The sequence below is a fragment of the Catenovulum agarivorans DS-2 genome (genome assembly GCF_000568405.1).
GTDB lineage: Bacteria > Pseudomonadota > Gammaproteobacteria > Enterobacterales > Alteromonadaceae > Catenovulum > Catenovulum agarivorans_A.
Genome location: NZ_ARZY01000012.1, coordinates 57,672 through 111,125, shown reverse-complemented (window position 1 = coordinate 111,125; position 53,454 = coordinate 57,672). Strand labels below are relative to the sequence as shown.

Annotated in this window: 39 protein-coding genes and 1 pseudogene; 19 read left to right on the top strand and 21 right to left on the bottom strand. The window is 41.3% G+C overall.

Annotation, left to right across the window (positions count from 1 at the left end; genetic code table 11):
• The 9 genes and pseudogenes from DS2_RS20820 to acpS all read left to right on the top strand — a co-directional run.
• Positions 1 to 192, top strand: a pseudogene (locus tag DS2_RS20820) (hypothetical protein); the annotation flags it as partial.
• A 133-nt stretch (positions 193 to 325) separates the two neighbouring features.
• A complete protein-coding gene (locus tag DS2_RS08335) occupies positions 326 to 766 on the top strand; it encodes a GNAT family N-acetyltransferase (protein WP_035014266.1) in 441 nt (146 codons plus the stop codon).
• Between the two features lie 261 nt (positions 767 to 1,027).
• Positions 1,028 to 2,827 (top strand): translation elongation factor 4, encoded by a 1,800-nt coding sequence (lepA, locus tag DS2_RS08330; protein ID WP_035014265.1) that lies wholly within the window; start codon positions 1,028 to 1,030, stop codon positions 2,825 to 2,827.
• A gap of 19 nt (positions 2,828 to 2,846) precedes the next feature.
• Positions 2,847 to 3,800 (top strand): signal peptidase I, encoded by a 954-nt coding sequence (lepB, locus tag DS2_RS08325; RefSeq protein WP_035014264.1) that lies wholly within the window; start codon positions 2,847 to 2,849, stop codon positions 3,798 to 3,800.
• Positions 3,793 to 4,458 (top strand): ribonuclease III, encoded by a 666-nt coding sequence (gene rnc / locus DS2_RS08320; protein ID WP_035014263.1) that lies wholly within the window; start codon positions 3,793 to 3,795, stop codon positions 4,456 to 4,458. Before lepB ends, rnc begins: the two co-directional genes overlap by 8 nt.
• A gap of 13 nt (positions 4,459 to 4,471) precedes the next feature.
• The gene (gene era / locus DS2_RS08315) at positions 4,472 to 5,386 is read left to right on the top strand and encodes a GTPase Era (protein WP_035014262.1); all 915 of its coding nucleotides are present in this window, start codon (positions 4,472 to 4,474) and stop codon (positions 5,384 to 5,386) included.
• Positions 5,373 to 6,095: a DNA repair protein RecO gene (gene recO, locus DS2_RS08310; RefSeq protein WP_035014261.1), complete on the top strand. Its 723-nt coding sequence runs from the start codon at positions 5,373 to 5,375 to the stop codon at positions 6,093 to 6,095. Before era ends, recO begins: the two co-directional genes overlap by 14 nt.
• A 42-nt stretch (positions 6,096 to 6,137) precedes the next feature.
• Entirely contained in the window at positions 6,138 to 6,869 is a 732-nt protein-coding gene (gene pdxJ / locus DS2_RS08305) for a pyridoxine 5'-phosphate synthase (RefSeq protein WP_035014260.1), read from the top strand.
• Positions 6,870 to 6,875: 6 nt separating this feature from the next.
• Positions 6,876 to 7,241 (top strand): holo-ACP synthase, encoded by a 366-nt coding sequence (gene acpS / locus DS2_RS08300; protein WP_035014259.1) that lies wholly within the window; start codon positions 6,876 to 6,878, stop codon positions 7,239 to 7,241.
• Between the two features lie 9 nt (positions 7,242 to 7,250).
• Here acpS and DS2_RS08295 read toward each other — a convergent pair whose 3' ends face one another.
• Positions 7,251 to 9,476, bottom strand: a complete 2,226-nt coding sequence (locus tag DS2_RS08295) for an amino acid permease (protein ID WP_035014258.1) — start codon at positions 9,474 to 9,476, stop codon at positions 7,251 to 7,253.
• A gap of 280 nt (positions 9,477 to 9,756) precedes the next feature.
• Positions 9,757 to 9,972 carry a 50S ribosomal protein L31 gene (gene rpmE, locus DS2_RS08290; protein ID WP_035014257.1) on the bottom strand — a complete coding sequence of 72 codons (216 nt, stop codon included), beginning with the start codon at positions 9,970 to 9,972 and terminating at the stop codon, positions 9,757 to 9,759.
• Between the two features lie 249 nt (positions 9,973 to 10,221).
• Between rpmE and priA the strand changes: the two genes are divergently transcribed.
• From priA to hslU, 4 genes are all read left to right on the top strand, one after another.
• Positions 10,222 to 12,399, top strand: coding sequence for a primosomal protein N' (priA, locus tag DS2_RS08285; protein WP_035014256.1), 2,178 nt, complete (start codon positions 10,222 to 10,224; stop codon positions 12,397 to 12,399).
• Between the two features lie 230 nt (positions 12,400 to 12,629).
• Positions 12,630 to 13,196: an SPOR domain-containing protein gene (locus DS2_RS08280; protein ID WP_035014255.1), complete on the top strand. Its 567-nt coding sequence runs from the start codon at positions 12,630 to 12,632 to the stop codon at positions 13,194 to 13,196.
• Positions 13,197 to 13,334: 138 nt separating this feature from the next.
• On the top strand, positions 13,335 to 13,865 hold the full coding sequence (gene hslV, locus DS2_RS08275) for an ATP-dependent protease subunit HslV (RefSeq protein ID WP_035014254.1): 531 nt from the start codon (positions 13,335 to 13,337) through the stop codon (positions 13,863 to 13,865).
• Positions 13,866 to 13,874: 9 nt separating this feature from the next.
• Positions 13,875 to 15,206: an ATP-dependent protease ATPase subunit HslU gene (gene hslU / locus DS2_RS08270; protein ID WP_035014253.1), complete on the top strand. Its 1,332-nt coding sequence runs from the start codon at positions 13,875 to 13,877 to the stop codon at positions 15,204 to 15,206.
• 74 nt (positions 15,207 to 15,280) lie between these two features.
• Here hslU and DS2_RS08265 read toward each other — a convergent pair whose 3' ends face one another.
• Genes DS2_RS08265 through DS2_RS08255 form a run of 3 tightly spaced genes read right to left on the bottom strand, consistent with a single transcriptional unit; the run spans position 15,281 to position 18,626 of the window.
• On the bottom strand, positions 15,281 to 15,706 hold the full coding sequence (locus tag DS2_RS08265) for a phosphate ABC transporter substrate-binding protein (protein ID WP_035014252.1): 426 nt from the start codon (positions 15,704 to 15,706) through the stop codon (positions 15,281 to 15,283).
• A 10-nt stretch (positions 15,707 to 15,716) separates the two neighbouring features.
• The gene (locus tag DS2_RS08260; RefSeq protein WP_035014251.1) at positions 15,717 to 16,973 is read right to left on the bottom strand and encodes a hypothetical protein; all 1,257 of its coding nucleotides are present in this window, start codon (positions 16,971 to 16,973) and stop codon (positions 15,717 to 15,719) included.
• A 42-nt stretch (positions 16,974 to 17,015) separates the two neighbouring features.
• Positions 17,016 to 18,626 carry a methyl-accepting chemotaxis protein gene (locus tag DS2_RS08255; protein WP_035014250.1) on the bottom strand — a complete coding sequence of 537 codons (1,611 nt, stop codon included), beginning with the start codon at positions 18,624 to 18,626 and terminating at the stop codon, positions 17,016 to 17,018.
• A gap of 125 nt (positions 18,627 to 18,751) precedes the next feature.
• Here DS2_RS08255 and DS2_RS08250 point away from each other — a divergent pair, with 125 nt between their 5' ends.
• The gene (locus DS2_RS08250) at positions 18,752 to 20,539 is read left to right on the top strand and encodes an ABCB family ABC transporter ATP-binding protein/permease (RefSeq protein WP_035014249.1); all 1,788 of its coding nucleotides are present in this window, start codon (positions 18,752 to 18,754) and stop codon (positions 20,537 to 20,539) included.
• Here the strand turns inward: DS2_RS08250 and DS2_RS08245 are convergent.
• The 11 genes from DS2_RS08245 to DS2_RS08195 form a co-directional block, all read right to left on the bottom strand.
• On the bottom strand, positions 20,536 to 21,330 hold the full coding sequence (locus DS2_RS08245; RefSeq protein WP_035014248.1) for a S1/P1 nuclease: 795 nt from the start codon (positions 21,328 to 21,330) through the stop codon (positions 20,536 to 20,538). The genes DS2_RS08250 and DS2_RS08245 overlap by 4 nt on opposite strands.
• A 6-nt stretch (positions 21,331 to 21,336) precedes the next feature.
• On the bottom strand, positions 21,337 to 22,539 hold the full coding sequence (locus tag DS2_RS08240; RefSeq protein WP_035014247.1) for an HD-GYP domain-containing protein: 1,203 nt from the start codon (positions 22,537 to 22,539) through the stop codon (positions 21,337 to 21,339).
• Positions 22,540 to 22,647: 108 nt separating this feature from the next.
• Positions 22,648 to 25,716 (bottom strand): glycoside hydrolase family 15 protein, encoded by a 3,069-nt coding sequence (locus tag DS2_RS08235; protein ID WP_035014246.1) that lies wholly within the window; start codon positions 25,714 to 25,716, stop codon positions 22,648 to 22,650.
• Between the two features lie 277 nt (positions 25,717 to 25,993).
• Entirely contained in the window at positions 25,994 to 26,596 is a 603-nt protein-coding gene (gene leuD, locus DS2_RS08230) for a 3-isopropylmalate dehydratase small subunit (protein WP_035014245.1), read from the bottom strand.
• Positions 26,596 to 28,005, bottom strand: coding sequence for a 3-isopropylmalate dehydratase large subunit (gene leuC, locus DS2_RS08225; RefSeq protein ID WP_035014244.1), 1,410 nt, complete (start codon positions 28,003 to 28,005; stop codon positions 26,596 to 26,598). The genes leuD and leuC overlap by 1 nt, the downstream gene beginning before the upstream one ends.
• A 1-nt stretch (position 28,006) precedes the next feature.
• A complete protein-coding gene (leuB, locus tag DS2_RS08220; protein WP_035014243.1) occupies positions 28,007 to 29,107 on the bottom strand; it encodes a 3-isopropylmalate dehydrogenase in 1,101 nt (366 codons plus the stop codon).
• Positions 29,108 to 29,127: 20 nt separating this feature from the next.
• Positions 29,128 to 30,690, bottom strand: coding sequence for a 2-isopropylmalate synthase (leuA, locus tag DS2_RS08215; protein ID WP_035014242.1), 1,563 nt, complete (start codon positions 30,688 to 30,690; stop codon positions 29,128 to 29,130).
• Positions 30,691 to 31,033: 343 nt separating this feature from the next.
• A complete protein-coding gene (locus tag DS2_RS08210; protein WP_035014241.1) occupies positions 31,034 to 32,065 on the bottom strand; it encodes an ABC transporter ATP-binding protein in 1,032 nt (343 codons plus the stop codon).
• A gap of 17 nt (positions 32,066 to 32,082) precedes the next feature.
• Entirely contained in the window at positions 32,083 to 33,753 is a 1,671-nt protein-coding gene (locus DS2_RS08205) for an ABC transporter permease (protein ID WP_081754229.1), read from the bottom strand.
• Positions 33,754 to 33,784: 31 nt separating this feature from the next.
• A complete protein-coding gene (locus DS2_RS08200; RefSeq protein WP_035014240.1) occupies positions 33,785 to 34,789 on the bottom strand; it encodes a Fe(3+) ABC transporter substrate-binding protein in 1,005 nt (334 codons plus the stop codon).
• Between the two features lie 181 nt (positions 34,790 to 34,970).
• Entirely contained in the window at positions 34,971 to 37,205 is a 2,235-nt protein-coding gene (locus tag DS2_RS08195; RefSeq protein WP_035014239.1) for a GGDEF domain-containing phosphodiesterase, read from the bottom strand.
• Between the two features lie 116 nt (positions 37,206 to 37,321).
• Here DS2_RS08195 and DS2_RS08190 point away from each other — a divergent pair, with 116 nt between their 5' ends.
• Positions 37,322 to 38,269, top strand: a complete 948-nt coding sequence (locus DS2_RS08190) for a TIGR03899 family protein (protein WP_051479731.1) — start codon at positions 37,322 to 37,324, stop codon at positions 38,267 to 38,269.
• 488 nt (positions 38,270 to 38,757) lie between these two features.
• Here the strand turns inward: DS2_RS08190 and cysG are convergent, their stop codons facing one another.
• The 5 genes from cysG to DS2_RS08165 form a co-directional block, all read right to left on the bottom strand.
• Positions 38,758 to 40,179: a siroheme synthase CysG gene (gene cysG, locus DS2_RS08185; RefSeq protein ID WP_035014238.1), complete on the bottom strand. Its 1,422-nt coding sequence runs from the start codon at positions 40,177 to 40,179 to the stop codon at positions 38,758 to 38,760.
• A 117-nt stretch (positions 40,180 to 40,296) separates the two neighbouring features.
• Entirely contained in the window at positions 40,297 to 41,043 is a 747-nt protein-coding gene (locus tag DS2_RS08180) for a phosphoadenylyl-sulfate reductase (RefSeq protein ID WP_035014237.1), read from the bottom strand.
• Positions 41,030 to 42,733 carry an assimilatory sulfite reductase (NADPH) hemoprotein subunit gene (gene cysI / locus DS2_RS08175; protein WP_035014236.1) on the bottom strand — a complete coding sequence of 568 codons (1,704 nt, stop codon included), beginning with the start codon at positions 42,731 to 42,733 and terminating at the stop codon, positions 41,030 to 41,032. The genes DS2_RS08180 and cysI overlap by 14 nt, the downstream gene beginning before the upstream one ends.
• Positions 42,733 to 44,529: an assimilatory sulfite reductase (NADPH) flavoprotein subunit gene (locus DS2_RS08170; RefSeq protein WP_035014235.1), complete on the bottom strand. Its 1,797-nt coding sequence runs from the start codon at positions 44,527 to 44,529 to the stop codon at positions 42,733 to 42,735. The genes cysI and DS2_RS08170 overlap by 1 nt, the downstream gene beginning before the upstream one ends.
• Positions 44,530 to 44,650: 121 nt before the next feature.
• Positions 44,651 to 47,425, bottom strand: coding sequence for a response regulator (locus DS2_RS08165; RefSeq protein ID WP_235188566.1), 2,775 nt, complete (start codon positions 47,423 to 47,425; stop codon positions 44,651 to 44,653).
• A 104-nt stretch (positions 47,426 to 47,529) separates the two neighbouring features.
• Between DS2_RS08165 and DS2_RS08160 the strand changes: the two genes are divergently transcribed.
• From DS2_RS08160 to gcvP, 4 genes are all read left to right on the top strand, one after another.
• Positions 47,530 to 48,471, top strand: coding sequence for a hypothetical protein (locus tag DS2_RS08160; protein ID WP_035014234.1), 942 nt, complete (start codon positions 47,530 to 47,532; stop codon positions 48,469 to 48,471).
• A 72-nt stretch (positions 48,472 to 48,543) separates the two neighbouring features.
• Positions 48,544 to 49,626 carry a glycine cleavage system aminomethyltransferase GcvT gene (gene gcvT, locus DS2_RS08155; RefSeq protein WP_035014233.1) on the top strand — a complete coding sequence of 361 codons (1,083 nt, stop codon included), beginning with the start codon at positions 48,544 to 48,546 and terminating at the stop codon, positions 49,624 to 49,626.
• Positions 49,627 to 49,655: 29 nt separating this feature from the next.
• A complete protein-coding gene (gene gcvH / locus DS2_RS08150; RefSeq protein ID WP_035014232.1) occupies positions 49,656 to 50,045 on the top strand; it encodes a glycine cleavage system protein GcvH in 390 nt (129 codons plus the stop codon).
• 327 nt (positions 50,046 to 50,372) lie between these two features.
• Positions 50,373 to 53,264, top strand: a complete 2,892-nt coding sequence (gene gcvP, locus DS2_RS08145; RefSeq protein ID WP_035014231.1) for an aminomethyl-transferring glycine dehydrogenase — start codon at positions 50,373 to 50,375, stop codon at positions 53,262 to 53,264.
• Positions 53,265 to 53,454 lie beyond the last annotated feature (190 nt).

Genomic DNA, 53,454 nt, shown 5'->3' with positions numbered 1-53,454 from the left:
GCTGAGATTGGAGTTTTTCTACAGTCTCGTTCTGATGGAATTGGAAGGCACAACATAGTTATTTTAGTCTATGCAGGGAATTTTATGAAAGCTTCTGAATTTGATAAAAAGTTTGATGATGGTGAAGATATTTTATCTAATGGAACACTTAGAAAGTCATCAGGCAAAGCATGGCTAACAAGCGGCTATTAAATTGTTGAAAAGTTGCAAAAAATAAGCGAAAGTCGCTGGCGATATTAAAAGTAAAAAGTAAGTAGACTGTGATGAACTGTTGCTTTGTATTTAGGTTTTTCTACAGTCACGTTAAGTGTCACAAGGAGTTCAAGTGATTGAGCAAGTCTCAAAAGAAAATTTGCCAGAAGTTTTGCCGCTTGTGCGTGCATATCAAGAGTTCTACAAAGTTCAGAGTGTCTGCGACAAAAGAAATTTTGAGTTCTTTTCAAAATTTTGTGGATCTTCAGAGCACGGTAGCCAGTTTCTATTCCGGAAGGAACAAGAGGTAGCTGGTTTTGCAACTGTGTATTTTACGTTCACATCAACAATTACATCAAAGATCGCTATATTGAATGATCTATACACTCTGCCAAAGTTTCGGGGCAATGGTGTCGGTCGTCAGCTGATAGACCATTGTCGAGAGTTCGCAAGAGTTAATGGTGCAGCAAGGCTCCAGTGGGTCACGGCCCCAGATAATGTAGCGGCCCAAAAGCTCTATGATTCAATGGGTACCAGCAAGAGCACTTGGCACTTTTACACGTACAGTACTTAACAAACAGCGGCCATTAATTGGGTTAATTTATACGTTTCAGCTTGGCTGGTGTCTGCTTGTTTATCATCTTGTTGCCAGCCAATTATCTGCAAAAGTGAAGTTAATCATCCCTACCTCGCATTTTCCACCCGCTTAGGTGTATAATACCAACAATTTTTCTGTATCTAAGAAAATACGAGCAAATACACCCGTTAGCTAATCTTAATAGTTAAGGGGATTAAAAATACCTTGTTCGTAGTTTTAGTTTTTTGAGAGTTTAAATTGAGCAAATTCAGTAACATAAGAAATTTCTCCATTATCGCCCACATCGACCATGGCAAATCAACTTTATCAGACCGATTAATTCAAACATGTGGTGGTTTAACTGACCGTGAAATGGCTGCACAAGTTCTAGATTCAATGGAGCTTGAACGTGAACGTGGTATTACCATTAAAGCGCAAAGTGTAACGTTAAATTACACCGCCAAAGACGGCGAAACATACCAATTGAACTTTATCGACACGCCTGGCCATGTTGACTTTTCTTACGAGGTTTCTCGTTCATTAGCTGCCTGTGAAGGTGCTTTATTGGTAGTGGATGCGGGTCAGGGGGTAGAAGCTCAAACGCTAGCCAACTGTTACACCGCTATCGAAATGGATTTAGAAGTTGTACCCATTTTAAACAAAATAGATTTGCCAGCAGCAGAGCCAGAACGCGTCGCTGAAGAAATCGAAGATATAGTTGGCATTGATGCAATAGAAGCTGTGCGTTGTTCTGCGAAAACGGGCATTGGCATAGATGAAGTGCTTGAGGTTATTGTAAAGCAAATTCCGCCACCAGAAGGTGAGCTAGAAGCGCCATTACAAGCTTTGATTATTGACTCATGGTTTGATAATTACCAAGGTGTTGTATCACTTGTACGTGTTAAACACGGTGAGTTGCGTGCCGGCGAAAAAATGAAAGTTATGTCGACCCAACAAGATTATGTGGTTGACGATGTCGGTATTTTTACCCCGCATCAAACTAAAACGGGTGTACTTAAAGCCGGCGAAGTAGGGTATGTAATTGCTGGTATTAAAGACATTCTTGGTGCACCAGTAGGTGATACCATTACAATGGCTCGCAATCCAGCTTCTGCACCTCTGCCTGGTTTTAAAAAGGTTAAACCTCAGGTTTATGCTGGTATTTTCCCTGTTTCAAGTGATGATTTTGAAGACTTACGTGATGCGTTAGGTAAATTAAGCCTAAACGATGCATCTTTGTTCTATGAGCCTGAAAGTTCAACTGCGTTAGGGTTCGGTTTCCGTTGTGGCTTTTTAGGTATGCTGCATATGGAAATTATCCAAGAGCGCCTTGAACGTGAATACGATTTAGATTTAATTACATCTGCGCCAACCGTTGTTTATAAAGTAGAGCAGAAAAGTGGTGAAGTGGTGATGGTTGATAACCCATCATCATTGCCGCCAATCAATAATATTGAGAAAATTTTCGAACCTATCGCTGAATGTAACATCTTAGTACCACAGGAACATTTAGGTAGCGTTATTACCCTGTGTGTCGAAAAACGTGGTGTGCAACGCAATATGTCTTATCACGGCAACCAAGTTAGCGTGGTGTACGACATTCCAATGTCTGAAGTTGTGTTAGATTTCTTCGACCGTTTGAAATCAACCAGCCGCGGTTATGCGTCGCTTGACTACAATTTTAAAGAGTTCCAAGAATCAGACATGGTGCGTGTTGATATTTTAATTAATGGCGACAGGGTTGATGCATTAGCTCTGATTACTCACCGAGATAACGCGCAATACCGTGGTCGTGAAATGGCCGAAAAGCTAAAAGAGCTTATTCCAAGACAGATGTTTGATATAGCGATTCAAGCAACAATTGGTGCTCATGTTATTGCTCGTACAACCGTTAAACAGTTGCGTAAAAACGTTATCGCAAAATGTTATGGTGGTGACGTTTCTCGTAAGAAAAAGCTATTACAAAAGCAAAAGGAAGGTAAAAAACGCATGAAGCAACTGGGCAATGTTGAAGTGCCACAAGATGCGTTTTTAGCTGTACTAAAATTAGGCAAGTAATCAGGATATAGGAATTAGAATGGCCAGTTATTTTTCAATTTTGTTGTTTATACTCACTGTTACAACTGGATTTATATGGTTATTAGATGCAGTGTTGTGGGCGCCAAAACGTAAACAGAAGCTGGCTGCAGCAAGTGGTGCAACACAGTTAGATTTAGAAGAAGATGTTAAACATCGTATCGCGCCGCAACACCCAGTTGCAGAGTTTTCTGAATCAGTATTCCCTGTTATTGCTTTTGTATTTGTATTGCGTTCGTTCTTGTATGAACCGTTTCAAATTCCTTCAGGTTCTATGATGCCAACTTTACTGGTTGGTGATTTTATTTTGGTGGAAAAATACAGTTATGGCCTGCGCAATCCGTTAGCCAACGAAATGCTGGTAGAGTTTGAGCAGCCAGAGCGTGGTGATATTGCCGTGTTTAAATTTCCAAAGAACCCAAATTTAGACTACATAAAACGTGTTGTCGGTTTACCGGGTGACCGCATTATTTATCGCAATAAATATTTGTATATTCAAAAAGCCTGTCCACAAGGTGAGAAGTGCGAGCAAAAGTTTGCCGAAATGGAAAAAGTATTGGTTGAGCGTGGTGAATTTCAACAAGGTCCATATAAGTTAGACAGATATGTCGAAGACTTAGACGGCGTAGCACACGACGTTTTGTTGAGTTATCGCTTACCTGATATGACGGCGCAGTATTACAAACAAAGTGCGACAGCGCGTCGCGATGAGTGGATTGTGCCTGAAGATAGCTATTTTGTGTTAGGCGACAACCGCGACAATTCAGAAGATAGCCGTTATTGGGGTTTTGTTCCGAAAGAAAACTTAGTGGGTAAAGCGGTATTTATTTGGATGAGTTTCGAATTTGAACGCGATGAAGACAGTGCGTTGCCATCGTGGATCCCTACTGGCATTCGTTTTAGTCGTTTGGGTAAAATTCCAGGTGCAAGTGTGGTAGAGAGTGTGAATGAATAACCTGCATACATTATCTAAAACCTTAGGATATCAATTTAATAATATAGACCTATTGGCTCAGGCCTTAACACACAGAAGTGCTAAAGGTGATCATAATGAGCGCCTTGAGTTTTTGGGCGATTCTGTACTCAGTTTTGTTATTGCCGAACGTTTGTACCAGCAATTTCCAAAATGCAAAGAAGGTGACCTTAGTCGCATGCGTTCAACTCTGGTTAGAGGTGAGACGCTTGTTGAGTTAGCTAAAGATTTTGCAATTAGTGACTACTTGGTTTTAGGCCCAGGTGAACTAAAAAGTGGTGGGCATAGACGAACATCTATTTTAGAAGACGCAATTGAAGCAATTATTGGGGCGATTTATCTAGACTCTGATATGCCAACGATTAAGTCACTGATTTTAGCTTGGTATGAGTCACGTTTGGCCGCACTCAAACCTGGGCAAGCACAAAAAGACGCGAAAACTCAATTACAGGAATGGTTGCAAGGTCGTAAGTTAGACTTACCTGAATACCAGATTGAATCGATTTCAGGAAAAGATCACAAGCAAACCTTTACCGTTAATTGTGTAGTGGGCGATAGCCACCAAACACAAGGCAAAGGTTCAAGCCGCCGCAAAGCAGAGCAAGAAGCCGCTCGCGCAATGCTAATTCAACTTACCTAATTGTTGATACATTATGACACTTGATAATTTAGATACTTACTGTGGTTTTGTTGCCATAGTTGGTCGTCCAAACGTTGGTAAATCAACCTTGATTAACCGTATTGTTGGGCAAAAAGTTAGTATAACTTCAAAAAAACCACAAACGACGCGACATCGCGTATTGGGTATTCATACTGAAGGTAAACATCAAACGGTTTATATTGATACACCAGGTTTGCACTCAGATGAAAAACGTGCGATTAACCGATTAATGAACCGTGCTGCCCACAGTTCTTTGGCTGATGTTGCGTTAATTTTGTTTATGGTGGAAGGCACGCATTGGCAAGAAGATGATGAGCTTGTGTTAAAGCGCATTAAACAATCGGGTGCGCCTTGTGTGTTGCTGATTAATAAAGTCGACAATGTTAAAGACAAAGCAAGCTTGTTGCCTCATTTGCAATTTTTAGCCGAGCAACACGACTTTAAAGATATCATTCCAGTGTCGGCGACTAAAGGTGAGCATATAGATACAGTGGAAAAATTGGTTAAATCTAGCCTACAGCCGTGCGAGCATTATTTCCCTGAAGATTATTTCACCGACCGCTCATCACGCTTTATGCTGAGCGAGTTAATTCGTGAAAAAGTTATGCGCAACACAGGCGATGAACTGCCTTACGATACAGCTGTAGAAATTGAACGTTGGCAAACGCAAACAAACGGTGTACTAAAAGTTCACGCGGCAATTTTAGTTAGTCGTGAAGCTCAAAAGCGTATTGTTATTGGTAAAGGTGGCGAAAAAATTAAAACCATTGGCCGTGATGCGCGCTTAGATGCTGAAAGAATGTTAGGTTGCAAAGTCTATTTAGAGTTATTCGTAAAAGTTAAATCAGGTTGGGCTGATGACGATAGAGCTTTGCGTAGCTTAGGTTATGGAGATGACTTCAACTAACCTGCAGCAGGCGATGCTGCTGCATTGCAAGCCATACCGCGAAAATTCTTACATAGGCGACTTTATCAGTGCTGAACATGGAAGAGTGAGTGTATTTTTTCGCAAACCAAAGTCAGGCCCTGCTATGGGCCTGTTTAATTTGTACTTGTTGACATTAACTCCCGGACAAAACGACCTGTTTTTTGTAAAAGGTTATGAGCTTGAGCAAAGTTTTGATGGGTTACAAGGGCACTATTTATTTAGCGCTATGTATGTGAATGAACTGCTTAGTTATCTACTGCCCAAAGCTGAAGTGGACTCGTCTTTTTTTTATTTATACCGCAATACTATCGCCGCCATATATAAGTGCCAGCAAGACAACTCTGGTGAAAATACCAATGAACTAGAAATTTTATTGCGATGTTTAGAGCTTGATTTAATTGCAGAGTTGGGTGTAATGCCAGATTTTTTGCATACCGCGGATGATCATTCTAGAATTGAACCATCAAAAACATATTGTTTTGCACCTGAATCAGGTTGGTTAAAACAAACTAACAGCCCATCAAATATGTGTTTATCAGGCAATTTAATCGAAAAAATTGCAGCCAAACAATTTGCAGAAAAAGGTGAACTTCGAGCGATAAAACAGTTTATGCGTTGTTGGCTTGATCATCTTTTAGGGCATAAAAAGTTAAAAAGTAGAGCATTATTCAGTCAGCCTAAACTTTAGCTGCGCTTGATTGCTCAATTAATTACAGACAAAGAGAACACAATGAAAGAAGTTTTATTAGGCGTTAATATTGACCATATCGCAACCATTCGCCAAGCACGTGGCACTGATTTTCCTGATCCTGTGCATGCCGCCGCAGTTGCCGAGCATGCTGGTGCCCATGGTATTACCGTACATTTACGGGAAGACCGCCGCCATATTCAAGATCGTGATGTTGAGATTTTAGCAAAAACAGTCACAACGCGCTTGAACTTGGAAATGGCGGTTACCGAAGAAATGATTGGTATTGCCCAACAAATCAACCCTGCGTTTTGTTGTTTAGTACCGGAAAAGCGCGAAGAGCTAACCACCGAAGGTGGCCTAGACGTAGCGGGGCAAGAAAAGAAAATAACCTCAGCGGTAGACCGCATAGCAGCGAATGGCACCCAGGTATCTTTGTTTATTGATGCGGATAAAGCCCAAATTGAAGCGGCAAAACGCACAGGTGCACCATATATTGAAATTCACACGGGCGGTTACGCAGATGCTGAAACCGAAGCAGAGCGCGAAGCTGAGCTTGCACGGATTAAAGAAGCGGCTGCTTTTGCTGATTCTATCGGCTTAAAAGTAAATGCAGGCCATGGTTTAAATTATCACAACGTTAAACCTATTGCGGAAATTCCACAAATGATTGAATTGAACATAGGCCACGCAATTATTGCGCGTGCAGCTATTGATGGCTTAGAAAAAGCCATACGCGATATGCGCCAACTTATGGTTGAAGCAAGACTCTAGGTAAGCATTGTGATAGTTGGTTTAGGCACAGACATAGTTGAAATTAGCCGTTTTGATACGGCTAATATCAATGCGATTGCACGGCGTGTTTTAACTAAAGATGAGTTTGTTCTGTTTACCACCCACAAACAAGCCTATCGATTTTTAGCCAAACGCTGGGCTGCAAAAGAAGCCGCGGCTAAAGCATTAGGTACAGGCATCGCCCAAGGTGTTACTTTTCAAGACTTTGTTATTAGCAACAATGACCTTGGAGCGCCAAAATTGAGTTTAACTGGCAAAGCTTTGGAAATTGCTGGTCAAGTTAGCTGCCACTTATCTATTTCAGATGAAAAAAATTATGCTGTTGCGACAGTTATTTTAGAGCGATTATAAACCAAGCGGCTATGCCTCGAAACAAACCCCACCAGCACTATAAACCAAAATAACATCGGCTGTGATACGTGTTGCCATGGTCACTTTGTCGTAGAAAGCTACTTCTTCCTCTTGTGTCGTTGGTGGCTCAAATGGCATAAATAATAGTGCCGTATTGCCTGTTCGTTTGGCGATTATGACATCGTCATTGTCACCAGAAAATACATGAACACTGGCATCAATACGCGCGATGTTAAGTAAATCTTCAATGCCTTTTTGGTACTTGTCAGCAGGGCGACCCATTGGCAAGGTGGCTAAAATTCTAAGTTGTCTAGTGCGCCACTCTGGGTTGCGTTTAAGTAAGTGGCCTAATAACAGCATTAGAGCACCATGTTTTTCACCTTTCCATAAAATGTCGATTCGACCTTGAGGGGGCTCCCATGACTGGCGCTCCTCCACACAGTCGCATAACAGAATACTGCGTTGTTTGCGTGCAGCAATGCGGATAGTGTCGCAGTATTCCTGCCAACGCTCTTTGTTGGTGGTTGTTCCCATCATTACGGTATTGGGTTTAAATGCACCCAACCCATGTGCTTGAAGAATCGTTTTCAACCCTGAACTAATGCCATCATCAGATACAACTACAGGAAATGCTTGTAGTCCTTCTTCGCGAATAAACTTACGAATGCGGTTTTCAGCTTCTTGGCGGCGCTCAATGGTATGATTTCCAGCTGATGGGATAATTTGTGCAATGGATACTATACCTTGCCCAGACGCTAACCATTGGCCGTATTCTGCCAAATGAGGGCGGCTTGTGGGTGAGCCACTTAAAACTAAAATAGAAGGTCGCCAATTTTTGGGGTGGTAACTTTGTTTTTCAAGCGTTAATAGCGCTTTGCGTGCTGCTTCATATGCACGGCCACTTTTTAAGTCGCCCCATCTACTCAATACTTCTTGTGAGCTAATTAACCAATATAATGCAACCATAATAATAATGGAGATTACCGCCCATAGTGGGTTCATTAAAAACATCACTAACACGCAGCTTGCAGCACCTAACAAAGAAATAGACCAATGGGCAAACCGAAATCTTGGGCGATACGATGGATTGCCAACCCAACCTTCATAGAAGCAGGCCAAATTGAGTGTGCCGTAGGTGATCATAAAAAACATACTGATAATTGGGGCAATGGCGTTTAAATCGCCCAGCATAATCCCTAACTGAGCCACTACAAAAGTTAAAATGGTTGCGCGTTTCGGTTCATCGGTTTTGCCTGAACCAACAGCAAAAAAGCGGAATGAGGGCACAATATTATCGCGCGCAAATGCTTGGAGTATTCTTGGTGCGCCCATCATACTAGCCAGTGCGGACGACAATGTTGCAGCAAAAACGCCACCGACGATCAGCGCTCCAGAGACAGAAACTTCTTTAACTATCATCGCATTGCCCAGTAGTTGGTCTTGGCTGCGGCTACCGGCTAATAAAAATCCCATTAAGATATAAATGATTGCGGTAAAAAATATCGCCCAAAGTGTGCCAGATGGAATCGACTTGCTTGGATTTTTTAGATCGCCAGACATATTCGCGCCAGCCATTATGCCGGTTACCGCCGGAAAAAATAGCGCAAACATGGTAAATAAGTTGTCGCTTTCTCTAAAACCAGGCTGAACATTGGTGGCAAAGTTGGCCCAAGATAGATCATCAATTGCACCGATAAAAAATGAACCAACCGCAAGCAACAACAGCGCAAAAATACCGTACTGTACTTTTATCGTCCAACCGGCACCTATGTAAACACAAACAAAGGTAATTAAGTTAACGATACTCGCAATTTGAAAACTAGATAACCCAGTGTTGGGAAAGGTATCTTTAAACGCTTCAGTAAAACCTATTACATACATGGCAACCGAAACAGCTTGCGCTAAAAAGAACACCACACCAATAACAGCACCAAACTCGGCACCTAAACTACGGCTAATTAAAAAGTATGCTCCACCGCCTTTCATTCGAACATTTGTCGCAATGGCCGACAATGAAAAAGCCGTTAAAAGGGTAATTGATTTGGCCGCTAATATAATAACCAAGGCATACCAAATACCAGATTGACCAACAACTTCGCCAAAGCGTAAAAACATAATTACGCCGAGTATAGTCAGCACACAGGGGGTAAATACCCCACCAAAGGTACCAAACTTACTTTGATCATCAGGGGCGGCTTGTTTACTTTCAACAGTTTTTTTAACGATGTCTATCACTTAAATTACCACATATTTCGCAAAGGCAGATTACACAGGCGTAGTGTCAAGCTAACTTCAACTTTGAAGTATAGTTATTGATTTTGAGATTGGCTGAGATGATGCAAACATAACATCTAATTTAATCAGATATAGCAAGTAGTTAGTAGAACTTGTTATTGAATATTTTGTTCTAAGTATATAGCTATAGATTGTTATTTTGCTGGATGGTAAAAACAAAAAACCTCGCAGAAGCGAGGTTTTAGGCATCAAAAATTGATGGAAACTGTAATAGTTTTGCTTACTTCTTAGAGCTAAGCGCACCAAAACGTTTCTTGAAGCGGTCAACACGACCACCAGTATCAACGATACGTTGCTTACCAGTATAGAATGGGTGACATTCTGAACATACGTCCAAGTATAAGTCTTTACCTACAGTTGAACGAGTTTTGATTGTGTTACCACAAGAACAAGTTGCGGTGATTTCTTGGTACTCTGGGTGGATACCTGGTTTCATTTGGATTACCTCAAATTGGGCCGTATAGCCACTATGCCAAATTAAACATTAACTTGCACAGCACCACACGCGACTAAATAAAATAAAGGCGATTAAAGCCTTCAGCTATAATGGCGGCGGATTTTATACCATAGGTAGCCTAAAAACAATGATTTCTCGATTAAAATTTACCTTTCATTCAAACCTATGATTGCTGTATAAAGTGCATCAACTTTTTGCTCGTTTAACCAAGTTGATAGAGGGCTTATTTTGTTTGTTCAAGTTGCTTTAGCTTTACCTTTGCGTCGACTATTTGATTATCGTTTGCCAGAAACGCAGGCGTGTCATCCAGGTTGCCGAGTTGAAGTTACTTTTGGTCGACAAAAACTGATTGGGTTAGTGGTTAAGATTGTTGAGCAGTCAGCCTATCCGGCTGATAAAATCAAGCCGATACACCAGGTACTCGATGAAGCGCCAATCTATTCGCAGCAGATGTTAAAAACGCTAGCTTGGTTACAGCAATATTATTTGTGTCCACCCGGTGAAGTTTACGTTAATTTATTGCCGAAAAAACTCAAAAATGGTGCACCGACGCAATTGCTTGCAGAGCCAATCTGGCAAGTAGTTGATGGTGCAAAACCGCCAGCTGGAAGGGCTTACAAACAACAAGCATTGTTTCATTTACTCAAGAAACTTGGGCCAACCGCACAAAGTTTGTTAAAAGAAGATGGCTTTTCGCTTGCCCAGATTAATCAGCTGGCAGATAAACAACTAATAGAGCAAAACAGCGACTTTTTAAAAAACAAGCAAGTTGAAATCCAACCAAGTGAATTTGAACTTACCTCTGAGCAACAGCAGGTTATAGACAATATTCAAGCCAATGAGAATTTTGCTGTGCACTTGGTGCAAGGCGTAACGGGCAGTGGAAAAACGGAAGTATATATGCGCTTAATGGCCGAAGCTTTAGCGCAAAATAAGCAAGTATTAATATTGGTTCCAGAAATTGGCTTAACTCCACAAACCTTGCAGCGTTTTCAGCAAAGGTTTCATTGCCAAATGTCAGTGTTGCATTCAGAGCTTAACGATAGTGAACGACATAATGCTTGGTTAAAAGCTTGGTTAGGCATAAGTCGCATCATTATTGGCACCCGCTCTGCTGTGATGGTGCCAGCAGCAGAGCTAGGATTGATAGTGTTAGATGAAGAGCACGATGCGTCATATAAACAACAGGATGGGCTAAGATATAATGCCCGAGATGTCGCAATAAAACGAGCTGCTGATCAAAATTGCCCGATTGTTTTGGGTAGTGCAACCCCGTCGTTAGAGTCACTTGCAAATGCTAAAGCGGGTAAATTCAATTGGCTGCATTTAACCAAACGCGCGACTGCAAAATTGCCGCCTAAACCTCAGTTACTCGACATCAAACATCAGCCTTTACAGGTTGGATTAGCTTTTGGTGTTGTTGAGTTGATAGAAAAACATTTAGCGGCAGGCCAGCAGGTATTAGTATTTTTAAATCGCCGCGGTTATTCACCAGCTCTTATTTGCCATGAATGCGGTTGGGTGGCTGAATGCCCGCGCTGTGATAAGCATTTGACGTACCACAGAAATACCCAACTAGTTAACTGTCATCATTGTGGGTATTATGCTAGACCTCCTGCTCAATGCGCTGAATGTGGTTCTAGCCAAATTGTTGATTGGGGTATTGGCACTGAGCAATTAGAAGAGTGGATGCAACAGCGTTTTCCAGAAGCCAATCCGGTAAGGATCGATAGAGATAGTGTTCGGCGCAAAGGCGAACTAGAAAATAAACTAAACGCAATCCAAGCAGGTGAACATAAGTTATTGATTGGCACTCAGATGTTAGCCAAAGGGCACCATTTCCCTCAATTGACGTTAACTGTGATCGTTAATTTAGACAATGCCTTGTACAGCACAGATTTTAGAGCAGCAGAAAAAATGGCGCAGTTATTAGTTCAAGTTGCAGGCAGAGCAGGGCGCGCTGAAAAAACGGGTCAGGTGGTGGTGCAAACTCATTTCCCAAATCACAATTACCTTAATACTTTGATTGAAAAAGGTTATACAGAACTAGCGCAATTATTATTAAAAGAGCGTGAAGACAGCCAACTTCCTCCATATCAGTACTGGTGTATCTTACGAATGGAAGCACAAAATCAACAGGTTGTTGAGCAGGTTTCGCAACAAGTTGATAGCTTGTTTAACCAGTATATATGTCAGCATTATCAAGGTGTTGAGGTGTTTGCTAATATGCCAGCTCCGCAAGAAAAACGCGCTGGTAAATATCGGCAAATCATTATTTTTAGTGCCAAACAGCGCAGTATGTTAAATGCTGCGATGAACCAATTAACAGCATCGCTTGAACAGAACGACTTTGCGCAAAAAGTACGTTGGTTATTTGATGTTGACCCACTTGATTTGAATGGCTAATCCTTTCGACATTTTTTGTTGCTTTTATTTGTTCTATAAGCAATAAAAATGCTCGATAAAAATCATGCTTTAGCTGGGCTTGTTTGCTACTTACATATTGCGCTGGAATCGCAGCTAATTTAACCAAGCAAATAAAATTTTCATGCAGTTACGCTTATAACGGTTTTAACTAAATTAAATGGCCTTTATACTCGTAAGCAAAATTTATCAGCAATAACCAATCAAGCATTATGGCACGCGACTACGTAAAAAAAGGTAAACCAGCGAGTAGAGCTAAAAGAGGGGCTAAATCAGCGCCGCCTCCACCGCCAGCTCCGTCAAAAAAACCAAAAGCATTTATTTTTGTATTCTTAGTCATTGGTATACTTGCTGGGTTTGGTTATTTTTTATGGTCGATAAAAGACCGAGCACCAGACTCAGCTGAGCCAGTGCAAAATACCCAGCCTAAACAAGCCAAACCTAAACCTTTGCCGAAAATTCCCGAAGAAAAGTGGGAATACGTTAAAGAGCTTGAAAACAAAGAAGTAGAGGTTGATGTTCCAGAGCGTGAAGACGGCCCTAAAAGACCTTATCAAATGCAATGTGGTTCGTTTAGAAGTGAACAGCAAGCCAATGTGATGAAAGCGCAAATCGCATTTGCTGGGTTGGAATCTATTATTAAACGAACCGAAGGCAATAATGGCGTTTGGTATCGAGTGGTGTTAGGCCCATACAATACCAAACGTGATGCCGAAGCCGATAGGCACAGACTACAAGATATTAAGATCAATAGTTGCCAAATTTGGTATTGGACTTGATTTGCCAAAAATCTCCCCCATTTAACAATCAAAGACATTAACTCCTCAAACTTTATTTTGGTTTTGGCCGTGGCTTTACAGCTAACGGCCTCTTTTTGTTGTAGCGGTTTGAGGTAAAGCTGAAACAGAGGAAAGAATATGACAACGATTGTATCGGTTCGTCGCGCAGGCAAAGTGGTTATTGGTGGTGATGGCCAGGTGTCACTTGGTAATACAGTGATGAAAGGTAATGCACGCAAAGTACGCCGTTTGTATCACAACAAGGTTTTGGCGGGTTTTGCTGGTGGTACTGCAGATGCATTTACCTTATTTGAACGTTTTGAAAGTAAGCTTGAGATTCATCAAGGCCATTTAACTCGTGCCGCTGTAGAACTTGCAAAAGACTGGCGAACAGACAGAGCATTGCGCCGATTAGAAGCCTTACTGGCAGTTGCTGATGAAGAAGCTTCGTTAATTATTACGGGCAACGGTGATGTTATTCAACCAGAGCATGACCTAATAGCGATAGGCTCAGGTGGGCCATATGCGCAAGCCGCGGCAACAGCCTTGTTAGAAAACACTGAGTTATCTGCCAAAGATATTGTTGAAAAAAGTTTGAAGTTGGCCGGGGACATTTGTGTTTACACCAACCACAGCCAAACCATTGAAGAATTAGACGCAAAAGAGTAGGAGTGTGACATGTCGCAAATGACCCCTAGAGAAATTGTTCACGAATTAAACCGCCATATTATTGGTCAGCAAGGTGCAAAAAAAGCAGTTGCGATTGCGCTCAGAAATCGCTGGCGTCGTATGCAATTAAATGAAGAGTTACGCCAAGAAGTTACACCAAAGAATATTTTGATGATTGGTCCTACAGGTGTAGGTAAAACTGAAATAGCCCGCAGATTGGCAAAATTGGCCAATGCTCCGTTTATTAAAGTAGAAGCGACTAAATTCACCGAAGTGGGTTATGTTGGTAAAGAAGTCGAGACCATTATTCGTGATTTAGCGGATATCTCGGTTAAAATGACGCGTGAGCAAGCGACACAAAAAGTAAAACACAGAGCAGAAGAAGCCGCTGAAGAACGTATTTTAGACGCACTATTACCGCGGGCTAAAACACCATTTGGTGAAGATGCTGAGCCTGAAACGGATAGCTCTACTCGCCAAGTATTTCGCAAAAAATTACGCGAAAAGCAACTCGACGACAAAGAGATTGAAATTGAAGTTGCGGCGCCTCAGGTTGGTGTAGAAATTATGGCTCCACCTGGTATGGAAGATATGACTAACCAATTACAAAGCATGTTTCAGAATTTATCTGGTTCTACGTCGAAAACACGTAAACTAAAAGTGAAAGAAGCGTATAAGTTGCTTGTTGAGGAAGAAGCAGCTCGCATGGTTAATCAAGATGATTTAAAAGAACAAGCGATTAATGCTGTTGAGCAAAATGGTATCGTCTTTATTGATGAGATAGATAAGATCTGTAAGCGTGGTGAAAGCAGCGGCCCTGATGTTTCGCGCGAAGGGGTCCAGCGTGATTTGTTGCCGTTAGTTGAAGGCTCAACTGTGTCGACCAAACACGGTATGGTTAAAACCGACCACATTTTATTTATCGCATCTGGTGCATTCCAAATGGCTAAACCGTCTGATTTAATTCCAGAGTTGCAAGGGCGTTTACCAATCCGAGTTGAGTTATCAGCATTAACAACCGAAGATTTTGTGTCTATTTTAACGGATACCAACGCATCGTTAACTGAACAATACAGTGCATTGTTGGCTACTGAAGGTGTAACGGTTGATTTTACCGATGATGGTATTAAACGCATTGCTGAAGCAGCATGGCAAGTGAATGAACGCACAGAAAACATCGGCGCACGCCGTTTGCACACGGTAATGGAAAAACTTATGGAAGAAATTTCATTTGATGCCAGTGAAAAAGATGGTGAAAAACTTGTGGTAGATGCAGCTTACGTCAATAAATACTTAAGTGATGTTATTGAAGACGAAGATTTATCTCGCTTCATTTTATAAGCCATATTGATGGCGAAATTAAAAATGGAGGCAGAGCCTCCATTTTTATTTGCTTGAACATGGCTTTTATTCAATTATTCCAACGTATAAACCACTTTAACTGATCCATCCACTAAACTGCCGTCGATGTAACCAATCATATTTGGATTTGAAGCCACCAACGATTTTACATTGTTGCTATCACCTGCATCTTTGGGAGGTGTGCCTTTTCCGGTGAAAACCAATTTTGACCAATATGCTTTGTATTGAGATGCACTTTTTTTACAGACTTGCTCGTTAAATTGATCTCGTGCTGCTGTGCCAGCATCTTGGTTAAGTGGCACCGCAGCTGTACCATTGGGAAACTTCTTGGTTTTACCCAAAAAAAGTCGAGATACATCGTCAGCTGACATTGAATCAAAACCAGTCGAAGGATGAACCACAACCACTATTTCACTTAATGCCGCAAAGGGTGTGATAAGCAGGCCGATTGCGACAATCATTGCTTTAAAATTAGACATGAGCATCTCCTTAAAACACAGTTTGTAGCGCAAATGCATATACTTTTTGGCCCGCGCGCCCTTCAGTATCAACATCCGAATACTGAATCTTTAATGCTGTACCTGCTGTGATGTCCCAACGAGCCCCTAAGGTGACTGTATCTCTTGTTAGTGGATCATCTGCTGCCAGTCCATCTAACAACTGTTTTACCGTACCAGATACTTGATCGGTAACGGCTACACCTTTGGATATTTGCGATGCATCGTCGTCAGCTTTTGATGCGGTCAGGTGAATTAACCAATCACCTGTTCTAACCCCAACCATTACAAATTGACGTATATTGTCAGAAAAAAGTGTTTCGTCATCCAGTCTTAACTCAACATGTTCTGCAGCCGCGACAAACGTGCCTGTGTCTATATTGACACCAACTTCAAGAAACTGCGCAGTGTCGTCTTGAATTAACATTCGGTCGGTATTTTGATTGTAACCTAAGTGGGTTAAAAAATCAGCAAAACCACCGATAGTGAGTGGTGATTGTAACGTATGTTGTGCTTCTGGCGGTAATTGGCTATTGACTGCATTATTTAAATCTGACGCTGGGCCACTAATTGAACTGGGTAAACCAACTGGAGTTAAATCAATGCTGAGTTTAGCCGTATGGTAAGCCGCTCTAAAGGTCCACCAATCTTTGGCCAATGTGCCAGCAAACCCAAGTTGATTGCGGGTTTTTGCTTCAACATCCATACCGCCTTGGTTGAGGGTATCGGTGAAACCACCAAAATAAACTTGCATTGTTGTGTCAAAACTACCGAGTGTGCCCGTGGTGTAGTAGTCGATACCATTTACGTTGTTAAATGGTAAATAATACACTTCGTTTGGGGGGCTAATCCACGGGTACGCATACCCTACATCTAGGTAATCTGAATACATATAAAATGGCGTTCTAAGCCGACCAATTCTCACTGTGCTTTCGTCAGTGGCTTGCCAACTAACATATGCCCACTCAGCCTCTACATCAAAGCCGTCAAAACTACGCGCCGTTAACTGCACGGTTGCGCTGAGTTCATCTGATATATCAGATGATACTTGAATACCAAGCAAACTGTTGTCGAATGTGAGATCTTCTTCTGAATAACCAGCGTAACTAGGGGCTGATTCGTCATCAACAAATCCACCACCAATCGACATAAAGCCTGAAAAGTTAAAGTCGCCAGCTTGTGCTAATGGGTGTGCGCAGGAGAGCAGGGCAAGCGCACAAATTGACTGTTTCAGCCTAGTTTGAATCATAAAATGCTCCTATGGGTATAACTAATCTGTACTTATAAAAATCTACACTTTAAATTGTGAAGACAAGCTTCTGAGTGCAGCTGTAATATCAACAGTGTCTTCGGTTACAGAGTCTACCTTGGACGTTGTTAAACTTAATTGTTCTGTGTTTGCATGGATGGAGGTTACATTGTCCATTATATGTGCAAACGTCATGCTCTGTTGATGCGTCGCCGCGGCAATTTGACTATTCACAGAGGTAATTACATCAACGTTGCTCAAAATACTATTTAATACCTCACCGGATTTATTTGTCGCCTCAACCCCGCTATTGGCTTTTTCGACACTGTGTTGCATTGCATAAACTGCATTAGATGAGACGTCACGCAATTCGCCAATAACTGTGTGTATCTCTTCTGTTGCTTGACGAGTACGTACAGCTAGCTCTCTGACTTCATCCGCAACGACTGCAAAACCTCGACCATGTTCACCTGCTCGAGCAGCCTCAATTGCTGCATTTAATGCGAGCAAGTTAGTTTGTTCGGCAACATTTTGTATGGTGTCGAGTAAGTTACCAACATCATTGGAAAAGGATTCAAATTTATTGACGATTCCGGCCGCTTGGTTGATCTCATCTGCAAGTGCTGTAATCGTCTGTACACTCGTGTTCAGCGTTTGCTTTCCTAGATCGGCCGCTTGTTTGGCATCTGCAGTTTGAGTTGCAGCCGTTTCCGCAAACTCAGCAACTTCGTTGACACTGGCCATTAATTCTTCAATTGAACGTCTCAGATCACTAATTGCAGTGTTTTGTGCTTCACTTTGGCTAGAATTTTCGCAGCTAGCCTCGGTAAGTTGACTACTCACTCGGGATAACCCCTCGATATCCTCAGAGATATCGGCAAAAGCAGAATGTAGTTTAGCGACAAATTGGTTAAAGTTGGTGACAAGTTCTCCAATTTCATCCTTGCCTGAGTATTGAATTCTAACGGTTAAATCACCTTTACCTGTTGCCATTTCATGAAGGTTTGATGATACCGTTTTTATATTGGAGGTAATCGACTTTCCAATAAATACACTGGCGACAACTAATCCACTAATCGCAATAAATGCGATAATCAAAGTCAAGCGATTCGCTTCTGCAGATGAATCAATGGTCGAAGTTATTGCTTGGGTAAACTCTGAGCGTACATTAGTGCGCATGCGCTCCATTGCCTCTTTTAACTGCTCGAGTACTTGGGCATTTTTGGCGGCGTCTGTTGCTATGGTTGAAAAGTCGACCGTGCCGTCGATAAAACCTTTAGAGATTTCAATCGACTTATTGGTCCAACTATCTAGTAAGTTTTCTAGTGTTTTTTGCGACGTTTTTAATTCCGGTGCTAACTTGTTTATTTGAGCTATGTTTTGTTTAATGGTTTGGTAATAAGCTGAAGCTTGTTCAATCGACTGTTCATCACCTGTGGTAACTGCACTATTAAACTGTTGTTCCATTAGCAACACTGAGCCTACATTTTCAGTGGTCATTTCTAAAATAGGATAGAGCCGGCTTTCTAACCTTTGTAACGATTTTGCATTTTGGCTTTCAACCATTTGCGCGTAAAATTGTGTTATCGAAAATGCCAATACGGTAATGGCGACCATTGCCATTAATTTATGCGATATTCGCAGTGAAAACATATAAGATCCTCTTCTTTACCTACTTTCGCTACACTGGGAGGGCCTGTTATTGCTAAAAGTGTAGCAGAGAAACAAATAACTACTAATTTTTCGAATAATTACATTCAAATATCATAAGGTTGTTCATGCGCCCATCTCACTACAATGACTTCGACAACAAAACGCTTAATTGGCAAGTCGTCAGGCAAGTTTGGCCTTATTTGACCGAGTTTAAATTACGCATTGTATTAGCCTTGTTGTGTTTAATACTTGCTAAAGTTGCTGGCGTGACTTTACCTTTTGTACTTAAAAATATCGTAGATGGATTAAATACTAACAATGGGGTTGAGGGTTGGGCTGCTGTGCCATTAGCCTTGTTGTTAGCTTATGGTGCGGTTAGATTGCTCAATACCATAATCGGCGAAGTTCGCGATACCTTGTTTGGCCGAGTAACGGAACGCGCCATGCGTCGCCTTGGCTTGGCGGTATTTCAGCACTTACACCAGCTGGATATAGATTTTCATTTAACGCGGCAAACGGGCGGTATTGCTAGAGATATTGACCGAGGTACACATGGTGTTAGTTTTTTAATGCGCTTTATGGTGTTTAATATTGGGCCAACCTTGTTAGAAATAACTTTTGTGGTTGGATTGTTTTTTATCAACTATGGTTGGCCATTTGCGCTGATTATTGTTATTGCGATTGTTTGTTATGTTGGATTTTCTATTTGGGCGACGGATTGGCGAACTGAATACGTCAAGGCTGCCGCAAAAGCTGATTCAAGTAGCAGTACGCGTGCAATTGATAGTTTGTTGAATTACGAAACGGTTAAGTATTTTAACAATGAAGCGTACGAAGCTCAGCGCTACGACGCCGCTTTGGCTGATTGGGAAGTGGCCAAACGAAAAAACCGTTTATCATTATTTGTGTTAAATGCTGGCCAAGCATTAGTGATTTCAACTGCGATGGCCAGTATGATGATATTGGCTGCCTATCAGGTAAGTTTAAACAAAATGTCTATCGGTGATTTTGTATTAGTAAATGCTTTTATGATGCAGCTGTTTTTGCCACTGAACTTTTTGGGTTTTGTTTATCGGGAAATTAAAGGCTCATTGGCGAACATTGAGCATATGTTTGCGCTGTTAAAACGCCAACCCAAAACAACAGATAAAGCGCAGGCGCAGCCATTGGTGGTCGCTCAAGCTAACGTCGAATTTAATCAAGTGAGTTTTAACTACAATCAAGATCGCAGCATCTTGAAGGATGTTTCATTTACCTTAGAGCCAGGCGAGAAAATTGCGATAGTTGGACATAGTGGTTCAGGAAAATCTACATTGGTTAAGTTGCTGTATCGTTTTTACGATCTTGATTCGGGGCAAATTTTGATTGATGGTCAGAATATCGCGGATGCAACTTTGCAGTCACTTAGGCAAAGTATCAGCATAGTGCCACAGGATACAGTGTTGTTTAACGATAGCTTGTTTAACAACATTCGATATGGTCGCCAAGATGCTACTGAAGATGAGGTCGTTACTGCGGTTGAATTAGCCGCATTAGCTGACTTTGTTGCGTCGCTGCCAAAAGGGCTTGAAACTCAAGTGGGTGAGCGCGGGCTTAAATTATCCGGTGGCGAAAAACAACGTGTAGCGATAGCAAGGGCAATTTTGAAGAATGCTCCCATCTTGGTGTTTGATGAGGCAACCTCGTCATTAGATTCAAATGCAGAGCGCACCATAATGCGCGCGTTTAATCAATATGCATCAGGACACTCTAGCATAGTGATTGCGCATAGATTATCGACTATTGTTGATGCGGATAAAATTATTGTGTTAGACAAAGGAAACTTGGTTGAGCAGGGTACGCATGCAAATTTATTAGCTGCGAAAGGGCATTATTATAACTTGTGGCAAGCTCAACAGCAGCAACAAGACTAATGAGCCAGCAGTGTATTGAGTAAATGTGCAAGCCGAACTGCGGCTTGCATTAACCTAAGCTCAGTGGTTTTAAGTGCATCCGAAACATATTTACTGTCGATATTCTGTCGCTCAGCGGTCGGATAAATCTGCTGGCGAATTTTCGCACTTTCATTAATCCATTCAATCGACGAACTATCTTGCCAAGTTTGAATTTGTGCCAAGGGCAATTGATTGAGTTGGGCTGACAGCTTGTTATGCCAATGTTTTTGTTTATGCTGCGACAACATTTGGCTGTCCCACAATCTGTGTAAATTGGTTCTTTTGTGCTGGAAGTACACCTGAAAATTATTGCCTCCGCGGTCTTTACCATTACCAGCGTGCAGAGGTTGATGAATATCTCCAACCAAATGTAGGATAAAATATAGCGCGAGTTTTTGTTGTTTAGGATTATTTGACTTAGCTAAAACACCGGCGTAGTGGTTTAACGCGGTGTAAGCATCACCTCTTGATGGTGCGTGTTGATTTTGCGAGTATAGCTGGCCATCGGGCACAGTGACATAATGCCAAGGTGAAGCGGTTTTTTGCCAAAATTCGCTTTTATTGCCGCGCATTCGATCTAAATATGTGGTGGCGTATGCGATGGATTCGTTGCCGAGTAGTCGCTTTATTTTTTCTTTGGCTGTTGTGGTTAAAAATGGTTCTGCGAGTTCACCTGTTAATGCATGACCCATCGGGCCCCAAGCATAAACAGGTGGCTGAATTACAGCGAATAAGTAGAGCAGCCCAATCGCTATTCGAATTCGTTTCACAGATGGCTAGTTGCTTAAAACGTCTTTAAAAAACTTCATCAACTCAATACCGAATTGTTCTGGTTTAACTGCTTTGTCTATGCTTTCTGTACAGTTGCTTTTTGATAGGTCAATATCTTTTATTTCTGAGTATCTTTTATGTTTGGTGTTATAAAAGACTTTTACTACAGGTTGTAGAGGATTGATTCGGTTAGCTTGAGTTACAATTGCTAGTTTACCACTATTTAGCAGTACTAAGGTGCCAACAGGGTGAATACCCATACATTTAATAAATTGTTGCAGCAAGTTTGCGTCAATTTCAGCCGGTGCCATAGATAACATGATTTTGAACGCGGCGCTTGGTGTCATGCCTTTTTTATATACGCGCTCGGCTGTCATAGCATCGTAAATATCAACAATCGTTAACATCCGGCCTGCTTGGGTAATGTGCTCATCCTCTAACCCTTTTGGGTAACCACAGCCATTGAGTTTTTCATGATGTAAACTAACTGTTTTGATGCATTCGTCACTGATCCCTTGGCTTTGTTGTAACGTTTCGACTCCGTACTCGACGTGTTTTTTCATAATTTCAAACTCGTCTTCGGTTAATCGTGACGGTTTATGTAGAACTTCGTCTGGTACCAGTACTTTTCCTATATCGTGTAAAAATGCACTTTGCGCTAATTGCTCTATTTCCTTGTCGCTAAACTGCAAATGTTTGGCAAACATCGCCATCAGTATTGAGACATTTAGTGAATGTTCATAGAGGTAGGCATCTTTATCCCGAATGCGTGTCATGCACGCTAGTGCTTCTTCATTACGAAAAATTGAATCAATTAATTGGCTGGTTAATTCTTTTATCGGCTCAATGTCGAGTGCATGGCCTTGCTTAATTCCGTTGATGACTTTGTTTTGCAAATCGAGCGCTTCAGAATAGAGCTTTTTGGCTTTTTTCATTTCCAAAGCAACTTTGGTTGGTTTAATTGTGTCTTTGCGTTCGGTCGATTGCCGATGTTGCGTGATATCAACACGAGATTGGTCTTTATCAGCTTGAATGCTTTTGTCAGGATCTATCGCTACTTCTACTACGCCTTTTTTTCTCAATACTTGAATAACTTCAGGTTTTTTCACCCAGCCACTGGTTTTTACTGCCACTTGACCTGTTTGTTTTGTGACTTCAATTACATACATACCAACTTTAACTTCACTGAGCGGAATTATTTTTTGCATGTTCTACCAATTGTTGAGAGTTTACTTAATAACGATAGCAAAAGTTGACATTTTTGCTGGAAAATCTGGCTGAAATATCTTCAGCCAGATCAGGGTATATGCGAAGGGTTAGTTTGGCAATTGTTCTTTCAGTACCTGAGTTACATAATGTTGTAATGTTTCAGGTGAGCGCATTAATAGCTGCTCTAAATGGCTTTGACAGCTACTGTCTTCGCCTTCAAGCTCTACGAGTTTATAAGCTGCTTTGGCTAATATATCGCCTAACACAACATAATCATGGCATTTCACATCTTCGTGTTGTTGGCAATAATTATGATAGATAGCCAGTACCTCAACAAGTGCTGCTTTGTAATAAACTGGATGAGCTTCTTGAATTAACTGATCAACTAAAGCGGCAAAACTTTCTTCGCCTGGCGTCATGGAACTACGCACAACTTCGCTGTCTAGTTTGGCTTTGTCATTGGCATGATCTGCAAAAACGATTCCCTTACAAAAAGCCAAACTTTGCCAAATAGCTGAGATAAAGTCATCATCAAAACGGGCGATTAACCCCCGTTCAGAACGCCATAACAGCCAGTCTGTGTCCATTGCATGATGCGTTCCAGCAATGTATTCATGTGAGCCGTCTTGCCTAGAGAAGCTTACTTTAACATCGATATCGAATGTTCTGTGTTGGTTTTCAAGAATCGATTGGACCTTTTGCATAAACTGGTGAGGCGACAGTTGCGCAAGTGTTTCCATAGTTGCACACTGTTTGCTGCTGTTTTCACTGCACATACTCAACATGTTGTGTAAGTGAATTGAACGTACACCATTAAATAACTGAGTATTGGTACGAATTGTATAGCTTAAGATCACCAATAGTTCTTGAACTAAGGTGCGTTCTAGTGGTGTTTTAGCTGCAATATCAAGCGTATGTAGTAACTCTTCTTGATCAAGTAACGATTCATCACCACTCAATACTGTCAAGTTATTGGTGCCAACTAAAATACTTAAGTTGCGAGAACACAGCAGAGATAAATCATCCGCTAAATCAGCATGTGCTTTACCTAATGCCGAAAAACACCATCGAGCCGTTAGCCAAAAATTCTTGTGTCGAGCAATTTGGTAACAAGCTTCAACTAATTGTCTAAATTGAACACTGTTATCTAGGCTAATATCTGAAGTTAATGAGTGATCAACAGCCCAAGTGACTAGGTGCTGATAGCAATTTTGGTCACTACTTTCTAATTCTGGTAACTGGGCAGCAAACTCGGGTTTTAATACTGCAGGGTTGAACGGGTAAGTGTCTTGGCCAACGTTTAGGTTTGTTTCAAATGCGGTTTCGTTTAAAACTAATTTAGGTAAATTGAGCTGGCAATTACATGAAGCCCGCAGTGCAAGTGCTGCTGATGCATAACCAACATTATTAAATTGATTGCGCAGTTGGAGCTTTTTCAATGTATCAAACAAAGGTTTGGTTTGTGCTGATTCACACATAGATTGGGTGACCATGTAGGTGACAACCGCCGCTTGTTTGTTTATCCAGTGTTTGTTTATATGATTAATTTCATTGATTAAAATTTCACAATCTAGTTCAGCGTCATAATTTCGGTAATTGCAGCTGTCTTGTTGGACAGATGATAAACATAAATACTGGTTGTTGTTTATTTGATAAGTTTTAGCGGTTGCTAAACTTTGCATTCTACGACGCGGACGGCCTGATAAACCTAACACAGGGTTTTCGCCTAGGTGTTGGTAAGCTTCTACCAACTGGTTTGCTGTCATAACCCCGATGGGGGCAATTTCAGCTGGCGTTTCTGCAATAACACCGTGGTTTGCTAATAGCTGTTTTATTTGCTCGTTTTCCGCCAAAATCACCACTGCAATTTGAGTTTCGTTTGTGCTGGTGGAGCGATAACGTAATTTGCATGGGTCTAAATCGTCTAGCTCAATTAAACCTTCGTCAATCATAAAGCCGGTATAAAATAAACTTTGAGCCCAAACGAGCGGTAAGTTTTCATTTGGTACACGCGGCTGTGAATGTGGGTTTTCTTTCTCCGCTGCTACATTATCCTTGTGTAAATAATAGAGTTCAGGGATGAGCATTTTTCCATCCTGCTCAACCATTATCGACTCTAACTTACTGCGATAGTATTGTGCTTGTTCGTCGTCACGATCGTATAGTGCTTGAATATAAAGATAAGTAAAAAATAACGGCCATTCCGATTCAATATCTTTAAAATTGGTTAGCTCGTTATGCTCATAATGGATACGGCTGTGATCTTCTACTGCGGTTTGGTGCCCGTCCCATAAAAAACGCTTGCAGCCATAATTACCACCTAGTTCACTAATAATCTTATCTCGAGTTTTTTTAACCAAAGCTTTATCGCCCACAGCAAAGGCTGGGAAACCAATAATACTTAAAATTGCACTGTCTACTTCTTTTGAAATCGACTCGCGTGGTAATAAGCGGGCTAGGGTGTTACGAGCGCGAGAAATGCCATCAGGGATTGAGTGTACTATCGCTCTTGGGCTAGCATTTTTGCCAAATAAATTAAAGCCATCTAGAGCTTGCAAAGCAGCTTTGGCCATGCCAACTGAACTGGCATTGATTTCGGTTTTGCCATTATTGATTTTATTACCACGCTCCCAAATGCCGTAGTCAGGAATTCGGTATGCGAATGCTATGTAGTAAATCAGGTTTTGCACGAAATCAACTTCGTCGTAGGTATTTACAATACGCAGTCCTGATGCCGACATTTGTGCGATCATCAGCAAAAAGATTGAGGTCGCGTCAATTTGTAGATGTCCCCAAGCATCATCAGCAACCACAGTTAAACCTGTGGCTGTGTCATATTTAGCATGTAATGCATCTTTTGCGTGCAAAGTATGTTTGAATTTTTCAACCTTATCTGACTGACGCATCATTGACTGCAATAAACCTCGCATCAATTTGATGGTTGATTGGCACAACTCATCCGATCGTTCAGTTTCGCCAATACGTCGGTATGCAAGCCCTAAGGCCCAAACACTCATAATAGAGTATACGTTATCACGCACCCAAGCGTCAGTGTAATCGCCATGGGTAGTAATTGCGGTGCTGGCAGGCAGTAGCCCAGTTACCGGGTGCTGTCTTTTTAAAATAATGTCTTGGATATCTTGATATAGACGATTCAAAATATGGGTATTGTTCATAGTCGTATCCGCACAAACATTTGTTTGTGTTTTGGTTGTTAGTTCTTTTTATACGTTTATTTATAGATGATATATGCAATTATTACACCTAATAAATGCTACAGCTTAGTGAAAGTGGTCACGCGCTGAGATTGCTTTTGTCTAATTGCAAACAAAAAAGGCCGCACATCAGTGCAGCCTTTTATATTTTATTTAATTCCTAGGGCATAAGTTTAACCGATATGTTTAGGCAATAAAGTTGAATACGTATTCAACTTGATTACCATTGATATGGTTACTAGCTTAACCAACTGGGTAATTTATTTTCGTATGCAGTAATGTCATCTGCAAATTGCAGCGTCCAACCGATTGAATCTAATCCATTAATTAAACAGTGTTTATGGAAATCATTGATTGGGAAGCTATAAGCTTTACCATTTACCGTTAAGGTTTGTGCTGGCAAATCAACTTCAAACGCGACATTGTCATCGGCTGCGACTGCTTGGAACAACTCCTCAACTTCGCCTTCAGTCAATTTGATTGGCAAAATTTGATTGTTCATACAGTTACCGTAAAAGATATCTGCAAAGCTGCTTGCTACAACAACATCAAAACCATAGTCTTTTATTGCCCATGGCGCATGTTCACGGCTTGAACCACAACCAAAGTTATCGCGAGATAACAACACGTTGGCACCTTGGTATTCCGCTTTGTTTAACGCAAAATCTGGGTTGTCTTGTGTACCAGCTTCGTCTAAATAGCGCCAGTCATGGAATAAATGCACACCAAAACCAGTGCGGTCAACTTTTTGTAAAAACTGTTTTGGGATAATTTGGTCAGTATCCACGTTAGATTTATCTAACGGTGCAACCTTGCCTTTAATTTGAGTAATACCTGACATTATTTGCCCTCCACTAAAGTGCGTACATCAACAAAGTGACCTGAAACAGCAGCAGCTGCAGCCATTGCTGGGCTGACTAAGTGAGTGCGACCACCGCGGCCTTGGCGACCTTCAAAGTTACGGTTTGAAGTTGATGCACAACGCTCTTCAAAACCTAATTTGTCGTCATTCATGGCTAAACACATTGAACAACCAGGTAAACGCCATTCAAAACCAGCTTCAATAAAGATTTTATCTAAGCCTTCTTCTTCAGCTTGTTTGCGCACTTGGCCTGAGCCTGGTACCACTAATGCTTCAATGCCAGCTTGCACTTTACGCCCTTGAGCAACTTTTGCTGCTGCACGTAAATCTTCAATACGGCTATTGGTACAAGAACCAATAAATACTTTATCAACGGCTAAATCAGTTAATGCCTGACCTGCTTCAATGCCCATATATTTTAATGCTGCTTCACAAGATGCACGTTCAACTGGGTTTTCAAAAGATTCTGGAGCTGGGATAGGTTGGTTTACACCTATTACTTGACCAGGGTTGGTGCCCCAAGTCACTTGTGGTGTAATATCTTCTGCTTTTAATGTAACAACTGTATCAAACTCAGCGTCAGCATCTGATTTTAAGTTTTTCCAATATTCAACTGCTTCATCCCAAGCTGCACCTGTTGGTGCAAATTCGCGACCTTTAACATAGTCGATAGTGGTTTGGTCTGGAGCAACTAAACCCGCTTTGGCACCAGCTTCAATACTCATGTTACAAATGGTCATGCGTTGCTCCATGGATAATGCTTCAATCGCATCACCACAGTATTCCATAACATGGCCTGTAGCGCCGTCCATACCTATTTTGCCAATGATTGCTAAGATAATGTCTTTTGCATCTACACCAAATGGTAATTGTCCATTAACTTCAACTTTCATGGTTTTGTAGCGGTTTTGTTTTAACGTTTGTGTTGCTAAAACATGTTCAACTTCAGATGTACCAATACCAAAAGCTAATGCACCAAACGCACCGTGAGTTGCGGTATGTGAGTCACCACAAACAATGGTTGTGCCCGGTAAGGTAATGCCTAATTCTGGGCCAATTACATGGACAATACCCTGTTTTAAATGGCCTACACTGTACAAACGTACGCCAAATTCTTCACAGTTTTGCTGTAAAGTCTGCATTTGAATACGTGCCATAGGCGCCGCAGCATCAATTGCAATAGATTTAGTGGATACGTTGTGATCCATAGTTGCGAATGTTTTGTCAACACAACGCACAGGACGGTTTTTTTCACGCAAACCAGAAAATGCTTGTGGTGAGGTGACTTCGTGTACTAAATGGCGATCAATATAAATTAACGGTGTTTCACCTTCTTCGGCACGCACTATGTGCGCATCGTAGATTTTTTCGTATAACGTTTTGCCCATGTTACGCTTGCTCCACTAACTGTGCTATGTAATCACCCACTTGGGCGGTTGTTTTCGCTTGGTCTTTTTTCTCTGGCGCGAGTAGCTCACCAGTTAAAACGCCGTCGTTGAGTGTTTTTACAACAGCATCTTCAATTGCATCAGCAATATCGTTACGACCAAAACTAAAGCGCAACATCATAGCTGCAGATAAAATTTGTGCGATTGGGTTAGCAATGCCTTGTCCTGCAATATCGGGTGCACTGCCACCAGCAGGTTCATATAAACCAAAACCTTGCTCGTTAATCGACGCTGAAGGCAATAAGCCCATAGAACCTGTGATCATTGCACTTTCGTCAGAAATAATGTCACCAAATAAGTTAGCACATAACACCACGTCGAATTGACTTGGGTAACGAATTAACTGCATCGTCGCGTTGTCGATGTACATGTGCTCAAGTTCAACTTGAGGGTAGTCTTTATGTACTTCTTCAACGACTTCACGCCATAAAACACTGGTTTGTAAAACATTGGCTTTGTCGATAGACAATACTTTGCCACGGCGTTTTAACGCAGCTTCAAAGGCGATAACAGCGATACGACGAATTTCACGACGGGTGTAGCGCATGGTATCAAAACCATACTCTTCTTCACCTTCGCCTTCACGGCCTTTTGGTTTACCAAAATAAATGCCTGAGGTTAATTCACGGACCACTAAAGTATCAAAACCACTTTTAGCAATATCTTCTCGCAATGGTGATAATGCTTCTAAACCTGGGTAAATACGCGCAGGGCGTAAGTTACTGAATAAATCAAAATGACCACGTAAGCCGAGTAGGGCTGCGCGCTCTGGTTGTTCTTGTGGTGGTAGTTTTGCCCATTTAGGACCACCAACTGAACCGAATAAAATCGCGTCAGCTGCTTCACATGCTGCAAGTGTTGAATCTGGTAAAGCTTTACCATGGTTGTCGATAGCGATTCCACCTACATCGTGCTCGCTTAGAGCAAATTCAACGTTGAACTTTTTTTCTACAACGTTTAATACTTTTAAAGCTTCTGCCATGACTTCTGGGCCAATGCCGTCACCCGCTAACACTGCAATTTTCATTTTGTTTTCAGACATTACTGATTTTCCTGCTCGTTTTAGTTCTGCGTGGCTTGTTCGTTTTGTTTAGCCTGCTTTTGTAATTCAATTTGGTCTGCACGGTAGGCCAAATTCATTACGTTTATTAATGCTTGGGCTGAGGCTTCAACTATATCGGTTGATAAACCAAAGCCGCGGAATTTTTGCCCTTTGTATTCAACAACAATATCAGCTTGTGCTTGTGCATCTTCGCCGCCAGTTTTTGCTGAAATAACGTAGTCTTTAATATCTAAATCCATTTCAACAATGTCTAACAAGGCGCGATAAGTTGCATCAACTGGGCCGTTACCTAAAGCTGATCCCGAGATTATATCATCGCCAACTTTTAATTTAACCCCTGCAGTTGCAGTTTCGTCAGTACCAGACACAGCCGCTAAATAGCCTAATTGGTAATGTTGTTTATCCATTTGCTGGTTGTTGAAATACAACAAGGCTTCTAAGTCATAGTCGAATACTTGGCCTTTACGGTCAGCTAATTTCAAGAAACTTGCGTATAACTCGTCTAAGTTGAAATCTTGATCTGTGTATCCCATTTGCTGCATACGGTGCTTAATAACATGGCGACCGCTGCGCGAAGTCATATTTAAGTCATTGGTACTCTTACCAATGCTTTCTGGAGTAATGATTTCGTAAGTGTTTTTCGCTTTTAATACACCATCTTGGTGAATACCTGAGCTGTGGCTAAATGCATTTGCACCAACAATGGCTTTATTTGGCTGCACAGGCATATTACATAACTGGCTCACTAAACGAGATGTGTGGTAAATCTCTTTGGTGTTAATGCGGCTGTTGGCACTGAACATATCCGAGCGCGTATTTAAAATCATCGCAACTTCTTCTAAAGAACAGTTACCAGCACGTTCACCAATACCATTGATAGTACACTCAATTTGGCGTGCACCAGCTTGTACCGCCGCAATTGAGTTAGATACAGCTAAACCTAAGTCATTATGGCAATGCACAGATATGGTTGCTTGGTCGATATTCGGAACGCGGTTGAACAAGGTTTGAATAATGCCACCAAATTCACTTGGAATGGTATAACCCACAGTATCAGGAATGTTTATGGTACGTGCGCCAGCTTTAATGGCTGCTTCTACCATGCGGCATAAGTTGTCAATTGGCGTTCGACCAGCATCTTCACACGAAAACTCTACATCGTCAGTGAATTTGCGCGCATACTTAACCGCGTTCACACCCATAGCTAAAACATCGTCAAAGCTACGCTTTAACTTTTGTTCAACGTGAATGGTCGAGGTTGAAATAAAGGTGTGGATACGGAATTGGTCTGCAACTTTTAATGATTGTGCACATGCGTCAATGTCTTTTTCAACCGCACGGGCTAAGCCACATACAATTGAATTTTTAACGTTTTTAGCAATGGTTTGCACAGATTCGAAATCACCTGGGCTAGAAACAGGGAAACCTGCTTCCATTACATCAACACCTAATCTTTCCAAGGCCAATGCAATTTGCAATTTCTCACGAACAGATAAGCTCGCGGATAAAGCTTGTTCGCCGTCTCTTAATGTTGTGTCGAAAATTATTACTCTATCAGACATAGTCTAGCTCCTGTTTGTTTAAGGCCCGGAAACGGCGCGAATCTAATAAAAAACCCGCGCTGTTGAGCACGGGTTTTTTGTTTCGAAATCTTGATTTAAAGGTTTAGTTTGTCTCGAAACAAATCCTCCCGCACTCCAAATGAGTGAGGCTTAGCAGATTTGTTAGCGAGAGAATATAAGTCATTTAATAAACCTTATAAATTAACGAGTAAGTCAACAAATGTAACTTTGAGGTGTATTTTGGTGTTATTGGCTTAAGATGTCAATGTTTGCTTGGCCTAAAAGTTGAATTAGACCAATCGATTTTATAGATTAAGGTAGATTTAGCGAAAGCTAGGCCTTATCAAATAAATACTTTGCTTATCTTCGCGTTAATTTCAACTTTAACCGTTTGGTGTAAAAAAGATTCAGCCGACTTTACTTTAATACTCTGTTGTTGCCATTGAAATACCGACTCATAACACTCTCCAATAAAGCGCTCATTGTGCACTTGCAGCTGAGAGTGCGGATCATGCGTTAAAGTAAACTGATGTGGTCGCAAATAGATCATGGCTGATTCGCCAACATATTCAGCTAGGTTTTGTGAACCAGAATAAGTCGCCTCGCCAAACGGGGTTTGTAAGAGGGTGTTTGATTGTATTTGGCTTTGTAACCACAAGCCTTCACCTAAAAATTCAGCGATATAGCGGGTTTTTGGTGCGCTAAATAGCTGTTCTGGCGTATCTACTTGTTCGATGCGCCCTTGGTTGATAACAGCAATGCGATCACAAAATGCAAAAGCCTCGTCCTGATTATGGGTAACAAACAACGCCGATATCTTTTGTGCTTTTAACAGGTTACGAATATCTGTGATTAGCTCAAACCTCAGCTGTGGGTCAATATTGGAAAAAGCTTCGTCGAACAATAAAATTGTGGGTTCACAAGCTAAAGCTCGAACGATTGCGATGCGTTGTTGTTGTCCACCTGAAAGCTGATGCGGATAATGTTGTGCATATTCTTGCATTTTTATCAGTGTCAACATCTCGGTTACTTTTTGCTGTTGTTGTTGGCGAGATAATTGATGTAAACCAAATGCGACATTTTCAGCAACCGTTAAATGTGGGAACAGCGCATAGTCTTGAAATATTAATCCGGTGTGGCGGTGCTCTGCTGCAATGTTTATATTATTGGATAATACCAGTTTGTCACCAATGTGTATTTCTCCTGATACTTGATCTAACAAGCCGGCAATTGCTTTGAGTATAGTGCTTTTGCCACCACCAGATGCACCAAATAATGCAACGATTTCACCGTGCTGCACTTGCAAGTTTAAACCACTGATAATTTGTTTATCGTGATAGCTAACGGATAAATTATTTACAGATAATACTGACACTATTGTTCCAAATCAGATTAATGTTGCTCAATTGAGCGATTGATAATAATCAGTGGCACTAAGCCGACAATAACTATGATAATTGCACCTAATGCAGCTATTTCTAACTGCTCGGTGCTGGCATATTGAAAAACATGAGTTGGTAAAGTTTGAAAATCAAACGGGCGCAGCAATAGTGCCGCAGGGAGTTCTTTCATGCTTTCGACAAATATGAGTAACCCTGCAACCAAGACACTTTTACGAATAAGCGGTAAATGTACTTTGCTAAATACCTTGCGGTTTGGTTGACCCATACTCTTTGCCACCATATCTAAAGAGGGGCTAATTTTAGCATAGCTTGCTTCAATTCCTTTATTGGCAATGGCAATAAAGCGAATGCTGTGAGCTAATACGATCGCGATAAACGAACCGCTTAACACTAAACCTGGCGGTGAAAGCGACAGCGAATCAGCCAATGCGTTAATTTGGTTGTCTAAAAAAGCCAATGGAATGAGCACTCCAATTGCCATAACCGTGCCAGGTATGGCATAACCAGAGCTTGCAAGCTTGAGGCTGGTTTTATGAAGCTTGATCGGTTTAACGCGCAAACTAAAATTTAATGTAAGCGCTGCGACAATTGCTATGGCTGCACTGAGGCCAGCGATTATCAGGCTATTTAGAGTAATTTCGAATAAATCTGCATTCCAAGCTTGGCTGAAATAGTCAATCGCGTAGTCAGACAAAATATACAAAGGGATGATAAAGGATATTGTCAATATCAAGCAACAGTAGCCAATGGCTAGGATACTTTGTTTTTTAGTTAACTGGTAGGTCAGCTTTTGTGCGGATAATTTCGCATCGTTATGGGTTTGTTTTTGACCATTTTGTATTCGCTCTAAGTACAACAATACAAAAATACCCAACACCATGATGAGCGATAACTTGGCTGCGGCAGCTAAATCATAATAGCTCAACCAAGTGTCGTATACAGCTGTGGTCAGGGTGCTAACGGCAAAGTATTTAACCGTCGCGAAGTCAGCGATACTCTCCATTAATACAAGTGCTGTACTCGCGATAATGGCGTTGCGTGCAACAGGAATTGATATTTTAAAAAAACTTCTAAGCGGGCTATAGCCTAAAGTTCTTGCAACATGTGTTAGGTTTGCCTGCTGTTCTAAAAAACCGGCTCTGACCATTAAATAAACGTAAGGGTATAACACCAATGCAAGTACAATAATGGCACCGGTAAGACTGCGAATATCAAAAAAGTAATAATCGCTGGCTGACTGCCAACCAAACCAGTCGCGCAAAGCAACTTGAATTGGCCCAGCATAATCCAGTAAATCGGTGTAGGTGTAGGCGACTATATATGCTGGCATGGCTAAAGGTAATACCAGAGCCCATTGAAAAAAGCGCTTAAAACGAAAGTCGCATACAGCGATTAACCATGCCAGTGGCACGCCAATGCAAATCACCAGTGCGCTGACTCCTAAGGCTAAAATGCAAGTGTTTACAATATAGTCGGCTAATACAGTTTGTTTGATGTGAGCAAAAGTTTCGCTATTGGGTGCTAGTGCCTCAACGGCAATGCTCAATAGCGGAGTGGCAAATAACAAAGCGATGAAAAATGTAGATATGTGCAGGTGCTTTAGTTGTTTTAAGCCAATAAACAAACTGGCAATAAAGGGTTTACCAGTTTGTTGTGGCATATTAGTTTGAGAAAACGAAGACAAACGTCACCTATAAATCGAATTTTACCTCGTCGATCAGTTTTAAAGCTGCAGGACGATTTTTAGCTACTTGGGTTAATGGAAGCGTATCTTCCTTAAATTCGCCCCAACTTGCAACCATAGGTGCAGGTTTAACTTGTGGATTTACTGGGTATTCAAAGTTGAGCAGCGAGTATGCCTGTTGAGCTTGCTCTGACGCTAAAAACGCAATCAACTTAATTGCATTTTGTTTGTTCGGTGCATGTTTGGCGATAGCCGCACCAGACACGTTTACATGTGCCCCTCGATTTTGTTGGTTTGGATAGACAATATGCACAGCGTCTGCCCACGCTTTTTGCGCTGGGTCCGTCAGCATTTTGCCAAAGTAGTAGCTGTTACCCAAAGATACATCACATAAGCCTTCGCTGATTGCTTTAACTTGTGCTCTGTCATTGCCTTGAGGTTTGCGCGCTAGGTTATTTTTGACGGCCAGCAACCAAGCTTTGGTTTCGGCTTGGCCATGATGAGCTATCATTGACGCAACTAAACCCAAGTTATACGGGTGCTTGCCACTACGAGTACAAATTTTGCCTTTAAATTTAGCTTGGGCTAAATCTTCGTAGTTGAGTTCAAAAGGCGCAGCAACACGATCTTTAGCCGCATAGATATTTCGAATGCGTTTAGTTAGCGCAACCCAGTGGCCGTTGTCATCTCTAAAATGTGCTGGAATATTGGCGTTAACCGCAGCATCATTAAATGCTTGGGTTAAATTCTCGTCGGTTAGTTGCAATAATTTGCTAAAGTTAGAGGTCAATACAACGTCGGCAGGGCTATATCTTCCTTCGCGTTTGATGCGTTCAATTAATCCTTTTTCAGCAAATACCACTTTGGTTTTAATGCCTGTTTGTTCAGTAAATTGCTGTAAAATCGGTTCAATCAAAAATGCTTGGCGGAATGAGTAAATATTAACCGTGTCGTCTTTTGCAAAGCTCGGTAGGCTAAGTATCGTAAGTAAGATAAAGCTAAAAAGTTTCATAAAGTCTCTGTTTATTAATGAGAATTGTTCTCATTAATTTTAATGAAAGTGACATAAATGTACAGCGTTTTTTATACTGAATAACAATAAGTTGTGACGTAAAAAGATAAGGATTCGTTGATGTTGCATTTAAAACATGAGGTTAAGTCTAAATGCTCAACCTCATGTTTGCATCTGTTTATTAGTGATGGCTTAGCGTGTTTTGGTGTTCTTGAACAAAACGCTGAACTTGATCAGGCGAAAGTGGTTTGGCATATAAAAATCCTTGTACTTCCTCACACCCCATATCGAGCAATTTTCGTTCTTGGATGAGTTCTTCAACACCTTCAGCAATGGTATGTAAACCGAGTTTTTTGCCAAGTGCCAACACTGTTTCTACAATGACTTCCCCATTTTCACTGAGGATATCTTTAACAAATGCGCGGTCAACTTTCATACGATCTAACGGTAATTGATGTAAGTAGTTTAATGAGCTAAAACCTGTACCAAAATCATCCAGTGATACTTGAATGCCTTCTGCTTTCAACAAGGTGAGTGCTTCAATCACTGTACTTGGATTATTCATGAGTACACTTTCGGTGATTTCTAACTCAATGGATTGTGGTTTAACCGCAAATTTATGCACTGTATCAATAATCGTTGGTACAAATTTAGGGTTTCTAAATTGAGCCATAGATACATTTATCGAAACCCTAATTTTATTGAAGCCTTTGTCTTCTAGTTGCTTAAGCTGCCTGCATGACTCCTCAACCACCCAGTTTCCAATGTCTATCATCAAACCAGAGTGTTCGGCCAGTGGTACAAATACTTCAGGCTCAATCATGCCGCCTTCAACTCGAGGCCAACGCAATAAAGCTTCGAAGCCTATTATATTGTGGGTATTGAGATCGAGTTGCGGTTGAAACCACACTTGCAGTTTTTCTTGCTCAAAGTCTTCACGCAGCTGATGAGCCATGCCCAAGCGCCACGCCGTTCTTTGTTCCATAGTGTCTGAGAAATAAGCGTAACATTGTTGGCGATCTTTTTTCGCTTGATTAAGTGCTATGTCTGCATGTTTGAGGATCCTCAGGCCGGTTTTGTCGTTCGCATCTCTATCACAAAATCCCATGCTGAAATGCACTGGAATACGCTGATCTTCGACCTTTAATGGGTAATCAAATAACTCTAAAATATGCTCAGGATTAACAATCATTTTATGGCCAATAATACCAAATACGTCTGCACTGACTCTGGCTAAACGACTGTTGTTGCCGTATTTTTCTGTTAATCTTTGCGCCACGGCTTTTAATAAATGGTTGCCTGTTTCTTGACCGAGACCATCATTGATGTCGGCAAAGTGGGTTAAGTCAATTATCACAACAGTATCACCCATAGCTGGGTCTTGAATGTATTGATCCAACATTCGGATAAAATCAGTACGATTGGATAACCCAGTGAGCTTATCTTTATATGCGGTGTTTTTAAGCTCTTGAAATAATTGTACGTTTTCTAGGCTCACACCAACGTTGCTGAGTAATACATCAGTTAATTGTTGATTAAACCGACTGGGGTCGATACCGTCATCTAAATAAATCGCCGCGTGAAACTTCTTACTCTTAACAAATAACGCCATGTCAGTTGAATGCACTTGATGCTGCTGATGGTTCAAGCACTGGCTTAACTGCATAATTATTCGGCCGTTGTCTAGTTGCTCAATCAGCTGGCCTGTCGACTCGCTATAATCTTCGGTCGCACCTACTACAAACGGCCGTGCGTTTTCTTTATTGTTTGGTTTTACACAAATTAACCCTTGAGAATGAATTTCCAATAAATCATTCAGTGCGCTAATGGTTTCTCGGGTGAATTGTTGTGGATCTTGTTGCTGGAGTTGCACACAAGACGAAACTATTTTTGACAGTTGAGCTTTGCTTTTTTCAATCTGGTTAATCTGCTCATAACTTCGGATGGCGGAAATTAAGGTGGTGACGAGTTTGCTTCGTGTCAGTTCTGTTTTGGTTTTGTAGTCGTTAATATCATACTGCTGAACTACGGTTTCTTCAGGTGCGTAACCTGGTTGACCTGTGCGTAAAATAATCCGAGTATTGGTTTGACCCAGTTCATCACGTATGTGTTTAACAGCATCTAAACCCGCATTTTCATGCTCCATTACCACGTCCATTAGTATAACGGCAACATCATGGTGGTTTTGCATGTACTCGATGGATTCTTCGCCAGAATAGGCATGGCCAAAATAAAGCGGTTTTCCCAGTGTTTCTAGCCCACTTAGTGCTAGTTGTGTAACTGAATGAATTTCAGCATCATCATCCACTACCAGCACGTGCCAAGCATTGCTTGGGTCTATTACATCCGGTTCGATGTCCAAATCGTCGTCGTCATCAGCAAATAGAATTACATCGTCTAATTTGTTTTGCAGCATATGAATTCCGGTAAGTAAGAATATCGGCAAATATAGAGCTTTCACTATACAACTTGATTAAGTATAGCCTAATATACAAGTGTCGTTTATACCTATAACAATAATCTGAATATTTTATGAAAACTTCAGGCGTAACATCTAATTTACCACCTTCTTTGCAAAAAGAGGTTGTAGAGTTAAATAGCAAAAAACAGCAAGTTAAACCCTCTGTTGCTGATAAAGCTGCGACCGTTAGTGCACACACCCAAGGCAGAGGCCAGGCTAAAGTTACTTTAGATCAACAAACTGCTAGTTTTCGCTTAGCACAAATTGCGCATAAACACGGTATCACAAGTCAAGTTAAAGGTCAGTTAAGTCTAGAGCAGCGAGCAAGCCGACGTGAACGTTTAGAGCAAGCACGTAAGCAGCAAAATTTAGAAATAATTATGCAGCAAGCGTTGAGTTATGTTGACGATAAAGTGCCGAATGATGATGTTGACCCCGACTGGTTACACCAATTTTTTGCAATGGCGGAAACAATTTTTTCAACACCAATGCAAAAGCTTTGGGGAAAAATTTTAGCCATGCAGACATTACGCCCAGGTAGTTTTTCTTTGCGTGCTTTATCTACCCTTAAGCAGATGACTCATAGAGATGCGCTAATTTTTCAAGCCGCATGTAATATTACGCTTAGAGATAAAAATGAATATGGCGGACGTATTTTTAGTGGCTTCTATGGTTTACGTAGTTGGTTCGATTTGTTTAAGAAAGAGCATGGTTTTGCGATCAACTTATCTAAGTGTGGTTTAAGTTACCCTGATTTATTAACTTTGTTTGACTTAAATTTGTTGTACGCTAGTGAAATTGAGACGAGTGAGTTAACTAAAGGCCAGGTCATTGAAATGGAGATCGGCAGTGGTAAAGTTCAATTGCAGGTGGTTAAAAGTGGTTATGTGTTAACTTATTATAAACTCACACAAATTGGCAATGAACTCGCGCGGTTGATTCCAGCTGAGTTGAATATGAATTATTTGGAGCAATTCGCTGCCGTGTTAGAGCCTGCCATTCATGTGAATATGAAGTAGGTTTTGTATTTGAAGTGCTTTTGGTTGGCGGCAGGGAAGAGCAAAGGCGAATGGAGTACCCCTCTTCGTATGTTAATTCTTTCGACATTTTATCGCTGCAACTCCTGTGCAATATAGGGAAATCACTAGACCATAACTATCGCAAAAACGCTGTTCTGGATTAAAGTAAATCCTGAGTAGATTATTCGTCCCTGAAGGGCAGGCCCTGTCGCCATCCCTGGCTCCACCTCGTCAGACTGCGAAGCGGTGCTTCGGTTCTGATTCGCCCCTGAAAAAGAAATTTTGCTCTAAGTTATTGCTCTAGCACTTTCCTAAATTTTTATCGCTGTGCTTTATTCGAAAAGCAATAAAAATGCTCGATAAAAGTCTAGCTGAATGCTGATTTTCTAAAACTTCAAACGTCCGGGACGACGTTTGGGAGCTTCCACGGATGGATTCACAGCGATTTTAGAAAATTATGCTTCAGCTGGGCTTTTGTGCTCTACGCGCTACTTCTCAGCCAAATAATTCTTAAATGCGCCTGCGTTTTCTTGCCTATCAGGGGTAAACCAATCGAGTGAGTTATGTAATTTAACCACTTGGCCGATTATTAATAACGCTGGTGAGCCGATATTGTGTTGCTGCTGCAATTGACCTAACTCACTTAAAATACCTGTAACCACACGTTGGTGTTGAGTTGTGCCATTTTCAACAATAGCCACTGGCATATCTGCTGCCATACCATGTTTAATTAAGTTTTCTTGTACCTGCTGCGCTTTACTCAAGCCCATGTAAATACACAAAGTATGGTAAGGGTGGATGAGTGATTGCCAATCAGGTTCATCACCCGCTTTACTGTTTTGCCCTGTAACAAAAGTGACTTTGCGTGCATAGTCTCTATGGGTTAGGGGAATCCCCGCATAACTTGAGCAGCCTGCAGCTGCGGTTACCGCTGGAATGACTTGGAAAGGAATTTGCTGTTCTACTAAGGTTTCTAATTCTTCGCCGCCGCGGCCAAAAATGAATGGGTCGCCACCTTTTAAGCGGCAAACTTTTTTACCTTGTTTGGCTAAATCGACCAATAGCTGGTTAATTTCTTGCTGCTGCTTCATGTGCAGACTTTTCTGTTTGCCTACACAAATAAACTCAGCGTCTTTACGCGCTAAGTTTACAATATCGGCTGAAACTAACCTGTCGTAAACTACCACATCTGCAAGTTGTAATTTTTGTAGTGCTTTAATGGTGATAAGCTCAGGATCGCCCGGGCCAGCACCAACTAACCACACTTCACCTTGTTCGTGGGTGTTTTGTATTAAATTATCCACTAAGCTGGTTTTTTCGCTGTCAGCCATTTGCTCAAAACGCGACATGATTGAGCTTGAGAAAAACTTTTCCCAAAACAATCGGCGTAAATCTATCGTTGGTAATTTGCTTTTTATTTTGCTGCGAATAGAGCCTGCATATTGGGCAATTCCGGATAACGACTGAGGTAGCGCTGTTTCTATCATAGCGCGGATGCGTCTTGCTAATACAGGGCTCATACCAGCAGATGAAATAGCAATCACAATAGGTGAGCGGTCAACAATAGACGGTGTGGTGTAGCGGCATAGATCGGGCTGGTCGACAGTATTAACCAAAATATTGTTAGCTTCGCAATATTCGAAAATTTGTTTATTCACTTGGTTGTTGTCGGTTGCAGCAACCACTAATCGTTTGCCTGTTATGCTGTCAGCTTGCCAGTTTTGTTGTTGCCAATCTATTTGTTTAGTTTCTATTAGCGTATTTATGTCAGCATTTACTTCTGGAGAGATGACACAAATTTGTGCTTTGGCTTTTAATAATGCACTGATTTTTCGATAAGCAACTTCACCACCACCAACAACAGCACAGGGGAAATTAGCCATATTTAAAAAGATTGGAAACTGTTCCATAACAAGCCTTAACAACTAAAAATGTCTAGAGATATCTTTGCTAAGTTTAACGCAAAAGCAGGGCAGGGGTTTAATAAATACAGGAATATAACAATAAAAAAGTAAAGCGAGTAGCGGTTAAATACCGCTACCACCTTCGTGTAAGCCACACTCACGTTTTAAACCAAAGAAGCGCGTTTCTTCTTCAGTCATACCCAATTCTAATGGGCGAGATGTGTGCCAATCACCAACAGATACATAACCTTGGTCCCATAGCGGGTGGTATGGCAAGTTGTGCTCTTTTAAATAGTAGTGAACATCTTTGTTGGTCCAATCAATAATTGGTTGGAACTTGTAACGACCACCACTAATTTGCAATACTGGCAAGCTGGCACGGCTACTGGCTTGGTCACGGCGTAAACCTGTGTACCAAACTTTAGCATCCAATTCTTGCAATGCTTGCTTCATTGGCTCAACTTTGTTGATCTGATTGTATTTTTCGATGCCTTCGACACCTTGCTCCCACAATTTACCCCAGCGTTGTTCTTGCCACGCAGGGCTCCATGGTGAGCGATAAACTTTTAAGTTTAACTTTAAGCGTTCGGTTAGCTGATCGATAAACTCATAAGTTTCTGGAAATAAGTAGCCAGTGTCAGTTAAAACCACAGGAATTTGTGGAATTGCTGAATTAACTAAATTGAGCATTACAGCTGCTTGAATACCAAAACTCGATGAAAGTATTTGTGGTCCAGGCAAGTGTGTAGCAGCCCATTCTACTCTTTGCTGAGGCGTCAGCTGTTCAAGCTCAGCGTTAACCTCGGTTAACGCTGCAACTTGCTCTGATTTGTCTGCTTCAAGTAGCTTTACAAAATCAATTTGTGGCATGAAACTCTCGACCGTCATAAACAGGTTTAACCAAACCAATTCGTACAACAAAGTCACCAAAGCGTTCGTCTTGTTCTCTTTCTTTGCTATAGCGCTCAAGGATAGTATCCATCTCAGCTAGGATTTCTTCTTCGCCGATGTTCTCTCGATACATTTGATTTAAGCGAGTACCTTTGCCGTCAGCGCCTAAATACATATTGTATTTACCTGGGCCTTTACCAACAAAAGCAACTTCGGCTAAGAAAGGACGACCACAGCCATTAGGACAACCCGTCATACGTGTTACGATTTCTTGATCGCCAACACCGTGTTTTTCCGCTAATACGTCAAATTTTTCAATTAAACGTGGTAAATAGCGCTCAGATTCAGCCATAGCTAATGCACAAGTTGGTAGTGCTACACAAGCGATGCTGTTAAGCATAATTGGTGAATGTTCAGTACCTAACAAACCGTACTGTTTACACATTTCTTCAATTTGTGCTTTGTCTTCAGCGGCTACGTTAGCAATCATAATGTTCTGGTTAGCTGTCATGCGGTATTCACCTTTGTGAACTTTAGCAATTTCGCGTAAACCAGTTTTAATTGTACGACGCTCGTCATCAACAATACGGCCAGCTTCTAAGAAAAGCGTTAAGTGCCATTTGCCGTTCATATCTTCTACCCAACCAAAACGATCGCCTTGGCTAGTGAATTCATAATCGCGTGCAGGCTCAAACTTTTTACCAGCATGTTTTTCAGTTGCTTCACGGAATGCATCTACACCCATGTCATCAACTGTGTACTTAGTACGCGCACGTTTACGGTCGTAACGGTTACCATTGTCACGCTGAGTCATCATTACAGCTTGCGCAAAATCAAGCGTGTCTTCTAACTTACAGAAACCTAAAACTCGAGTTAACTGAGGGTAGGTGTTTACATCACCATGGGTAGACCCTAAACCACCACCAGCACATACGTTAAAACCAGCTAAGCCGCCGTTACCGTCTTCAATAGCGATAAAACTTAAATCGTTAGCGCTAATGTCAACGTCGTTGTACGGAGGTACTGCAACCGCGATTTTAAATTTACGTGGTAAATAAGTTTTACCGTAAACAGGCTCTTGCTCAACATCTGCTGGCGTTTCTAATTTTTCTTCGTCTAACCACAACTCAAAGTAAGCGCGCGTTTTTGGCAGTAAATGCTCAGAAATTTTTACTGACCATTCGTGTACTTCTTTTTGCAACTGAGTTTGAATTGGGTTGGTCGTTGCCATAACGTTACGGTTAACGTCACCACATGCTGCAATTGAGTCTAACTTAACTTGGTACAAACCTTTAATTAACGGTTTTAAGTTGCGTTTTAAAATACCGTGGTATTGGAAAGTTTGACGCGTTGTTAAACGAATTGAGTTGTAATCAGTCAATTCTTCAGCAATTTGGTCTATTTGTAACCATTGTGGCATATCAATTACGCCACCAGGGATACGTGCACGTAACATAAATGTATGTTTCGGCTCTAATTTTTGCTGCTTACGCTCGTTACGAATATCACGGTCGTCTTGCATATAAAAACCGTGGAACTTAGTTAACTGTGTATCATCGTCAGCAACAGCACCCGTTACAGGGTTAGCTACGCTTTCTTCTAACGTGCCACGCAAGTAGTTGCTGTTAACTTTTAAATATTCGTTGGCTGCTAATTTCTTTTCGCTCATTAGTAAACATCTCTCTGGTAACGTTTGTTTTTGCGTAATTCACTAACATAGTTTTCAGCTTCTTCACGGCTCTTGCCACCTTGCTGTTCAACTATGGTTACTAATGCTTCGTGTACGTCTTTCGCCATACGATTAGCATCACCACACACATAGAAATACGCGCCTTTTTCTAACCAAGCCCAAAGCTCCGCAGCTTTTTCTAACATACGATCTTGTACATAGATTTTTTCTGCTTGGTCACGAGAGAAAGCTAAATCAATTTTGTTTAATACACCGTCTTTAAGATAACTTTGCCATTCAACTTGGTACAAAAAGTCTTCAGTAAATGTAGGGTTACCAAAGAATAACCAAGTTTCGTTTTCACGCTCGTTAGCATCAATTTCTTGAACAAATGCACGGAAAGGCGCGATGCCTGTACCTGGGCCAACCATGATTACAGGTGAGTTATCTTCTGGTAAACGGAAGTGGCTGTGTTCAACAAATACGTCTACTTCGCCGCCTTCTTCTAAACGCTCGGCTAAGAAACCTGAAGCGCCACCAAAGTGCTCTTCACCAAATGCATCGTAACGCACAACACCAACCGTTAAGTGTACTTCTTCTTCAACTTCAGCTTGGCTAGAAGCGATAGAGTACAAACGTGGGGTTAAACGGCGTAAACAACTTACTAGTTGCTCTGCAGAAATTTTAGCCGCATGTTCACGAATGATGTCGATAATTTGGCGAACATCAATATATGCACGTAATGCTTGGCGATCTTCGGCTAATTTTGCAAGTTCAGCGTTACCTGTTACTTCAGCGTATTTGCTAACAAAACCAGGGTGGCTTAACGTTAATTCATAATGACGGGTTAGCGCTTCACGCACAGCAACTTGCTCGCCGTCAACTTCAATATTAGCGCTAGCGTCTAAGCCAAGCTTTTCAATTATTTCGTCAACAACTTTTTCGTCGTTTCTAAACCAAACTCCTAAAGAGTCACCTGGCTGATACGTTAAACCTGAGCCTTCTAAAGAAATCTCGAAGTGACGAATATCTTTAACAGAATCACGACCGGTAATTTTCTGGTTGGTTTCTAAAGTCGCAGTAAACGGATTCTTTTTATTGTAAGCAGAAGTCGTTGCTGTTGGTGTAGCCGCTGCAGATACTGTTACTTGTGCAACACCAGCTTGCATGTCTTTTGCCATAGCGGCAACTGCACGCTCAATCCAACCCGCTGCAGGCTCTTCGTATTCAACGTCACAATCAACACGAGGTTCAATTGCTGTTGCGCCTAATTTAGCGAAACGTTCGTCAAAATCTTTACCTGTTTGGCAGAAGAATTCGTATGAAGAATCACCCAGCGCTAATACAGAATATTTTACACCGTCTAATTTAGGTGCTTTTTTACCTGCTAAGAATGCATGAAATTCAATTGCATCATCAGGTGGATCACCTTCACCTTGCGTACAAGAGGTGATCAATACGTGTGTTTCTTTTTTCAAATCTTTGGGTTTGTAATCGCCCATAGAAACACAGCGTACTTTTAAACCTGCAGCTTCGGCAGCTGCGGCTGCTTGTTGTGCAACACCTTTTGCGTTACCCGTTTGTGAACCATACAAAACGGTTAAAGTCGGTAGCTCAGCAGGCGCTGCTGGTGCACCAGCTGCTGGCAATGAACCCGCGCCAGCTTGTGCTAAGCCGTATAAGTAGCCGCTAACCCAAGAAAGTTGGTTTGCAGACATACCTGCGGTAATTTTATTTAACTGAGTTAATTGCTCAGCTGCCAAAGGGCTTGTAAGTTCTGTGTTTTGCGAAGACATATTCCCAAAAATCCGTGACTTGATTTAGCGCTATAGCTTAGTTGGGATATTGATAACTGGAAAGAATAAATACTAATTTTTTATTCCAACTAGCTATATACCAATATTATAACGCTATTAGTTAATTAGACTTGTTTTGTGGGATTGCGGACAATCCAGACGCGACATTATCCATTTCATTGGACAATTTTTCCAGTTGTTCTTCAACATTTACTAATACGCCTTTTTTAAGCTGCGATTCTATGTTGTTGGCAAGTTGGCGAAGATAGGGCACACCCGAGTAGCAAGTCGACCCATGGAATTTATGAATAACCGTTAGCAAGGCTTGTTGATCGTTATTACTGATGGCGGTTTTAATGTCTTGTTCAACACTGTCGAAGGTAGATATCAGCATAGTAAGCATCTCGACAGCCGTTTTATGGTTGTTATTGGCTTTTTCTAATGCAAGTGACCAGTCTATGCCTTGATGAACCTCTGGCTTGGTTGGTTTTTTTGCTGGTTTATCGGCAAAATCAGCAGCACCAATTACCCATTTCGCGACCAACTGGTTAAATTTATCCATATCAATGGGCTTCGCCAAATAGTCATCCATGCCGTTTTTAAGTAAGTTTTCTCTTTCTTCTTTAAACGCATGCGCGGTAAACGCGATAATGGGGGTGGCTCTATTTAATTGACCTTGACGAATGCGAGCTGTGGTTTGTACACCATCCATTTCTGGCATCTGCACATCCATTAAAATAATGTCAAACTCTTCTTGTTCAGCAATTTCACAGGCTGATTTTCCAGATGTGGTGGTGGTGAGCTCTACACGGCCATTGCGTAAAATTGCTGACAATAATTTTAAATTTGTTTCGTTGTCATCCACTGCCAGCATCTTAATTTTAGAACCTGATTGCACAATATTTGTGTTGCTGGTATCTAGGCTATCATCAGCCAACCAAGTCAGCCTGTCGTACTTTTTCCACGCATTTTCAAGTTTTGACAAAGTAAATGGCTTTTCAGTTACTGGCCAGTCACCAAGCATTTTTTTGTGCTCTTCGGGCAACGAGCTATACAAAGGTACCGACAAAACAATCAGTGCACTTGTTTGTTGTTTCGCAGCAAACGCGGCTTGCAGTGGTAATAATTCAAGCGATTCTTCATCTGAATCACTGGCAATAACAATTAAGTCGTAGTTATCGTTTTGGCGTAACTGTGTTTCCCAACCTTCGGTATCACTGTGAATATCAGCGGCGATACCTAATTGCTGGAACAGCTGACGGTATGCTGTGTAAGTGATTGAATGCGGGTCTAAAACCAAGGCTTTATGCAGTTTTTGCAGTTTGTCTATTCTATTTGGTTTTGAGGTGGTAATCGGCAACCGCAAGGTAAATGTCGAGCCTTTGCCCAAAGCACTGTCTATGGTTAATGAGCCACTCATTTTATTAACTAAACCATGAGTGATAGCCAGCCCTAAACCAGTGCCACCATATTTACGTGTTGTGGTCGCGTCGGCTTGGTGAAATGCTTTAAATAGTTTGCTTTGTTTATCCTGGCTAATGCCGATACCTGAGTCTTGTACGTCAACGATTAACATATGTTGGCTTTCAGACTCAGATTGAATTTTGATACGTAAAATTACATACCCTTTTGGTGTGAACTTTATCGCGTTGGATAATAAGTTGGTTAGAATTTGTTTAAATCTGTGTTGGTCACCGATTGCGGCTATTGGCAGAGCATCAGACTCAACCGAGAAAACCAAACCTTTGGCAAAGGCGTCACGTGACATCAATTTAGTGACGTCTTCGACTGTTTGCATCAGGTTGAATGCGGAGTGGTCTAACTCTATTTTACCTGCCTCAATTTTAGAAAAGTCGAGTACGTCATTCACTATTGCAATTAAGTTATCGGCTGATGCGTTTATCGTAGTGACATAGTCTTTGTATGGATCTTCTAACTGGGCTTTTTCTAGCTCTTTGGTAAAACCAACAATCGCATTCAGTGGGGTGCGAACTTCATGACTCATAGTCGCTAAGAATTGCGATTTAACTTTACTCGCCTCTAGCGCTTCTTTTCGAGCGATATCAAGCTCGGCATTTTTCTCTTCAACTAACAATAAATTTTGCTGTAAGTCACGTGTTGCATCTTCAATTTCTGACTCTAATTTGGCTTGATGGTGTTGCAGTTGCGCTGCCATCACATTGATACCATCTTTTAAATCGTTAAACTCGTATTGAACGGGTATATCTAACCTAAATTTTAAGTCGCCACTACCAATACGTTTTACCGCTTGGACAAATGCTTGAACTGGGCGGATAACGCGATTGACCAAAGCTATCATTAAGATGGCGGTTAGAATGGCGGCAATACCAATTAATACAAACAAATTTAAGTTGGTAATGAACCTGTGGTAGGTTTCAGCGGAAAGATCCAACACCAAGACAATATGTCCGATTGCTTGTTGTGTTTGTTGGCTCGACTGCCATTGTGCGGTTTGATTAAAGCTACTGTCAAACGCGTAAATCGGTGAATTAACAATTAAGTTTTGGTTGTTGGGACGATGCAGCTCAGTACCTAAATTACTACTTGTGTGGTAGCTAAAATCAAGATGGGTGTAATTTGCCGCAACAAATAACTCACCAGTATCATCGTAAATTAAAATATTTGATATCGGCAGCGATGAAGTGGCATTAATATCTCGTAATTTACTCTGCAAACCTACTTTGTTTAAACTAATTAAGTTATATTCGCTGGCGTAAGCGATAGAATCAACAAGGTTGACCGCTTGCTCTTCAATTAATTTGTCGCGCTCTATACTGGTTGCGTGCACAATATAACCGCATATCCCTATCGTCATCAGGATGCTTGGAATAATTGCAAAAAAGATTGCGTTAAACAGAATGCTAGGTTTGAACATGTTAACTCTAACGGTTAATGTAAATTAATGAGTTTTTAATGCTACTAACTATAACGTTAAATTTACCTAAAACGGAATAACTATTTTGTGAGTAAAGGGTCATTATGTGGGTAAAACTGACTAAATACTGGTTTATTTTAGTTTTGTGCTGGATTGGTATGCTGCCAGCTTCTGTTTTAGCTGAAAATAATTTGTTTTCGGTCGGTTTTTATTTTCCGCCAAATCAGTTCTCAAAAGCCCAATTTCAATACACGCAGACATTATTAGCCCCCGAAATTGAAATTGTGCCTTTTTACGCTAATCGCAGTGAACAAAAAGATGTATTAGTATCTGGGTATGACAATACCTACCACTTAGTTGCTCATGTTGAAAATGCTCATAGCTTTTTTGCTGTCGTGTTAGGGGTAAATCAAGTTGAAGGAGCAAAATTAGAGCAACTTCGTTGTCATGGAAAGCCGTCATGCACCCCTTGGATCTATATTAATGAGAATGCTTCGTACCAGCGATTAAAGCATTTAGCCAGCGCATTGAATGGTGAACATCAGTTGGTCACGGTAACCAAAGATAAAGCGGCTGCACAACAACTGACCAACCAATGGCCAGAATTAAAGATTATTCAACACAACGACAGTATTAAAGAATTTGAGTTGATAAAGCAGGCGAGTCGCCAAGGTGATGTTTATGTCATGCTACCAGATGATGCATTTTATAATGATGCAACTGGCAGAGTCGTTTTACAGTTTTTGTTTCAACAACGTTTGATTAGTGTCGGTTTTTCCTCAGGTAGTTTTAAAGCGGGTGCTATGGTAGCGAGTTATGCTGATTATTCGAATATGTTGCTGACTGCCAAGCTGAAATTTTTGAATTACCGAATTCCTGAGCAATCTATGTACTTAAATGCTTGTTATCAAGATTATTATATTAACGAGGCATTGCTTGCGCGTGTATACGGCGAGGCTTATACCCACATTGTCGATTCAGATTCTTTGTACCAGTTAGCCAAACAATTAAATGATGACTGCAACAAAAATTTGGATAAAAACTAGGTTTGTTACAACAACTCGGTTATAATTCGCCGCCTAAATTTTGACCCCCACAAAACTGGTTTACAACTCGTTATGACACTCAAAACTGTATTACATGCAAAACACATAGAAGCTGGCGCAAAATTGGTCGACTTTCACGGTTGGGAAATGCCAATTCGGTATGGTTCACAAATTGAAGAACATCAAGTAGTGCGTGAAAAAGCGGGTATGTTTGACGTGTCGCACATGACAGTTGTAGATGTTAAAGGTGCACAAGCACAAGCCTTTTTACAAAAGTTATTAGCCAACGACGTAGCTAAATTAACGGTAAAAGGCAAGGCCTTATATTCAGGCATGTTAAATGAGCATGGTGGGGTGATTGACGATTTAATTGTTTATTATTTCAGCGAAACTGATTATCGTTTGGTTGTGAACTCAGCCACACGTGAAAAAGATTTAGCTTGGTTAAATAAAGTTGCAGCAGACTTTGATGTTAATTTAACTGAGCGTGAGGAGCTTGCAATGATTGCAGTGCAAGGTCCCGAAGCAATTTCAATTGTTGGCAGTTTATTAACCGAAGCACAAAAACAAGCCGTTGCCGGTATGAAACCATTTTTTGGTGTACAAGCTGATGATTTATTTATTGCGACAACTGGCTATACAGGTGAAGCAGGCTACGAAATTTTATTGGCGAATGAACAAGCCGCAGATTTTTGGCAAAAATTATTAGATGCTGGTGTTGCGCCGTGTGGTTTAGGCGCTCGTGATACTTTGCGTTTAGAAGCTGGCATGAATTTATATGGCCAAGACATGGATGAAAATGTGTCGCCATTAGCAGCAAATATGGGCTGGACAATCGCATGGCAGCCGGAAGAGCGCGACTTTATAGGTCGCCAAGCATTAACCGAATACAAAAATAACCAAACTGAAAAATTAGTTGGTTTGGTTATGTTAGACAAAGGTGTACTTCGTGCTGGCAGCAAAATTCGCTGCGAAGCAGGAGAAGGCATAATTACCAGTGGTACCTTTTCACCAACTTTAGGCCACAGCATTGCATTTGCGCGTGTGCCTGTTGCTACAGGTGAGGAAGTTGAAGTTGAAATGCGCAAAAAGTGGGTTACAGTGAAAGTAGTTAAACCTGCGTTTGTTCGCAACGGTAAGTCTTTGTTGAACTAATTTTAAAACTTTTACAGAGGAATATTTTAATGAGCAAGATCCTTCCAGAATTAAAATACACTGACAGCCACGAATGGGTACGTGACGAAGGCAATGGCATTGTGACTATTGGTATTTCAGATCACGCACAAGACTTATTAGGCGACTTAGTTCACGTTGACTTGCCAGATGTTGGTGCGGGTTTTACTGCAGGTGACGAAATTGCAGTGGTTGAGTCTGTAAAAGCAGCTTCTGACGTATATGCTCCAATTGCTGGTGAAGTTGTAGAAGTTAACGAAGAATTAGAAGATTCACCTGAGCTTGTAAACACAGACCCATACAACGATGGTTGGTTGTTTAAATTAAAAGTTGAAGACGAAGGTGAATTAGATTCGTTGTTAGATGCTGAAGGCTACGAGCAAGCATTAGACGACGAATAAAGCCAATTTGTGCTCAGTTACGCATAATAGCTGAGTTTAAATTGTAGAAAATTTGAATTTATAACCTCGAGCTTGTACTCGGGGTTTTTTATTTTTAGTTCAGTGGATAATTTAGGTGCTGCAGGTTGGAAAAGGCTTGCAACTCCAATGTCAATTAAGCCACAGAGCACTGGCATCAGCTAAGGCAATGTTACACAATAGGGATGTTGTGTTAGAGCGTTCCAAGGAGGATTTAAAGCGTTTGGCGTGAAGATGGCAGTGCTCTGGGGCGTGAACACTGAACATAGCAAAAATTAGCAAACTAATTTGATTTAGGAATCCCGATTCATGAGCGAACCTGTATCTTTATCGCAATTAGAAAATAGAGATGATTTTATTCAACGCCATATAGGCCCAGATGCTGCCGAGCAGCAACATATGTTAGCCACAATTGGTGCAACGTCATTGGACGACCTAATCAAACAAACTGTTCCAGAGAACATTTTGATTAACGAGCAAATGGCGTTAGGTGAAGCTCAAAGTGAAGTAGAAGTTTTAAGCTGGTTAAAACAAATTGCCTCGCAGAATCAGGTAAATAAATCATATATTGGTTTAGGTTACTACCCAACGCATACACCAAACGTTATTTTACGTAACGTGTTAGAAAATCCAGGTTGGTACACAGCTTATACGCCTTATCAACCAGAAGTAGCGCAAGGCCGTTTAGAGAGCTTGTTGAATTACCAACAAATGGTTATTGACTTAACAGGTTTAGAAATTGCCAATGCATCATTATTAGATGAAGGCACAGCAGCAGCCGAAGCAATGGCGTTTGCAAAACGTACCAGCAAAAACAAAAAGTCGAACCTATTTTTTATTGCTGATGATGTTCACCCACAAACCATCAATGTTGTAGTAACACGTGCTGAGTTATTTGGTTTTGAAGTTGAAATTGCCCCAGCTGACAAAGTATTAGAGCTAGACGTATTTGGTGCGTTATTCCAATATCCAAATACCTATGGCGACATTAACCCAATTGAAAAATTGATTGCGCATGTAGCTGATAGCAAAGGTATAACCACAGTTGTTACTGACTTATTAGCATTAACTCAATTAAAAACACCAGGTGAATTAGGTGCAGACGTAGCCGTAGGCAGTGCACAACGTTTTGGCGTACCTATGTGTTATGGTGGGCCACACGCGGCATTTTTTGCAACACGTGATAAATTAAAGCGTTCATTGCCGGGTCGTATTATTGGTGTGTCAAAAGACAGCAAAGGCAAACTCGCTTTACGTATGGCGTTGCAAACTCGTGAGCAACATATCCGCCGTGAAAAAGCCAATTCAAACATATGTACTGCACAAGTATTATTAGCCAACATGGCCGCGTTTTATGCGGTTTACCACGGTGCGAAAGGTTTAGACACCATTGCAAAACGCGTTGAGCGCTTAACCTCTATTTTTGTAGAAGGTTTAAAACACAAAGGCATAGAAGTTAAAAATAAAAACTACTTTGATACAGTTGCCTTTGCAACCGACAGCAAAACACAAATTGTTGCGCGTGCACAACAAAAACAAGTTAACTTACGTACCGACTTAGAAGGCGTGGTAGCTGTTAGCTTTGATGAAACTAAAACAGCCAACGACGTAGTAGAGCTATTTGATATTGTATTTGGCGAAGGCCATGGTTTAGACGTTAAAGCGTTAGACAAGGTAATAACAAGCCAACAAACATCAGGCATACCTGCAGAGTACAAACGTACCAGCGAATATTTAACTCATCCAGTATTTAATACCCATCATTCAGAAACTGAAATGTTGCGTTATATTAAATCTTTAGAAAATAAAGATTTAGCCTTAAATCATTCAATGATTTCATTGGGCTCTTGTACCATGAAATTAAACGCAACAGCAGAGATGATCCCAGTAACTTGGCCTGAATTTGCCAATATGCACCCATTTGCGCCAATTGAGCAAGCGCAAGGTTATCAACGTATGATCCGCCAATTGAACGACTGGTTAATTGAAATTACTGGTTACGACGCAATCAGCATGCAACCAAACTCAGGTGCACAAGGTGAGTACGCAGGTTTGTTGGCCATTCGTAAATATCACGAAAGCCGCGGCGACAGCCACAGAAACATCTGTTTAATTCCATCGTCAGCGCATGGTACTAACCCTGCATCAGCACAAATGGCCGGTATGAAAGTAGTAGTAACCGCGTGTGATGCCAAAGGTAATGTAGATTTAGACGACTTACGCAAAAAAGCGGCAGAAGTTGCAGACAACTTATCCTGCATCATGATCACTTATCCATCAACTCATGGTGTATACGAGCAAACCATTCGTGAAATTTGCGACATAGTACATGGCCACGGTGGTCAAGTGTATATGGATGGTGCAAATATGAACGCTCAGGTTGGTGTTACATCGCCTGGCTTTATTGGCTCAGATGTATCGCACTTAAACCTGCATAAAACATTTTGTATTCCACATGGTGGCGGCGGCCCAGGTATGGGACCAATTGGCGTTAAATCACATTTAGCCCCATTTTTACCAAACCACCCAGTAGTACAAATTGACGAGTTAGACCAAGCCAATGGAGCGGTTTCAGCCGCGCCATGGGGTAGTGCAGGTATATTGCCAATTTCTTGGGTATACATTGCATTAATGGGTGCGCAAGGTTTACGTAAAGCAACTGAAGTGGCAATTTTAAGCGCTAACTATATTGCAAAACGTTTGTCTGAACACTATCCAATTTTGTACACCGGCCAAAACGACCGTGTAGCGCACGAATGTATTATTGATATTCGCCCATTAAAAGCGAGCTCAGGCGTAACCGAAATGGACGTAGCAAAACGTTTAATGGATTATGGCTTTCATGCGCCAACTATGAGTTTTCCTGTTGCGGGTACACTAATGGTAGAACCTACAGAATCTGAGCCACTTTGCGAAGTAGACAGATTTATAGAAGCTATGATCGCTATTAAAAACGAAATTGACCAAGTGGAAAAAGGCGTATGGCCGTTAGAAGACAACCCACTAGGCAATGCCCCACATACTATGAGCGATTTAAGCCAAGCTGAATGGAACCACCCATACAGCCGCGAACTAGCAGTGTTCCCAACAGAACAAGCCCGCAACAACAAGTTCTGGCCAACCGTAAACCGCATTGATGACGTATACGGCGACCGTAACCTGATTTGTAGCTGCCCGACAACGGAGAGTTATGCGGAGTAAATTGGTTTTACTTTGTTAAATCACTCAAAAGCGGCTTAACAGCCGCTTTTTTCGTTTTTACCCCGCTTAAATTTTGAACTATTCATACATTTTGTAGGTCTGGTAAGCCAGAGGCGCACCTGACTTTCTGTTACATAAGCCGTAGGCGCATGTAATGTTGTCTGGTAAGTCTGACATTTACTCAGCTTCC

Excerpts from the sequence above, each read along its gene's own strand:
- DS2_RS08190 (WP_051479731.1), top strand. The coding sequence starts at position 37,322 with ATGAAAACTTCAGGCGTAACATCTAATTTACCACCTTCTTTGCAAAAA.
- DS2_RS08170 (WP_035014235.1), bottom strand. The coding sequence starts at position 44,529 with ATGTCTTCGCAAAACACAGAACTTACAAGCCCTTTGGCAGCTGAGCAA.
- DS2_RS08250 (WP_035014249.1), top strand. The coding sequence starts at position 18,752 with ATGCGCCCATCTCACTACAATGACTTCGACAACAAAACGCTTAATTGG.
- leuB (WP_035014243.1), bottom strand. The coding sequence starts at position 29,107 with ATGTCTGAAAACAAAATGAAAATTGCAGTGTTAGCGGGTGACGGCATT.
- leuA (WP_035014242.1), bottom strand. The coding sequence starts at position 30,690 with ATGTCTGATAGAGTAATAATTTTCGACACAACATTAAGAGACGGCGAA.
- lepB (WP_035014264.1), top strand. The coding sequence starts at position 2,847 with ATGGCCAGTTATTTTTCAATTTTGTTGTTTATACTCACTGTTACAACT.
- DS2_RS08235 (WP_035014246.1), bottom strand. The coding sequence starts at position 25,716 with ATGAACAATACCCATATTTTGAATCGTCTATATCAAGATATCCAAGAC.
- DS2_RS08280 (WP_035014255.1), top strand. The coding sequence starts at position 12,630 with ATGGCACGCGACTACGTAAAAAAAGGTAAACCAGCGAGTAGAGCTAAA.
- DS2_RS08255 (WP_035014250.1), bottom strand. The coding sequence starts at position 18,626 with ATGTTTTCACTGCGAATATCGCATAAATTAATGGCAATGGTCGCCATT.
- DS2_RS08180 (WP_035014237.1), bottom strand. The coding sequence starts at position 41,043 with ATGCCACAAATTGATTTTGTAAAGCTACTTGAAGCAGACAAATCAGAG.
- gcvH (WP_035014232.1), top strand. The coding sequence starts at position 49,656 with ATGAGCAAGATCCTTCCAGAATTAAAATACACTGACAGCCACGAATGG.
- DS2_RS08260 (WP_035014251.1), bottom strand. The coding sequence starts at position 16,973 with ATGATTCAAACTAGGCTGAAACAGTCAATTTGTGCGCTTGCCCTGCTC.
- DS2_RS08205 (WP_081754229.1), bottom strand. The coding sequence starts at position 33,753 with ATGCCACAACAAACTGGTAAACCCTTTATTGCCAGTTTGTTTATTGGC.
- gcvT (WP_035014233.1), top strand. The coding sequence starts at position 48,544 with ATGACACTCAAAACTGTATTACATGCAAAACACATAGAAGCTGGCGCA.
- gcvP (WP_035014231.1), top strand. The coding sequence starts at position 50,373 with ATGAGCGAACCTGTATCTTTATCGCAATTAGAAAATAGAGATGATTTT.
- rnc (WP_035014263.1), top strand. The coding sequence starts at position 3,793 with ATGAATAACCTGCATACATTATCTAAAACCTTAGGATATCAATTTAAT.
- DS2_RS08240 (WP_035014247.1), bottom strand. The coding sequence starts at position 22,539 with ATGCAAAAAATAATTCCGCTCAGTGAAGTTAAAGTTGGTATGTATGTA.
- leuD (WP_035014245.1), bottom strand. The coding sequence starts at position 26,596 with ATGTCAGGTATTACTCAAATTAAAGGCAAGGTTGCACCGTTAGATAAA.
- recO (WP_035014261.1), top strand. The coding sequence starts at position 5,373 with ATGACTTCAACTAACCTGCAGCAGGCGATGCTGCTGCATTGCAAGCCA.
- leuC (WP_035014244.1), bottom strand. The coding sequence starts at position 28,005 with ATGGGCAAAACGTTATACGAAAAAATCTACGATGCGCACATAGTGCGT.
- DS2_RS08200 (WP_035014240.1), bottom strand. The coding sequence starts at position 34,789 with ATGAAACTTTTTAGCTTTATCTTACTTACGATACTTAGCCTACCGAGC.
- cysI (WP_035014236.1), bottom strand. The coding sequence starts at position 42,733 with ATGAGCGAAAAGAAATTAGCAGCCAACGAATATTTAAAAGTTAACAGC.
- rpmE (WP_035014257.1), bottom strand. The coding sequence starts at position 9,972 with ATGAAACCAGGTATCCACCCAGAGTACCAAGAAATCACCGCAACTTGT.
- hslU (WP_035014253.1), top strand. The coding sequence starts at position 13,875 with ATGTCGCAAATGACCCCTAGAGAAATTGTTCACGAATTAAACCGCCAT.
- DS2_RS08195 (WP_035014239.1), bottom strand. The coding sequence starts at position 37,205 with ATGCTGCAAAACAAATTAGACGATGTAATTCTATTTGCTGATGACGAC.
- DS2_RS08265 (WP_035014252.1), bottom strand. The coding sequence starts at position 15,706 with ATGTCTAATTTTAAAGCAATGATTGTCGCAATCGGCCTGCTTATCACA.
- pdxJ (WP_035014260.1), top strand. The coding sequence starts at position 6,138 with ATGAAAGAAGTTTTATTAGGCGTTAATATTGACCATATCGCAACCATT.
- DS2_RS08165 (WP_235188566.1), bottom strand. The coding sequence starts at position 47,425 with ATGTTCAAACCTAGCATTCTGTTTAACGCAATCTTTTTTGCAATTATT.
- DS2_RS08160 (WP_035014234.1), top strand. The coding sequence starts at position 47,530 with ATGTGGGTAAAACTGACTAAATACTGGTTTATTTTAGTTTTGTGCTGG.
- cysG (WP_035014238.1), bottom strand. The coding sequence starts at position 40,179 with ATGGAACAGTTTCCAATCTTTTTAAATATGGCTAATTTCCCCTGTGCT.
- era (WP_035014262.1), top strand. The coding sequence starts at position 4,472 with ATGACACTTGATAATTTAGATACTTACTGTGGTTTTGTTGCCATAGTT.
- hslV (WP_035014254.1), top strand. The coding sequence starts at position 13,335 with ATGACAACGATTGTATCGGTTCGTCGCGCAGGCAAAGTGGTTATTGGT.